The organism is Roseateles sp. FW301-B2, assembly GCF_058788955.1.
Genome location: NZ_JBYTBE010000004.1, coordinates 108,721 through 163,761, shown reverse-complemented (window position 1 = coordinate 163,761; position 55,041 = coordinate 108,721). Strand labels below are relative to the sequence as shown.

55 protein-coding genes (2 of these 55 cut by a window edge) are annotated in these 55,041 nt (G+C 67.0%); 26 read left to right on the top strand and 29 right to left on the bottom strand.

The window, feature by feature from the left end:
- The 6 genes in view from AC3WQY_RS05000 to AC3WQY_RS04975 are tightly spaced (at most 53 nt apart) and all read right to left on the bottom strand, a layout consistent with a single transcriptional unit that may run on beyond the window.
- Window positions 1-1,049 carry the beginning of an Ig-like domain-containing protein gene (locus AC3WQY_RS05000; RefSeq protein WP_492706315.1) on the bottom strand. Its footprint begins 1,081 nt before the window's first position, so 1,049 of the gene's 2,130 nt are visible here — the first part of the coding sequence; the start codon lies at window positions 1,047-1,049; the stop codon falls past the left edge of the window.
- A gap of 50 nt (window positions 1,050-1,099) precedes the next feature.
- Entirely contained in the window at window positions 1,100-3,229 is a 2,130-nt protein-coding gene (locus tag AC3WQY_RS04995; protein WP_492706313.1) for a type IV pilus secretin PilQ, read from the bottom strand.
- Between the two features lie 23 nt (window positions 3,230-3,252).
- Window positions 3,253-3,738 (bottom strand): pilus assembly protein PilP, encoded by a 486-nt coding sequence (locus AC3WQY_RS04990; RefSeq protein WP_492706353.1) that lies wholly within the window; start codon window positions 3,736-3,738, stop codon window positions 3,253-3,255.
- A 53-nt stretch (window positions 3,739-3,791) separates the two neighbouring features.
- A complete protein-coding gene (locus AC3WQY_RS04985) occupies window positions 3,792-4,484 on the bottom strand; it encodes a type IV pilus inner membrane component PilO (RefSeq protein ID WP_492706311.1) in 693 nt (230 codons plus the stop codon).
- Between the two features lie 8 nt (window positions 4,485-4,492).
- Window positions 4,493-5,104: a PilN domain-containing protein gene (locus AC3WQY_RS04980; RefSeq protein ID WP_492706309.1), complete on the bottom strand. Its 612-nt coding sequence runs from the start codon at window positions 5,102-5,104 to the stop codon at window positions 4,493-4,495.
- On the bottom strand, window positions 5,101-6,180 hold the full coding sequence (locus tag AC3WQY_RS04975; protein ID WP_285230893.1) for a pilus assembly protein PilM: 1,080 nt from the start codon (window positions 6,178-6,180) through the stop codon (window positions 5,101-5,103). Before AC3WQY_RS04975 ends, AC3WQY_RS04980 begins: the two co-directional genes overlap by 4 nt.
- 262 nt (window positions 6,181-6,442) lie before the next feature.
- Here AC3WQY_RS04975 and AC3WQY_RS04970 point away from each other — a divergent pair, with 262 nt between their 5' ends.
- Window positions 6,443-8,812: a penicillin-binding protein 1A gene (locus AC3WQY_RS04970; protein ID WP_492706307.1), complete on the top strand. Its 2,370-nt coding sequence runs from the start codon at window positions 6,443-6,445 to the stop codon at window positions 8,810-8,812.
- Between the two features lie 9 nt (window positions 8,813-8,821).
- Here AC3WQY_RS04970 and cyaY read toward each other — a convergent pair whose 3' ends face one another.
- Entirely contained in the window at window positions 8,822-9,172 is a 351-nt protein-coding gene (gene cyaY, locus AC3WQY_RS04965; protein ID WP_492706305.1) for an iron donor protein CyaY, read from the bottom strand.
- Between the two features lie 18 nt (window positions 9,173-9,190).
- On the opposite strand from cyaY, the gene lptM reads away from it, so the two are divergent.
- Window positions 9,191-9,412, top strand: coding sequence for an LPS translocon maturation chaperone LptM (lptM, locus tag AC3WQY_RS04960; protein ID WP_425334596.1), 222 nt, complete (start codon window positions 9,191-9,193; stop codon window positions 9,410-9,412).
- Here lptM and AC3WQY_RS04955 read toward each other — a convergent pair.
- The 7 genes from AC3WQY_RS04955 to AC3WQY_RS04925 form a co-directional block, all read right to left on the bottom strand.
- A complete protein-coding gene (locus tag AC3WQY_RS04955) occupies window positions 9,409-10,407 on the bottom strand; it encodes an ABC transporter ATP-binding protein (protein WP_285230891.1) in 999 nt (332 codons plus the stop codon). The genes lptM and AC3WQY_RS04955 overlap by 4 nt on opposite strands.
- Window positions 10,404-11,393: an ABC transporter ATP-binding protein gene (locus AC3WQY_RS04950; RefSeq protein ID WP_285230890.1), complete on the bottom strand. Its 990-nt coding sequence runs from the start codon at window positions 11,391-11,393 to the stop codon at window positions 10,404-10,406. The genes AC3WQY_RS04955 and AC3WQY_RS04950 overlap by 4 nt, the downstream gene beginning before the upstream one ends.
- Before the next feature lie 20 nt (window positions 11,394-11,413).
- The gene (locus AC3WQY_RS04945) at window positions 11,414-12,361 is read right to left on the bottom strand and encodes an ABC transporter permease (protein ID WP_285230889.1); all 948 of its coding nucleotides are present in this window, start codon (window positions 12,359-12,361) and stop codon (window positions 11,414-11,416) included.
- A gap of 1 nt (window position 12,362) precedes the next feature.
- Entirely contained in the window at window positions 12,363-13,346 is a 984-nt protein-coding gene (locus AC3WQY_RS04940) for an ABC transporter permease (RefSeq protein ID WP_492706301.1), read from the bottom strand.
- Between the two features lie 167 nt (window positions 13,347-13,513).
- Window positions 13,514-14,188, bottom strand: coding sequence for a DUF3047 domain-containing protein (locus AC3WQY_RS04935; RefSeq protein WP_492706299.1), 675 nt, complete (start codon window positions 14,186-14,188; stop codon window positions 13,514-13,516).
- A 209-nt stretch (window positions 14,189-14,397) separates the two neighbouring features.
- Window positions 14,398-15,465 (bottom strand): porin, encoded by a 1,068-nt coding sequence (locus tag AC3WQY_RS04930; RefSeq protein WP_285230886.1) that lies wholly within the window; start codon window positions 15,463-15,465, stop codon window positions 14,398-14,400.
- A 189-nt stretch (window positions 15,466-15,654) separates the two neighbouring features.
- Window positions 15,655-16,671 (bottom strand): porin, encoded by a 1,017-nt coding sequence (locus tag AC3WQY_RS04925; protein WP_285230885.1) that lies wholly within the window; start codon window positions 16,669-16,671, stop codon window positions 15,655-15,657.
- Window positions 16,672-16,970: 299 nt separating this feature from the next.
- On the opposite strand from AC3WQY_RS04925, the gene coq7 reads away from it, so the two are divergent.
- On the top strand, window positions 16,971-17,612 hold the full coding sequence (gene coq7, locus AC3WQY_RS04920; RefSeq protein WP_492706296.1) for a 2-polyprenyl-3-methyl-6-methoxy-1,4-benzoquinone monooxygenase: 642 nt from the start codon (window positions 16,971-16,973) through the stop codon (window positions 17,610-17,612).
- Here coq7 and AC3WQY_RS04915 read toward each other — a convergent pair.
- Window positions 17,609-18,031, bottom strand: coding sequence for an OsmC family protein (locus AC3WQY_RS04915; protein WP_492706295.1), 423 nt, complete (start codon window positions 18,029-18,031; stop codon window positions 17,609-17,611). The two genes, coq7 and AC3WQY_RS04915, sit on opposite strands and share 4 nt — an antisense overlap.
- 341 nt (window positions 18,032-18,372) lie before the next feature.
- Between AC3WQY_RS04915 and ilvA the strand changes: the two genes are divergently transcribed.
- Both ilvA and AC3WQY_RS04905 read left to right on the top strand, forming a co-directional pair.
- Entirely contained in the window at window positions 18,373-19,902 is a 1,530-nt protein-coding gene (ilvA, locus tag AC3WQY_RS04910; RefSeq protein ID WP_492706351.1) for a threonine ammonia-lyase, biosynthetic, read from the top strand.
- A 95-nt stretch (window positions 19,903-19,997) separates the two neighbouring features.
- On the top strand, window positions 19,998-21,065 hold the full coding sequence (locus AC3WQY_RS04905) for a nicotinate-nucleotide--dimethylbenzimidazole phosphoribosyltransferase (RefSeq protein ID WP_492706294.1): 1,068 nt from the start codon (window positions 19,998-20,000) through the stop codon (window positions 21,063-21,065).
- Here AC3WQY_RS04905 and AC3WQY_RS04900 read toward each other — a convergent pair.
- The gene (locus AC3WQY_RS04900; RefSeq protein ID WP_492706293.1) at window positions 21,051-21,701 is read right to left on the bottom strand and encodes a type II secretion system protein N; all 651 of its coding nucleotides are present in this window, start codon (window positions 21,699-21,701) and stop codon (window positions 21,051-21,053) included. The two genes, AC3WQY_RS04905 and AC3WQY_RS04900, sit on opposite strands and share 15 nt — an antisense overlap.
- Before the next feature lie 93 nt (window positions 21,702-21,794).
- Here AC3WQY_RS04900 and gspG point away from each other — a divergent pair, with 93 nt between their 5' ends.
- The 12 genes from gspG (at window position 21,795) to AC3WQY_RS04840 (ending at window position 32,721) form a co-directional block, all read left to right on the top strand.
- On the top strand, window positions 21,795-22,229 hold the full coding sequence (gspG, locus tag AC3WQY_RS04895; protein WP_492706292.1) for a type II secretion system major pseudopilin GspG: 435 nt from the start codon (window positions 21,795-21,797) through the stop codon (window positions 22,227-22,229).
- Window positions 22,213-22,683 carry a prepilin-type N-terminal cleavage/methylation domain-containing protein gene (locus tag AC3WQY_RS04890; protein ID WP_285230879.1) on the top strand — a complete coding sequence of 157 codons (471 nt, stop codon included), beginning with the start codon at window positions 22,213-22,215 and terminating at the stop codon, window positions 22,681-22,683. The genes gspG and AC3WQY_RS04890 overlap by 17 nt, the downstream gene beginning before the upstream one ends.
- Window positions 22,680-23,048 carry a type II secretion system minor pseudopilin GspI gene (gene gspI / locus AC3WQY_RS04885; protein WP_285230878.1) on the top strand — a complete coding sequence of 123 codons (369 nt, stop codon included), beginning with the start codon at window positions 22,680-22,682 and terminating at the stop codon, window positions 23,046-23,048. The genes AC3WQY_RS04890 and gspI overlap by 4 nt, the downstream gene beginning before the upstream one ends.
- Complete coding sequence (locus tag AC3WQY_RS04880; protein ID WP_492706289.1) at window positions 23,048-23,674, top strand: type II secretion system protein GspJ; 627 nt, start codon at window positions 23,048-23,050, stop codon at window positions 23,672-23,674. The genes gspI and AC3WQY_RS04880 overlap by 1 nt, the downstream gene beginning before the upstream one ends.
- The gene (gene gspK / locus AC3WQY_RS04875; protein WP_285230876.1) at window positions 23,671-24,636 is read left to right on the top strand and encodes a type II secretion system minor pseudopilin GspK; all 966 of its coding nucleotides are present in this window, start codon (window positions 23,671-23,673) and stop codon (window positions 24,634-24,636) included. Before AC3WQY_RS04880 ends, gspK begins: the two co-directional genes overlap by 4 nt.
- Before the next feature lie 50 nt (window positions 24,637-24,686).
- Window positions 24,687-25,952, top strand: a complete 1,266-nt coding sequence (gene gspL, locus AC3WQY_RS04870; RefSeq protein ID WP_492706287.1) for a type II secretion system protein GspL — start codon at window positions 24,687-24,689, stop codon at window positions 25,950-25,952.
- A complete protein-coding gene (locus tag AC3WQY_RS04865) occupies window positions 25,949-26,482 on the top strand; it encodes a type II secretion system protein M (RefSeq protein ID WP_492706285.1) in 534 nt (177 codons plus the stop codon). Before gspL ends, AC3WQY_RS04865 begins: the two co-directional genes overlap by 4 nt.
- The gene (gene gspN, locus AC3WQY_RS04860; protein ID WP_492706283.1) at window positions 26,479-27,327 is read left to right on the top strand and encodes a type II secretion system protein N; all 849 of its coding nucleotides are present in this window, start codon (window positions 26,479-26,481) and stop codon (window positions 27,325-27,327) included. Before AC3WQY_RS04865 ends, gspN begins: the two co-directional genes overlap by 4 nt.
- A gap of 2 nt (window positions 27,328-27,329) precedes the next feature.
- Window positions 27,330-29,534 carry a type II secretion system secretin GspD gene (gene gspD / locus AC3WQY_RS04855; protein ID WP_492706281.1) on the top strand — a complete coding sequence of 735 codons (2,205 nt, stop codon included), beginning with the start codon at window positions 27,330-27,332 and terminating at the stop codon, window positions 29,532-29,534.
- 18 nt (window positions 29,535-29,552) lie between these two features.
- A complete protein-coding gene (gspE, locus tag AC3WQY_RS04850; protein ID WP_285230871.1) occupies window positions 29,553-30,974 on the top strand; it encodes a type II secretion system ATPase GspE in 1,422 nt (473 codons plus the stop codon).
- A gap of 9 nt (window positions 30,975-30,983) precedes the next feature.
- Window positions 30,984-32,198 (top strand): type II secretion system inner membrane protein GspF, encoded by a 1,215-nt coding sequence (gene gspF, locus AC3WQY_RS04845; RefSeq protein WP_492706278.1) that lies wholly within the window; start codon window positions 30,984-30,986, stop codon window positions 32,196-32,198.
- A 97-nt stretch (window positions 32,199-32,295) separates the two neighbouring features.
- On the top strand, window positions 32,296-32,721 hold the full coding sequence (locus tag AC3WQY_RS04840) for a globin family protein (protein ID WP_285230869.1): 426 nt from the start codon (window positions 32,296-32,298) through the stop codon (window positions 32,719-32,721).
- Here the strand turns inward: AC3WQY_RS04840 and AC3WQY_RS04835 are convergent, their stop codons facing one another.
- The 3 genes from AC3WQY_RS04835 to AC3WQY_RS04825 form a co-directional block, all read right to left on the bottom strand.
- Entirely contained in the window at window positions 32,722-35,574 is a 2,853-nt protein-coding gene (locus AC3WQY_RS04835) for a hybrid sensor histidine kinase/response regulator (protein WP_492706275.1), read from the bottom strand. It lies immediately after the preceding gene.
- On the bottom strand, window positions 35,571-36,323 hold the full coding sequence (locus AC3WQY_RS04830; protein ID WP_492706273.1) for a response regulator: 753 nt from the start codon (window positions 36,321-36,323) through the stop codon (window positions 35,571-35,573). Before AC3WQY_RS04830 ends, AC3WQY_RS04835 begins: the two co-directional genes overlap by 4 nt.
- Window positions 36,324-36,404: 81 nt before the next feature.
- Complete coding sequence (locus tag AC3WQY_RS04825) at window positions 36,405-36,596, bottom strand: hypothetical protein (protein ID WP_285230866.1); 192 nt, start codon at window positions 36,594-36,596, stop codon at window positions 36,405-36,407.
- Window positions 36,597-36,829: 233 nt separating this feature from the next.
- On the opposite strand from AC3WQY_RS04825, the gene AC3WQY_RS04820 reads away from it, so the two are divergent.
- Together AC3WQY_RS04820 and AC3WQY_RS04815 are read left to right on the top strand one after the other, a co-directional pair.
- On the top strand, window positions 36,830-37,819 hold the full coding sequence (locus AC3WQY_RS04820) for an AAA family ATPase (RefSeq protein WP_492706270.1): 990 nt from the start codon (window positions 36,830-36,832) through the stop codon (window positions 37,817-37,819).
- Window positions 37,820-37,856: 37 nt separating this feature from the next.
- Window positions 37,857-38,759: a 5'-nucleotidase gene (locus tag AC3WQY_RS04815; protein WP_492706268.1), complete on the top strand. Its 903-nt coding sequence runs from the start codon at window positions 37,857-37,859 to the stop codon at window positions 38,757-38,759.
- Window positions 38,760-38,766: 7 nt separating this feature from the next.
- Here the strand turns inward: AC3WQY_RS04815 and tyrS are convergent, their stop codons facing one another.
- Window positions 38,767-40,047: a tyrosine--tRNA ligase gene (gene tyrS, locus AC3WQY_RS04810; protein WP_492706265.1), complete on the bottom strand. Its 1,281-nt coding sequence runs from the start codon at window positions 40,045-40,047 to the stop codon at window positions 38,767-38,769.
- Between the two features lie 229 nt (window positions 40,048-40,276).
- Between tyrS and AC3WQY_RS04805 the strand changes: the two genes are divergently transcribed.
- Together AC3WQY_RS04805 and AC3WQY_RS04800 are read left to right on the top strand one after the other, a co-directional pair.
- Window positions 40,277-41,662 carry a M23 family metallopeptidase gene (locus AC3WQY_RS04805; protein ID WP_285230862.1) on the top strand — a complete coding sequence of 462 codons (1,386 nt, stop codon included), beginning with the start codon at window positions 40,277-40,279 and terminating at the stop codon, window positions 41,660-41,662.
- 14 nt (window positions 41,663-41,676) lie between these two features.
- A complete protein-coding gene (locus AC3WQY_RS04800) occupies window positions 41,677-42,789 on the top strand; it encodes an anhydro-N-acetylmuramic acid kinase (protein WP_492706260.1) in 1,113 nt (370 codons plus the stop codon).
- 47 nt (window positions 42,790-42,836) lie between these two features.
- Here the strand turns inward: AC3WQY_RS04800 and erpA are convergent, their stop codons facing one another.
- The 3 genes from erpA to rplM all read right to left on the bottom strand — a co-directional run bounded on the left by erpA (window position 42,837) and on the right by rplM (window position 44,231).
- The gene (gene erpA, locus AC3WQY_RS04795; protein ID WP_285230860.1) at window positions 42,837-43,211 is read right to left on the bottom strand and encodes an iron-sulfur cluster insertion protein ErpA; all 375 of its coding nucleotides are present in this window, start codon (window positions 43,209-43,211) and stop codon (window positions 42,837-42,839) included.
- 189 nt (window positions 43,212-43,400) lie between these two features.
- The gene (gene rpsI / locus AC3WQY_RS04790; RefSeq protein ID WP_285230859.1) at window positions 43,401-43,793 is read right to left on the bottom strand and encodes a 30S ribosomal protein S9; all 393 of its coding nucleotides are present in this window, start codon (window positions 43,791-43,793) and stop codon (window positions 43,401-43,403) included.
- Between the two features lie 9 nt (window positions 43,794-43,802).
- Window positions 43,803-44,231, bottom strand: coding sequence for a 50S ribosomal protein L13 (gene rplM / locus AC3WQY_RS04785; protein ID WP_285230858.1), 429 nt, complete (start codon window positions 44,229-44,231; stop codon window positions 43,803-43,805).
- Window positions 44,232-44,511: 280 nt separating this feature from the next.
- Here rplM and AC3WQY_RS04780 point away from each other — a divergent pair, with 280 nt between their 5' ends.
- From AC3WQY_RS04780 to AC3WQY_RS04770, 3 genes are all read left to right on the top strand, one after another.
- Entirely contained in the window at window positions 44,512-45,246 is a 735-nt protein-coding gene (locus AC3WQY_RS04780; RefSeq protein ID WP_285230857.1) for a GNAT family N-acetyltransferase, read from the top strand.
- A 162-nt stretch (window positions 45,247-45,408) separates the two neighbouring features.
- A complete protein-coding gene (locus AC3WQY_RS04775) occupies window positions 45,409-46,257 on the top strand; it encodes a DUF2726 domain-containing protein (protein WP_285230856.1) in 849 nt (282 codons plus the stop codon).
- A 66-nt stretch (window positions 46,258-46,323) separates the two neighbouring features.
- Entirely contained in the window at window positions 46,324-47,364 is a 1,041-nt protein-coding gene (locus AC3WQY_RS04770) for a serine/threonine protein kinase (RefSeq protein WP_492706255.1), read from the top strand.
- Between the two features lie 9 nt (window positions 47,365-47,373).
- Here the strand turns inward: AC3WQY_RS04770 and htpG are convergent, their stop codons facing one another.
- The 5 genes from htpG to AC3WQY_RS04745 all read right to left on the bottom strand — a co-directional run bounded on the left by htpG (window position 47,374) and on the right by AC3WQY_RS04745 (window position 53,377).
- The gene (gene htpG / locus AC3WQY_RS04765; RefSeq protein ID WP_492706253.1) at window positions 47,374-49,254 is read right to left on the bottom strand and encodes a molecular chaperone HtpG; all 1,881 of its coding nucleotides are present in this window, start codon (window positions 49,252-49,254) and stop codon (window positions 47,374-47,376) included.
- A 97-nt stretch (window positions 49,255-49,351) separates the two neighbouring features.
- A complete protein-coding gene (locus AC3WQY_RS04760; protein WP_285230853.1) occupies window positions 49,352-49,663 on the bottom strand; it encodes a hypothetical protein in 312 nt (103 codons plus the stop codon).
- A 35-nt stretch (window positions 49,664-49,698) separates the two neighbouring features.
- On the bottom strand, window positions 49,699-50,826 hold the full coding sequence (locus AC3WQY_RS04755; RefSeq protein ID WP_492706251.1) for a 3-deoxy-7-phosphoheptulonate synthase: 1,128 nt from the start codon (window positions 50,824-50,826) through the stop codon (window positions 49,699-49,701).
- Window positions 50,827-51,081: 255 nt separating this feature from the next.
- Window positions 51,082-52,545 (bottom strand): metalloprotease TldD, encoded by a 1,464-nt coding sequence (gene tldD / locus AC3WQY_RS04750; protein WP_285230851.1) that lies wholly within the window; start codon window positions 52,543-52,545, stop codon window positions 51,082-51,084.
- Window positions 52,546-52,561: 16 nt separating this feature from the next.
- On the bottom strand, window positions 52,562-53,377 hold the full coding sequence (locus AC3WQY_RS04745; RefSeq protein WP_492706349.1) for a LysR family transcriptional regulator: 816 nt from the start codon (window positions 53,375-53,377) through the stop codon (window positions 52,562-52,564).
- Between the two features lie 169 nt (window positions 53,378-53,546).
- On the opposite strand from AC3WQY_RS04745, the gene AC3WQY_RS04740 reads away from it, so the two are divergent.
- Complete coding sequence (locus AC3WQY_RS04740) at window positions 53,547-54,521, top strand: NmrA family NAD(P)-binding protein (RefSeq protein WP_492706249.1); 975 nt, start codon at window positions 53,547-53,549, stop codon at window positions 54,519-54,521.
- An 83-nt stretch (window positions 54,522-54,604) separates the two neighbouring features.
- The gene (locus tag AC3WQY_RS04735; RefSeq protein ID WP_492706247.1) at window positions 54,605-54,934 is read left to right on the top strand and encodes a hypothetical protein; all 330 of its coding nucleotides are present in this window, start codon (window positions 54,605-54,607) and stop codon (window positions 54,932-54,934) included.
- Window positions 54,935-54,951: 17 nt separating this feature from the next.
- Here AC3WQY_RS04735 and rsmI read toward each other — a convergent pair whose 3' ends face one another.
- Window positions 54,952-55,041, bottom strand: partial view of a 16S rRNA (cytidine(1402)-2'-O)-methyltransferase gene (gene rsmI, locus AC3WQY_RS04730; RefSeq protein ID WP_492706245.1) — the end only. 828 nt of this gene lie beyond the right edge of the window; the window shows 90 of its 918 coding nt (coding positions 829-918); the start codon falls outside the window, past its right edge — the gene reads right to left on this strand; its stop codon occupies window positions 54,952-54,954.

Here is a 55,041-nt window from a genome sequence, read left to right as displayed (position 1 = left end):
TGCAACGTTGCCTTGATGCGCACAGGCGTTGGCACCGTGCCCGAATTGACACGAACAATGACGTTGCCATCCTTGTCGGTCTTCTTGGTCACCGCCGTACTGCCGCCATCCAAGGTCAGACCGCCAACCAGCACGCTAGGTTCAAGAACCACGGTTTGCTCAGGCAGCCCATTGTTGTTGGCATCTTTGACCTGGAAAGTCACGTTCGCGTTTTCCACCAGGCCGGAGCCACGCAGATAGATGTTGGACGGCGCAGCCGAAACAAAACCAATGCTGGCGACTGCGGGCGAATTGACAGGGATGCTGAGCGACTGCGTCAGTGCTGTGCCTGTCACCGAGATCTGAAGGTTCTCAGCCGCCGCGACCGCGCCGCAGCCACCGTCACGGAACGTGAATGTGGCTCGGCCGGTGGAAGTGGTTTGACTGCTAGGCGTGATGCTGCCCTTGCCCGCCGCCGTGCATGACGAAGTCAGCGCAAGGTTGACCGGGCTGGTCGACGAGGTGCCAGTCAGCGTCACCGTAAGGCCCGCTTGGCCATAGGCCGACAGGCTGCTCACGTCCGACGTGAACGAAGCAATCGCCACATTGGTCGCTGTCAGTTGAAAGCCCGTCGATGCGCTGTAATCCTTGGTCAAATAGTTGACCGTCGCCTTGACCATATCGGCGCCCGTTGAAGCCGTCTGCGCCGGTGACAAGATCACCGTCGCCTGCCCGTTGGCATCGGTCAGGGCGGATGGTGCGCTAAAAGCACCCAGGCCAGCATCGGTGCTGAACTTGACCACCTGCCCCACCAATGGGGAACCGGCCTTGTTCTTGACCTGCACCGACAGCGTCGCAGGAGCGCCTGCACTCACGGTTGTCGTCGAAAGTGCCAAGCTCACCACAGCCGTGTCCGTGGAGGTGCTGCTGCCTGTACCAGTGCTTCCACCGCCTAGAACGGGATCTCCCGCGCTCCCGCCGCCGCCGCCGCAGGCGCTCAACAGCAGCGCCACACCCAGGCCCAGCAAAGCAGCGACCTTGCCATTACCCAGCCAATTTTTTCCGTTCATCACTCAGACTCCTTTTCGCCCTTGCCGCAGCGACGGCAGAGCAGCTCCCTTTAGCGCGCCGTCACGCGGTCGTTGACGACCTTCGGCGTGATGAATACCAGCAATTCCGTCTTGTTCGAAATGCGTGCCTTACTCTTGAACAGATTGCCCATGATGGGCACGTCGCCAAGGAAGGGCACTTTAGTCACATCTTCGCGCTCCACCTGGGTGAAGATGCCGCCTATCACCACCGTGCCGCCGTTCTCCACCAGCACCTGAGTCTTCACATGCTTGGTGTCGATAGCAAAACCGGCCGAGGTCTGGCGTCCGACGCTGTCCTTGTTGACATCAACGTCCAGGATCACATTACCTTCCGGCGTGATTTGCGGCGTCACCTCCAGCTTCAAATTGGCCTTGCGGAACGCAATCGAGGTCGCGCCGCTCGCCGTGGCCACTTGATAGGGCAATTCCTCGCCCTGTTCAATCAAGGCCTTGACTTGGTCAGCCGTTACCACGCGAGGGCTCGAAACGATCTTGCCGCGACCATCGGCCTCAAGCGCCGACAGCTCAAGGTTCAAGAATCGATTGGCCGTGGCGCTGAACAACGACAATGCAAAGTTGGCCGGTGCAAGATCGCCGATCTTCGGCGCCGGCATATTGATGAATTGGCTGTTGCTGAAATCGACCTTGTCGCTCTGCTTGGTTTGATAGCCGATGGCGTTGTAGTTGCCACCCACCGCCACGTAGTTGTTGCCACCAACATTTACCCCAGGGATGCCACCCTGCAATCCCCGCATATCAGTGGCGCCCAGCTTCACGCCCAGCGAGCGGCCGAACTTGTCGTCGGCCTCGACAATGCGCGCCTCGATCAATACCTGGCGTACCGGAATGTCGATCTTGGCGACCATCGCCAGAACTTCTTCCAGCTTGGAGGGGATGTCGGTCACGAACAGTTGGTTGGTGCGACTCTCAAACATCGCGCTGCCGCGCGTTGACAGCAGCCGCGTTGCAGTACCACTGCTGCCGGCACCTTGCGACGTTCCGGTCAGCCCCCTGGCAACTTCCTCGGCCTTTGTGTAGTTCAGTTGGATGGCCTGCGTGCGCAGGGGCTCAAGCTGGGAAATCTGTGCCTTGGCCTCAAGATCCAGCTTCTCCTTGGTGGCAAGCTCATCCTTGGGCGCGATCCAAAGCACATTGCCAGACTTGCGCAGACCCAGACCCTTGGCCTGCATGATGATGTCCAGCGCCTGATCCCACGGGACGTCCTTGAGTCGAAGCGTCACGTTACCAGTCACGGTATCGCTGGTCACAACATTGAAATTGGTGAAGTCGGCGATCACCTGCAGCAGGGCGCGAACCTCGATGTTCTGGAAGTTCAGCGACAGCTTATCGCCCGCATATCCCGGCCCCTGCGTCAGCTTGTTGGGATCGATCTTCTGCGGCCGGACCTCTAGCACAAACTGGTTATCACTCTGATAAGCGCTGTGCTCCCAGGCACCACGTGGCTCCACAACCATGCGCACGCGATCACCCACCTGCGAGGTCGACACCGCTTGCACAGGGCTACCGAAGTCAGACACGTCGAGGCGGCGCCGCAGGTTCTCAGGCAGGCTGGACTTGAGGAACTCGACCACCAGGTTCTGGCCTTGTTGTTGGATGTCCACCCCAACCTGTGTGCTAGGCAGATTGACAATCACACGCCCCGCACCATCCTGGCCACGGCGGAAGTCAATGTCGCGCAAGGCCTGCGACGCCGCATTCTGGCTGGCAGCGAAATGCACCGGCTCGGCCGTCACCTGCCCTACGTTGCTAGCCAGCGGCACTTGCTCCAGGAATATCAGCAGCGCGTTATCTTGCAACTGCGCCCGGTAAGTCGCTGACTGCCGCAAGTTCAAGACCAGCCGCGTGCGCTCGCCGGCCTGGGCCACATTGGCCGAGCGAATATTGCCTTGATTGATCTCGACCGCCGAACGGCCTAGTTCGTTGGAGACGCCCGGCAAGTCGATGGCGATGCGAGGAGGTGTCTGAACCGTGAAACCGCGCGGGATTTCGCTCAGCGGCTGCGCCAACTCTATGCGCACCACCTCGGCACCCGACTGCTGCAGGCTGCTGATGGAGCGGATCGCGTTCTGCGCCCACACAGGCAGGGGCGCCAAACAACCCACCGCCACTGCACATGCCAAAGCTCGCCACTGGCTCATTCGAAGAGTCTCCGGAAGTATTCTCATCGTCCCTTCTCCTGTAGCTGGAGGGTACTGGTGCGTTCAACCCATTCGCCCGCAGCGTCCTGGACGACTTCTCGCAAGGTGATATCGGTTTCGGTGATCTTGGTGACGCGGCCGAAATTGAGTCCGAGGTAGTCTCCGCCCTTGACCTGGTAGAGCAGGTTGTCCACCTTCAGCAGGGCGAAGCGATTGTTGGAGCGCGTCAGGCTGCCCACCATCGACATGCTGTCCAGGGGAAACGATTCCAGCGGTTCGCGCCGTCGATTCATCTCGGCCGCCAACAGCGAATTGGGCTGTGCCGATTCCTGCTTGATGGCCACGCTCAGCTTCTGCGTGCTGAAGGGGTCCACGCCGTTCTGCGCCTCGTAGGCCTGGGGAAGAAATTTCTTGGGCGGAACCAGCTGGCGCACCGTCGGGCGCGCCGCGCGGCGCTGCTCTTCAATCCACTGCTGAAGCTCGTCCACATCCGACGAGCAGGCCCCCATTCCCAGCAGCAAGGTCAACGCGGCCAGGCAACGCCAACTTATCTGATAAGCCGTCATTTCTTGGCCCCCGCCGCCTTGGCTGCACTGCGCTTTTGCTCACTCACTTCATTGGCATCCAGGTAGCGATAGGTTCGCGCCGTAGCTTCCATCGCCAGATTGCCAGACGCATCCTTACCCGCGGGCATCACGACATTCAAGTTGTGCAGCGTCACGATGCGTGAAAGGTTGGATACGTCTGCGGTAAAGGCGCCAACATCGTGGTAACGCCCTGAGACCCGCAAGGCAATCGGCAGCTCGGCGTAGTAATCCTTGATGACCATCTGCCCCGGACGGAACAGCTCAAACTGCAGCCCACGCCCCAGCCCCGCCTGATTGATATCCGACAGCAGGGCGTCCATTTCAGCCTTGCCAGGCAGCTGCTTCTCCAGCTGCGTCACATACTCCTCAACCTGGCTTTTCTGTTTACGCAACTCAGGCAGATTGACCGCCTGCGCCAGCTTGCCGGTGTAATCGGCCTTCAGCTTCGGTTCACGCTCGCGCTCGGCATCCAACGCGGACTGAACGTCGGCAAGCACGAACACCCAACCCAATACCAAAACCAATACACCGATCGCCATGAACGATGCCAGCTTGGGTGCCAATGGCCATTGCCCAGGCTCATTTGGATTGAGTCCGCGGAATTGCTCCGCAAGCCCTTCGAACCAGACATTGAGGTTCAGATTGCCTTTTTTCGCCTTTTTCAGCATGTCCGCCCTCAAGACTTCTTGGCCGGCACACCAGAGCTTGGTGCGGCTGGCGATTCGCTCGCCGGTGCCTTGATCGACACCTTCATCGAGAACTCAAACAACCGTTTCTGATCGCGTGAATTGGCGCTGAGGTTGGCGATCTTGATCTCCACCAACTCGGGTTTTTCCAGCCATTCGGAATTGCGCGCGGTACTGCGCAACAACTCGGAAACACGCTCGTTCGTTTGCGCGACACCGTTGATCGAGACCACTTTGTCGTTCTGACGGATCGCCGTCAGATACACGCCCTCGGGCGTATGCCGGGCCAGTTCGTTCAGCAGATGCACCGGCGTATTGCGGTCCGCCTGTAAATCCTCCACCGCCCGTTGGCGAGACTTCAGCGATTCAATTTCAGCCTTGAGGTTGGCAATATCCTTGATCTGGCTGTCGAGCTTGTCGATCTCGGTCGTCAAAAAATGGTTGCGAGAAGCTTGTGCGGCGGTCATCTGCTGCAGCAGCAGCATGCCGGCGCCCACCACCACGGCGCCCAACACGGCCGAAACACCCAAGCCGACAAAAAATGCCGTCTTACGGCGCTTGCGCTTCTCTTCCCGATAGGGCAGCAGGTTGATCAGAATCACTGAAAGAACCTCCGCATCGCCAAGCCACAGGCGGTCAGATAGGCCGGCGCCTCGCGGCGCAACTTGGCCTCGCGCACCGACGAGCCCAGCGCCATATTCTCGAACGGGTTCACCACCATGCAGGCAAAGCCCGTCAACTCCGTGACGCGCTCCTTGAGCCCGGGCAAGGTGGCCGTTCCTCCGGCCAGCATCACGTAATGCACCTTGTGATGCGGCGTGCTGGTGAAGAAGTACTGCAGGGCGCGCCCGATTTCTTGCGAGAGGCTGTCCACGAACGGGTTCAGCACCGCGGTTTCGTAGTCTTCCGGCAGCTCGTTCGCGAGCTTCTTGAGCTCAGCCTCCTCAAACGAGAAGCCGTACTGACGCGAAATGAGCTGCGTCAGCGCCGACCCGCCGAAGGCTTGGTCGCGGTCATACAGCATCTCATCGTCCCGCAGGACCTTCAGACTGGTGGTGTCAGCACCGATCTCGAACAGTGCCACCAAGGCATCCTTGCCCTCGCTGGGCAAATTCGCGATCAGCCGCCCCATCGCCATGCGGGATGCATGCGATTCGATGTCCAGAATGACCGGGCGCAAACCCGCTGCCTCGGCCAAGCCCTGCCTGTCCTGCACGCGATCCTTGCGCGAGGCGGCGATCAGCACCTCGACATCGCCAACGGACGTGGGGCTGGGGCCGATTACGCAGAAGTCCAGGCTAACCTCGTCCAGGGAGAACGGAATGTACTGATTCGCCTCCGCCTCGACCTGGATCTCAAGCTCTTCGTCGCGCAAGCCCGCGGGCAGCATGATCTTCTTGGTGATCACGGCCGACTGCGGCATCGCCAGCACGGCGTCGCGCGTTTTGCTGCCACTGCGCGCCACCACGCGGCGCACGGCATCCGCCACCTCATCGAATTTCTCGATTTGGCCATCGGTGATCCAACCTTTTTCGAACGGCTCGGTCGCAAAGCGTTCCAAGACCATCTCGCCATTGGCACTCTGACCCAATTCGACCAGTTTCACACTGGACGAGCTGATATCCAAGCCAATCATGGGCGGATGCTTGCGACCCAGCAGTACGTCAAGTATTCCCATGACGCTTATCCCCCAACGCGCCGCGAGTGCGCCGGACTATTAATAAGTTACTTGAATGCTAGCAGCAAAGCCTATGACGCCCCAAGGCTTTCTGCCTCATGCAAGTAACACCACGTTGCGAAACATACACGACTGCCGCGGCACCCTAAGGCCGGAATAACACCGCTATTTCGGCATTGGCCCCACACCTATTGGTAAGCAGAGGTGACAAGGCGCGCGTGCGCGGGGCGTTTCTATAATCCCCCGACCGCGACGGAGCCCCATGAGCGAAGCCAAGAAGAAGTCCCCACCGAGCACGGCCGACAGGCCGCAGGCACAAAGCCTTGGATCCATGCTGTTGCGCGCGGGCGGTTGGGCCTTGGCGCTCCTGGCGGCGGGCGCCGGCGGTGTCTTGCTGCTGCTGGCCATGGCCTTGGCGATGGCCTACCCCAATCTGCCGGATATCAGCGGCCTCACCGACTACCGCCCCAAGCTGCCCATGCGGGTGCTCTCCAGCGATGGCGTGGTGCTGGGCGAGTTCGGCGAAGAGCGCCGCAACTATCTACCGATCAAAAGCATCCCCAAGGTCATGCAGGATGCCATCCTCGCGATCGAGGATGCACGCTTTTACCAGCACGGCGGGGTGGATTACCTCGGCGTGATCCGCGCCGGCCTGGCCAATGTGGGCGAATCGCGCAGCCAGGGGGCATCGACGATCACGATGCAGGTGGCGCGCAATTTCTATCTCTCCACCGAGAAGACCATGACACGCAAGATCTACGAGATCTTGCTGGCTTTGAAGATCGAGAACGCGCTCAGCAAGGAGCAGATCCTCGAGATCTACATGAACCAGATCTTCCTGGGACACCGGGCCTATGGCTTCGCCGCCGCCAGCGAGGTCTACTTCGGCAAGCCGCTCAAGGACATCTCGATCGCCGAGGCTGCCATGCTGGCGGGCCTGCCCAAGGCACCGTCCGCCTACAACCCCATCAACAACCCGCGACGGGCCAATCAGCGCCAGCAGTACATCATCGACCGCATGCTGGACAACGGTTACATCACCGAGGAACAGCACAAGGAGGCGAAGGCACAGACGCTGCGCTATCGCCAGGTGGCCGAAGCCTCCTCGCATGCGGAATACGTGGCCGAGGTGGCCCGACAGTTGATCTACACCCAGTACGGCGATGAGGCCTACACGCGTGGGCTGAACGTCTACCTGACCCTGAATGCCGACGAGCAGAACGCCGCCTATCGGGCACTGCGGCGCGGCATCATGGACTTCGAGCGGCGGCAGGTCTACCGCGGCCCGGAGGCCTATATCGACCTGCCGACCAACCCCAAGGATGTCGACGTCCGCGTCGCCGAGGCCCTGTCCGAGCATCCGGCCAACGACGAATTGCTGGCCGCCGTGGTGCTGGAAGCTGATCCGAAGAAGGTGGCGGCGGCCCTGCAGAGTGGCGAGACCATCAACATCGTCGGCGAGGGGCTGAAGCCCGCCACCTCGGGCCTGTCCGAGCGCGGCAACCCCAAGACGCGCATCCGCCGCGGCGCGGTCATCCGCGTCGTCAAGGGCAGCAAGAACGACTGGACGATCACCCAGTTGCCCGAGGTTGAAGGCGCCTTCATTTCCCTGGACCCGCGCGACGGCAGGGTACGGGCCATGGTGGGCGGCTTCGACTACGCCAAGAACAAGTTCAACCACGCCACCCAGGCTTGGCGCCAGCCCGGCTCGAGCTTCAAGCCCTTCATCTACTCGGCTGCCTTGGAGAAAGGCTTCACGCCCGCCACGGTGGTGAACGACGCGCCGCTGTTCTTCGACGCCAGCACCACGGGCAGCCAGCCCTGGGAACCGAAGAATTACGACGGCACCTTCGATGGCCCCCTGCCGCTGCGTCGCGCGCTCGCCAAGTCCAAGAACATGGTGTCGATCCGGGTGCTGCAGTCGATCGGCGTCCACTACGCGCAGGACTGGATCACCCGCTTCGGCTTCGAGGCCGAGAAACATCCCGCCTACCTGACCATGGCGCTGGGCGCCGGCTCGGTCACGCCGATGCAGATGGCCCAAGGCTATGCCGTGTTTGCCAATGGCGGCTATCGCGTCAGCCCACAACTCGTCGCCAGGCTCACCGACCACAAGGGCAAGCTACTGTACGAGGCTGGCTTGCCGAGCCAAATGGACGAGAGCCACCGCGTCATCGATGCGCGCAATGCCTTTCTGATGACCAGCCTGTTGCAGGAGGTCACCCGCAGCGGCACCGCCGCCAAGGCCCAGGCGCAACTCAAGCGGCCGGACATCTATGGCAAGACCGGTACCACCAACGATTCGATGGACGCCTGGTTCGCCGGTTACCAGCAGCAGGTGGTGGCGGTGGTCTGGATCGGCTACGACCAGCCGCGCAAGCTGGGAGATCGCGAAACCGGCGGCGGGCTGTCTCTGCCGGTCTGGATCGAATACATGAGCCAGGCACTGAAGGGTGTGACGGTCTCGGAGCCCACGGCGCCGGAAGGCGTGATGCAGGTGAACGGCGAGTGGTTCTACGATGAGTATCAGGGCCAGTCGGGCGTGCGCGCACTCAGCAATGACGAGGCCAAGCTGCCCGGCAACGCCAGCGAGGAAGAGAAGAAGAGCGTCCTCGACCTCTTCAAGCGCTGAACGCCCCGTTCAGACCGGCGGCGCGAACCGCAAGTTCTTGCCGGCCTGCGCGCTGGCCTGCGCGGACAAGAGCGCATGGAACTCCTGCGACTCGCGGGTATCCAGCCATTGCCCGGCCACATACTTGAAGTGGTAGCCACCGGCCCGCGTCGCCAGCCACAGCTCTTGCAACGGGGGCTGGGTGTTGATGACGATCTTGCTGCCATTGGGAAAGCTGAGTTCCAGCAGCCCGCCGGTGCGATGACTGTCGATGTCGATCAGGTCGCCGTCCAGCCAGGCATCAACCTGGACCTCGATGTGATCAAGCACCGCACGCGTCTTCGCCTGGTAGTCGGCATCGCTGAGGGGGCTGGCTGTCATGGCGGCTAAACTTCCCGAATGTTGATCGATCAAAGCCACAGTGTAGGCCGCTCCGGCAAGGCCGCCCCGGCCTCAGGGTTTCAGCGCCGCAGTTCGCCGCGGCGCGGCGCCGCCGCGCTGTTGCTGGCACTTGCCGCTGCATGTGTCGCGATGGGGCTGAGCGCCTGTGGTCAAAAGGGCCCGCTGAGCCTGCCACCGCCACCCGCCAAGCCAGCCAGCGCCGCCGGCAGCGCACGCTAGGCGCGGCCTTCCTGCACCGCATGGCAGGCCACCTGCACGCCCTGGAACAGGGTCAGTGCCGGTCGCTCCTGCCGGCAGCGCTCATTGGCCAGGGGGCAGCGTGGATGGAAGCTGCAGCCGCTGGGCGGATTGAGCGGGTTCGGCACCTCGCCGCGCACCGGCGTGCGTGCCCTCCCCGACATGTGGATGTCGGGGATCGCATCCAGCAGCATGCGCGTGTAGGGATGGCGCGGCCGTGCAAACAGCTCAACCTTGTCCGCCAGCTCGACCAGACGCCCCAGGTACATCACCCCCACTTGGTCGCTCACATGCCGCACCACCGCCAGGTTGTGTGAGATGAAGAGGTAGGTCAGCCCGCGCTGGCGCTGCAGGTCCTTCATGATGTTGAGAACCTGGGCCTGCACCGACACGTCGAGGGCCGAGGTCGGCTCGTCGCAGACCAGGAACTCCGGCTGGGTGGCCAGCGCGCGCGCGATCGAGATGCGCTGGCGCTGCCCGCCCGAGAACTGGTGCGGGAATTTCTCGCTGTCCACCGCGGCCAGGCCCACCGAGCGCAGCAGTTCGGCGACGCGCTCGCGCAGTTCCGAGACATCGCGCACCAGGCCATGCTCGCGCAAGGGCTCGGCCACGATGTCCTGCACCTTCCAGCGCGGATTCAGGCTCGCATAGGGATCCTGGAAAATCATCTGCATGCGCCTGCGCAGGGCCAGGCGCTGGGCCGCATCCATCTTGGCGGCCGTATCCACGCCGTCGAAGCTGACGCTGCCGCGCGTGGGCTCGTAAAGCCCCACCAGCAGGCGCGCCACGGTGCTCTTGCCGCAGCCGGATTCGCCCACCAGGGCCAGCGTCTTGCCCTTGGCGATACTGAAGCTGAGCCCGTCCACCGCGTGCACGAACTGCCGCCCCTTGCGCTCGACAACGCGATTCAGCCAGGGCGCAGAAACATCGAAGGTCTTGGCGAGGTCCTTCACCTCCAGCAGCGGCTTGGTGCTCATGCGGCCCGCCCCTCATCCGCCGCATGCAGCCAGCAGGCCGCGCGCGTGCCACCGGCAGGCATCAGTTCGGGTCGCGCGCGCAAGCAACGCTCAACGACGCGCGGGCAGCGCGGATTGAATGCGCAGCCGGCCGGAATCGCATTCAGGCGCGGCATCGCCCCGTCGATCTGCAGCAGGCGCTCTCTATCCTCGTCCATCGCCGGGATCGAGCCCATCAGGCCGACGGTATAGGGATGGGCGGGTTGGTGGATGACATCGCGGACCGGTCCGATCTCGACGATGCGTCCGGCATACATCACCGCCACGCGATCGCAGGTCTCGGCGATCACGCCCATATCGTGCGTCACCAGCATCACGGCGGCGCCCTGCTCCTTGCACACGCGCCTGAGCAGGGCAATGATCTGCGCCTGTATCGACACGTCCAGCGCTGTGGTCGGCTCGTCAGCCACGATCAGCTTGGGCTCGCCCGCCAGCGCCAGCGCAATCACCACGCGCTGCCGCATGCCGCCCGAGAATTGATGCGGATACTGGTCTATGCGTGCCTCGGGCGCGGGGATGCCGGTCTGCTGCAGCAGTTCGATGGCACGCCGGCGCGCCTGCTGGTGGCTCAGCCCGAGATGCGCGGTGATGGTCTCGATGAGCTGCTGGCCCACCGTGTAGAGCGGATTCAGCGAGGTGAGCGGGTCCTGGAAGATCGCACCGATGCGACGCCCGCGGATGCGCCGCATCTGCTCGTAGGGCAGGTTGTCGATGCGCTGGCCCTCCAGACGGATCTCGCCACCGGCGATTCGGCCGGGCGGATCCAGCAGGCCGATGATGGAGGCGCCGGTGAGCGACTTGCCGGCCCCCGATTCGCCCACCACGCCAAGAATCTCGCCGGCGGCAATGTCGAAGGAAATGTCGTCCAGCGCCAGCAAGTTGGCACGGCGCGACGGGAACTCGACGCGCAGCTCGCGGACTTCAAGCAAAGAAGCGGTGGGGCTCATGCCGGCATGCATCCTCGGTCTCAACGCAGGCGCGGGTTGAGCGCATCGCGCAACCAGTCGCCCAGCAGGTTCACGCTCAGGGCGATCAGCACCAGCATCGCGCCCGGCCAGATCGTGATCCACCATTCGCCCGAGAACAGAAAGTCGTTGCCCACCCTGATCAGCGTGCCCAGTGACGGGCTGGTGGGCGGCACCCCCACGCCCAGAAACGACAGGGTGGCTTCGGTGATGATGGCCGAGGCCACCTGGATGGTGGCCAGCACCAGCACCGGACCCAGCACGTTAGGCAGCACATGCTTGAACATGATGCGCAGGGGGCCCACGCCGATGACACGCGCCGCCTGCACATATTCCTTGTTGCGCTCCACCATGGTGGAGCCGCGCACCGTGCGCGCGTACTGCACCCAGCCGGTGAGCGCGATGGCGAAGATCAGCACCAGGAAGGCCAGCGTCTCATGCGCATGCGGGAACAAAGCCCGCCCGACGCCATCGATCAGCAAGGCCACCAGGATGGACGGGAAGGACAGCATCACGTCGCAGACGCGCATGATGAAGCCGTCCACGCGCCCACCCGCAAAGCCGGCCAGCAAACCCAGGCCAACGCCGATCAGCATCGACAGCAGCACCGACGCCAGCCCCACCAGCAGCGAGATGCGTGCGCCATACATCAGGGCCGAGAGAATGTCACGCCCCTGGTCGTCGGTACCGAGCAGATATTTGCCCGAGCCACCCTCGATCCAGGCCGGCGGCAGGCGCGAATCCATCAGCTCCAACGTGGAAAGATCAAAGGGGTTGTGGGGCGCCACGAACTCGGCAAACACGGCGCACACCACACAGGCCAGCGCGATCACGCTGGCCAAGATCGCCATCGGCGAGCTGCGGTAGGAATGCCAGAGGTCGCCGTCGAAGAAGCGCCGCCAGGCGCTCGGCGCCGCGGCTTGGGGTTGCGGATTCGGGTTGCGGCTCATGTCAATGTCCGCCGGCCTTGCCCTCGACGCGCAGGCGCGGGTCGACGGCGAAGTACAGCAAGTCCACCAGCAGGTTGATGCTGACGAAGATGAAGGAGATCAGGCACAGATAAGCCGCCATCACGGGGATGTCGGCGAACTGCACGGCCTGGATGAACAGCAGGCCCATGCCCGGCCACTGAAACACGGTCTCGGTGATGATGGCGAAGGCGATCAGCGAGCCGAGCTGCAGGCCGGTGATGGTGATCACCGGCACCAAGGTGTTGCGCAGCGCGTGGCCAAAGTAGACCGCGCGGTTGCTCAAGCCGCGTGCGCGCGCGAACTTGATGTAGTCGGTGCGCAGCACCTCCAGCATCTCCGCACGCACCAGGCGCATGATGAGTGTGAGCTGAAACACCGACAGCGTGACCGCGGGCAGTAGCAGGTGCTTGAGCCCATCCAGGCTCAGCAACCCGGTGGTCCAGCTGCCGAAGGCCAGCACCTCGCCGCGGCCAAAGCTGGGCAGCCACTTCAGGTTCACGGCGAAGATCAGGATCAGCAGGATGCCGATCAGGAAGGTGGGCAGCGACACGCCCAGCAGCGACAGCGTCATCAGCAGCTGCGACGAGGCCCGCCCGCGCCGCAATGCCGCGATCACGCCCAATGGAATTCCCAGGCCCAGCGCAATCACCGCCGCCGCCAACGAGAGTTCGAGCGTGGCAGGAAAGCGCTCGACGATGAGCGTGGAGACCTTGCGCCCCTGCCTCAGGCTGAGGCCGAATTCACCCTGAACGGCATTGCCCACGAAGCGCGCGAATTGCACCGGGAACGAGGCATCCAGGCCCAGGTCGTGGCGCAGTTGCTCGCGCTGTTCCGGGGTGGCGTCCTGCCCCAGCAAATTGGTCACCGGATCGCCCACATACTGGAACAGCATGAAGGCGATGAAAGCCACCGTCAGCATCACGACGATGGCCTGCACCAAGCGCCTGAGTATGAAAACTAGCATGTCTGAGGGAATTCAGGGCGGCCCGTGCTGGCGCTTGATCAGCCATCGAGCCACGCTGCGACGCAGCGCTGCCACCCAACGGAGGCGCCATCATCAAGGACGGATGAGCGCCTGGCAAACGGGAAAGCCCTGATCGGTGCGCAGCACGACTTCGGTGCTGCGACGCCTCAGAAAATCAGGCTGCCCGGCAACAGATTGGCCTGTTGATCGACAAAGCGGATGCTGCCGTAGCAAGCCTCGGCGCGCCCCGGGCTGTTGTCGGCGTCGGTCATGAGCGCGGCACCGACCATGCGGCCCGGTTCCTCGCCAAAGGCTTTCTTGAAGTCGGCGGCGATGTCGCGGCGAAAGCTCTGCCACTGGCCCGCCGCATCATTGCCGACCACGATCTTGCGAATGCGGTCCGTGCGGGCATTGACCACCACCGTCTCGGGCGTGCGCCGCGGGTCCCACACATACATCAGGGTCGCATAGGGCGGCGATTCACCGGTCAGCACGCGCGCCAACTCGAACAGCATGCGATTGCGCCCCGAAAGCCGTGCCTCGTCACCCTCGAATGCCAGCACCAGGCGCGCTGGCGCGTCGTCCAGGTCGGGATCGGTATCGGCCGCCATCGCCTGCTTGCCGGCAATCCACCACTCAAACTCAAGCCGCTCCACCTGTTGCGGCAGCAGCGTCAGTTGCCGGCGCCACAAGCTGGCTGACTCTTGCGCCTGCGCCAGCACACAAGCCTGGCCCGCCCGCTGCCCCAGCGAATACTGCGTGGCGCGCTTGCCCGGTAGCTCGCGCGCCGACCAGTCCTGCAAGCCCGCGAGCGGCCGCGCGCCCTGCTGCGCCGGCTGCACATGCGAGCAAGCCGCCAGACACAGGGCAGCAGCCACCGCGAGTAGGGATCTAGCCATGGACGTACAACTCCGGTTCGGACGCAACCTGTCAACCCTAGGCCACGCGCAGAAACCCGCCGCCAATTTGGTCACGGCTTGCAGCGGCCAAGAAAAACAGGCCGCACAAGGCGGCCTGCAACGTGACGGGCATCACGCCCAACCCTTCAAACTCAGAAACGGTGACGCAGACCCACCGTGTAGCCATCGCGCTTGGTAGCGCCGTTGGCCAGGGTCAGATTGCCGCTGATCTTGGTGTGATCCAGTTCCAGGTAGGCATCGGTACGCTTGGAGAAGGCGTAGTCGGCGACGAAGGCGAAGAAGTCACCCTTGCCATTGCCGGCGGCCACATAGCCGGTCTGCTTCGCGTTCCAGTATTGCGCGCCCAGGTTCAGCTGAGGCGTCAGCTGGTAGGTGCCACCAACGCTCCACATATCGCGATGCTCGCCCAGCGCGGCGGCGGCGTTCAGTGCGCCGACGATGGAGCCTGCCAGGGTCGCGTTGGTCACGGCGCTGAAGCCGGCTTCGAACTTGTTGCGCGCCCAGCCGGCATTCAGGTACCAGGGGCCGCTGGTCCAGGCACCACCGATGGTGGTGGCCTTGACGCTCTTGCCGGCCGCATCCTTCAGGTCCAGATAAGCGCCTGCGACGGCGAACTCACCCACGGCATAGCGGAGCAGTCCACCCATGGACTTGCCGGCACCGCCCTCACCTGCGCTGGCCTGCGCCTCGGCGCGGAAGCCGCCGACTTCGATCAGGTACTTGACCATGTTGTCGTTGCGCGCGCCGAGCGAGAAGCCGATCTCAGGCTTGTAGATCTCGGCATAGGGCGAGTACTTGAACGAGGCGTAGGTGGCGGTCACCGCATCGAACAGCACGTTGTACTGGCGACCCAGGGTGATGCGACCGAAGCTGCTGGACTGAATGCCCACCCAGGACTGGCGCCAGAAATCGGCAGCAGCCACCGCGCCGGTATCGGACAGCAGACGATGCTCCAAATTGGCGATGCCCTTCAGGCCACCACCCATGTCTTCGGTAATGTTGATGCCCAGACGGCTTTGCGACATGCCGCCGGGAGCCAGGGTAGACAACGAAGAGCCCTTGCTGGCGGCATTCGGGCCGGCGTTCGTGGTGTAGCGAGCACCTGCATCAATGATGCCGTACAGGGTCACGCTCGACTGCGCATAGGCGGCACCCACGCTGCTGGCGAGGAGTCCCAAAACCAAGGTTGCCTTCTTCATCTCTATGTCTCCTGGTTAGAAAAATACCTATCGCTATTGTGGTGTGGCCCTAGGGATTCGGCCCCGCCCTGTTGCACCGATCCAACGGGAAATAACCCTGTCTCGGCGGCGACAGTTGCGCCATCGCAAACGAAAAAGGCCACCTTGCGGTGGCCTTGCAGCAAGGCGCCGAAGCGCCCAATCTGTTGATCAGAAGCTGTGGCGAATGCCCACGTCGGCGCCACGCGAGGTGCCGCCGGCATTGACCGCATTGCCGCCCGCGACCACGAACTTGGCAACGCCTTCGTTCTTGATCTGCGACAGGGTGGCGTAAATGGTCGTGCGCTTCGACAGGATGTGGTTGTAGCCCAGCGCGAACAGCTTGGCATCGCCGGCAACCTTGCCCAGTTCGGCAGCGTTGTTGGCATTGGCATCGGCGTAGGAGAACAGCAGCTCGCCCGAGCCCACCGGCACCACGGCGCCGACTTGCCACCACGACTGCTTCAGCGACGCGAACTTGTTCTGGCCCAGCATCACCGAGGCCTTGGCCACGCCGAAGTCGTACGAACCGGCAACGACGCCGAGCTTGTACTTGTTGCTGTCGACACCGCCGACGCTGTAAGCAGCGGCCACATGGACGGGGCCGGCCTTGTAGCCGAGGCGACCGGACATGGTCTTGTTGCCATCGGTCGCTGCACCTTCGCCGGCCGCCACGTCGGCACCGCCGTACACGCCACCCAGATCGCCAGGCAGCACGTAGCCGACTTGGTTGTCGGCACGGTTAGGCACGCCAGCCTTCGAGCCCAGGCCCGAGAAGATGGCGGTCACGGCACCGGTACCGGTGGTCGAATAGGGGTCGAAATCGTCGATCGTCAGGCGAGCCGCGATCTTGTGACGGCCCAGGCGCACTTCACCGAAGGCGCCCGACAGGCTCACCGTGGCGCGGCGGCCCCAGAAACGCGATGCATCCACCGAGCCGGCGTCCGGCGACAGCGCGCCTTCCAGCCAGAAGCTGGCCTTCAGGCCGCCACCCAGGTCTTCCACGCCACGCACGCCCAGACGGCTGCTCGAGCGGCCGTCCGACGACAGCGTGTTGACGGTGCCGGCAGCGCCCTTGACTTGGCGCACGCCAACGTCAACGAGGCCGAACAGGGTCACCGACGATTGCGCCGAGGCGGTGCCGACCAGCGAGCCCAGCACAGCCAGAGCGATCAGGGATTTCTTCATTGGGTTCTCCAAAATTGAACAAGAGGTCTCGGCCTGCAAAGCCAAACATCCGGCCGACCGAGCCAACCTCCGCAGCGGAAGTTGCGCCTATTGCACCAGAGCCCGGCGGCCCTGGCCATAAACGGCATGCAAATTGGGGCCTTCCGTTGCCGGAGGGCAACGTCTCGCAAGCATAAAAAACCTGTCACAAAACTCAGGCAAATCCCGCAAAGGAAAACCCTCAACAGGGGTTGTGGCGGCTACCGGGCTCGTACACTGCCTGCCATGAGCCCACGCTAGACACCATGCCCCGCCTCAGCATGAACCCCGCCGCCCACCTCAACTTCGCCGACCGACTGATCTCGTCGGCCGACCACGCCTTGCGTACCATGACCGGCGCACATGCCGGCCGCCGGCCCTCGCCTGCGGCGGGGCTCAAAGCCGAGCTGTCGGACGAAGACGGCCAACTCGCGGGCGCGCTGATGCGCGTCAATCATGTCGGCGAGGTCTGTGCACAGGCGCTCTACCGTTCGCAAGCACTCGTGACCAGCGATGCGACCCTGCGCCACCACTTCGAGCGCGCCGCCGAGGAAGAGGTAGACCATCTGGTGTGGACGCGTCAGCGCCTGGCCGAGCTGAACGCCCACAGCAGTTACCTGACCCCGCTTTGGTATGCCGGCGCCTTCGGCATCGGCGTGGCGGCCGGACTGCTGGGCGACCGGCTGAGCCTGGGCTTTGTGGTCGAGACGGAGCGGCAGGTGGAGGCCCATCTCGCCAGCCATCTGGATCGCCTGCCCGCCGCCGACCGGCCCTCCCGGGCGATTGTGGCCAAGATGCAGCAGGAAGAAGCCGCCCATGCGGAAGAGGCCATGCAGGCCGGCGCGCTCGAATTGCCCGCGCCGGTCCGCGGCCTGATGCGTCTGGCGGCACGCGTCATGACGCGCACCGCTCACCATATCTAGACCTCGACGAGTTCCACCGAGGTCGTGATCTCGGCCGTCTTGCCCAGCATGATGCTGGCCGAGCAGTATTTCTCGTGCGACAGAGCCACCGCACGCTCCACCACCGCCTTATTGAGGCCGCGGCCCTGCACCACGAAATGCATATGTATCTTCGTGAAGACCTTGGGCTCGATGGCCGCACGCTCGGCGCTGAGTTTGACCTGGCAGCCGCGCACGTCGTGCCGACCGCGTTTGAGAATCAGCACCACGTCATAGGCGGTGCAGCCGCCGGTGCCGGCCAACACCGTTTCCATCGGGCGCGGGGCCAGATTGTGTCCGCCGCCGTCAGGCGCGCCGTCCATGGTCAGCAAGTGACCGCTGCCGGTCTCGGCCACGAAAGCCATGCCTTGCTCGCCCATCCAATTGATCGTGCATTCCATCCTGCGCTCCGGTCGGGATCGTCTATCTAGAGAACTTCCTCCAATGCCAGCACGCAAATTTATTGCGATGCAACATGGCCTGGTCGTAGAATTCTAAGCAAGCCAGCCAATCCAAGCGCAAACGTATGCGGACTGTGTGTTGACTGGCACCTTTTGTCTCCTCCACCGCCTCCATGGTGGATTCAGCCCGAGGCCTCACGGCCCCGGGCTTTTTTTCGCCCTGACGCGGTGAAAAGGCCGGGCCAGACCCCTGACTTATGATGGTGCACTGCAACAGCTTCACGCATTGGAGAGCATTCATGCCAGGCCCCGCCAAGTCGCGCAACCCCAAGCAGCCGCCCATGCCCGCGCTGATTCCCGCGGACAACAGCTATCTGCAGCGCATTCTGAATGCCAAGGTGTACGACGTCGCGATCGAGACCTCGCTGGATCCGGCCAAGAACCTCTCCAAGCGCCTGGGCAACAAGGTGCTGCTGAAGCGCGAGGACCAGCAGCCCGTGTTCTCCTTCAAGCTGCGCGGCGCCTACAACAAGATGGTGCATCTGAGCCGCGAACAGCTCGACAAGGGCGTGATCTGCGCCTCCGCCGGTAACCATGCCCAGGGTGTGGCGCTGTCGGCCAGGAAACTGGGTTGCCGCGCCGTCATCGTGATGCCGGTGACCACGCCCAAGGTCAAGATCGACGCGGTGCAAAGCCATGGCGGTGAGGCGGTGCTGTTCGGCGACTCCTATAGCGACGCCTACGGTCATGCCCTCGAGCTTGAGAAGGCCCAGGGCCTCACCTTCGTCCACCCCTTTGACGACCCCGATGTGATCGCCGGCCAGGGCACCGTCGCGGTGGAACTGCTGCGCCAGCACCAGGGGCCGATCGACGCCATCTTCGTCGCCATCGGCGGCGGTGGCCTGATCTCGGGCGTCGCCGCCTACATCAAGGCGGTGCGGCCGGAGATCAAGGTGATCGGCGTGCAGACCAAGGACTCGGACGCGATGGCACGCTCGGTGAAGGCCGGCAAGCGCGTGCAGCTGGCCGATGTGGGCCTGTTCTCGGATGGCACGGCCGTCAAGCTGGTGGGCGAGGAGACCTTCCGCATCACGCGCGCGCTGGTGGACGACTTTGTGCTCGTCGACACCGATGCCGTCTGCGCCGCCATCAAGGACGTGTTCGAAGACACTCGCAGCATCCTGGAACCGGCCGGCGCCCTGGGCGTGGCCGCGGTGAAGCAGTACGTGAAGGACAAGGGCTGCAAGGGCCAGACCTTCATCGCCATCACCTGCGGTGCCAATATGAACTTCGACCGCCTGCGCTTCGTGGCCGAGCGCGCCGAGGTGGGTGAGCAGCGCGAGGCGCTGTTCGCCGTCACCATCCCGGAGGAGCGCGGCAGCTTCAAGCGCTTCTGCGAGCTGATCGGGCCGCGCAGCGTGACCGAGTTCAACTACCGCATCTCGGACGCCGAGCGCGCCCATGTGTTCGTGGGCCTGGCGGTGCACAAGCGCGACGAGGCCGACAAGCTGGCGCGCACGCTGGAGAAACAGGGTTTCGCCACCGAAAACCTCACCGACAACGAGCTCGCCAAGCTGCACATCCGCCATATGGTGGGTGGCCGCACCGAGCTGGCACGCAACGAGCGCCTCTACCGCTTCATCTTCCCCGAGCGCCCGGGCGCGCTGATGCGCTTCCTCTCCAGCATGCATCCGAACTGGAACATCAGCCTGTTCCACTACCGCAACCAGGGCGCCGACTACGGCCGCATCCTGGTGGGCATCCAGGTGCCGCGCGGCGACAACGCGGCGCTGCGCGAATTCCTGGAGACGCTCAACTACCCCTTCGTGGACGAGACCAACAACCCGGTATACCGCCTCTTCCTGCGCTGACGCGCTGCCCGAGAAGGGCATTTGCCGATATGTTTGTGTGAGAGATCGCACAGAATAGGCAGCCTGGCGAGCGCAAGCTGCCGCACCGGCCTCCCATGTCCATCCACCAATCGCTGATTTCACCCACCGCCAATCCCGACCTCGAGCGTTCGCTGCGCGAGCGCATCGAGCGCTCGGCCGCGTTGAGCGGTGGGCTGGGCGAGCTGGAGCCCTTGGCCGTGCGGCTGGGCCTGATCCAGAACACCCTCACGCCGCGCTTCCGCGACCCCACCCTGGCGCTGTTCGCCGCCGACCATGGCCTGGCCGTGGACGGCATCGGCAAGCTGCAGGGCCGCACCACGCGCGAGCACGCCTTGCTGGCGCTGCAGAATCGCCTGCCCTGCGCGGTGTTCGCGCGCCTGCAGGGCATGCAGCTGAGCGTGGTGGACTGCGGCATTGCCGAATCGCTGCCACCCCACCCGCGCCTGCTGGCGCGCAAGATCGCGCATGGCACGCGGAACTCGCGCGTGGGCCAGGCGATGAGCATGGAACAGGCGCATGCCGGCGTACGCGTGGGCATGGAGATTTCCGACAACCTGAGCGGCAATGTGCTGGCCTGCGCGGCCCTCGGCCAGGGCGCCGACGAGGCCGGTGCCCTGATCCTCTCGCGGCTGGTGGACATGCCGGTGCGCGAGCTGGTGGTGTCAGGGCCCGATATGCGCCAGGACGATCTGGCCCATCTGCTGGTGGTCCTGCACAGCGCCCAGGGCCGGCACCGCGACGTCAGCGATCCGATGGAAGTGCTGGCCGCCTTCGGTGGTTTCGAGACCGCCGTGATGGTGGGCGCCATGCTGGTGGGTGCCAGCAAGCGTCATCTGATCCTGGTGGACGGCATCGCCGCCTGTGCCGCGCTCAAGGTCGCGGCCATGATCGCGCCGCCGGTGACGGACTACGCGGTGTTCTGCCGCAGCAAGACGCATCGCGGCCTCGACGAGGCCTTCGCCCTCTTCCACGCCTCGGCCCTGCTGGAGCTGGGCATGGAGGCGGCCGACGGTACCGGCTCGGCGCTGGCCTGGCCGCTGATACGCAGCGCCGCGGCCCTGCTCACCGAGGTGCGGGACTTCGGCGAGGGCCCGCCCACCACCCGCCCCAACCAGCTGGCCGTCGCGTCATCGCGTTTCTAGGCCTTGCTGCAAGGGCTGGCGCAGCGGCACCGAGTTCGGCTCCGGCGCATTCGGCAGCGGCACGGACTGCATGGGCGGCAGCGGCATATTGCCCACCGCCAGCGGCGGCGGCCCGCCATTGCCGATCGGCGGCCCGTTGCCCGCATTCCCTCCCAGGATCACCGGCGATGGCGCCGCCACCGGCAGCGTGCCCGCGGCCGCCTCGGTGGGCGGCGCGAGCTGCAGCGAGAACGCCGGCACGCCGGCGCGGCCCAGGGTCACGCTGCGGGCCTCCACCGCCAGCAGGCTGTATTCGCCGTCCAGCATCGCCCCCACCCGCACCGTGCGCGGCGGGCCGCCGTCCACCGTCAGCAGGGCCACGCCCTCGCCGGCATTCCAGGCGCCCGCGCGCTTGGGCGCCACCACGCCCAGCAGCTTGAAGCGGCTCTCGGCCGCCGGCTGGGCCGGCGTTTCGGCCGGCTCGCTGGCGCTGGCGCCGAACAAGCGGCTCAGGTCGGCCTGCACCACGCCGCGGTCGCCGGCGCTGAGCGCGCCGGCCGGTGTCGGCATGGCACTCGGGCCGAGTTTGAGCAGCCAGTAGCCGCCGCTGCAGGCCAGCAGCCCCCACATGAGTAAAGCCATCGTTCGCGCAAGCATGAGCCGATTATGATTCAAGCGACATCCGGTACCGGCCACTGGCATCATGCCGGTCAACACCTGACCCCACTTCAAGGCTTACGGCCTATCACCATGCATAGACCTCAACCTCTCGGCCTGCGCCAGCGCGGCTTCACCTTGATTGAACTGCTGGTGGTGCTGGTCATCATCGGCGTGCTGGCCGCGCTGATCGTGCCCAATGTGCTGAACCGCGCCGACGACGCCCGCGTCACCGCCGCGCGCACCGACGTCAACAACCTGATGCAGGCGCTCAAGCTCTACAAGCTCGACAACCAGCGCTACCCCACCGCCGAGCAGGGCCTGGAGTCGCTGGTGCGCAAGCCCACCAGCGGGCCCACGCCGCCGAACTGGAAGCCCTATGTGGAAAAGCTCCCCAATGATCCCTGGGGTCGTCCCTACCAGTACGCCAACCCGGGCGTGAAGGGTGAAATCGATGTCTACAGCTTCGGCGCTGACGGACGTGCCGGCGGCGAAGGCAACGACGCGGACATTGGCTCCTGGCAATAAGCCCCGGCCAGGCAGCGCGCGCGGCTTCAGCCTGATCGAGTTGCTGGTGGTGGTCGCGCTGATCGCGATCGCCGCCGCCACCGTCACCATGGCGATGCGCGACCCCGCCGAGGCACAGCTGCAGCGCGAGGCCGAGCGCCTCGCCGCCCTGCTCGAGACCGCACGCGCCGAGGCGCGCGCGGCCGGCCTGAGCGTGAGCTGGCGGCCGGTGCGCGACGCCTCGGGCGACGATTTCCGCTTCCAGGGCCTGCCGGCCCGCATCGCCCTGCCCAGCCGCTGGCTGGGCGCGCCGGTCGGGGTGGACATCCAGCGCGCCACGGCGCTGGTGCTGGGCCCCGAGCCGCTGATTGGCGCGCAGAGCGTGCTGCTGCGCCTTGGCCAGGAGCGCATCTGGGTGACCACCGACGGCATGGGCCCCTTCGAGGTGCGCCATGACGGTGGCGCTGCGCCATGAGCGCGCGCCAGGCCGCGCGCGGCTTCACCCTCATCGAGGTGCTGGTCTCGCTCACCATCGTGGCCATCACCCTGGGCGCCGGCATCAAGGCGGCGGGCGCCCTGACCGGCAATGCCGAGCGCCTGGCCAAGATCGGCTCGGCCCAGTGGTGCGCCGAGAACCAGCTCACCGAGATGCGCCTGGGCAAGCAGTTCCCCGGCGTGGGCGACAGCGAATTCGCCTGCGAGCAGCTGGGCCTGCATTACCTCGGCCGCCTAGTCGTGCGGCCCACGCCCAACCCCAGCTTCCGGCGCGTCGAGGCGGTGATGCGCGACGCCGAGGGTCAGGTCTTGCTGAGCATCTCCACCATCATGGCGCGCTACTGATGCGGCAGGATCGCGGCTTCACCCTCATCGAAGTGCTGGTGGCCCTGCTCATCATGGCCACCATGGCGGTGATGTCCTGGCGCGGCATCGACGCCATCATGCGCACGCGCGAGGTCAGCCAGGCCAGCCTGGAGCGCAGCGCGCGCCTGCAGACCGTGCTGGCGCAATGGGAGCAGGACCTGCACGCGGTGCAGGACAGCGGCCGCGTCCCGCCCCTGGCCTTCGACGGCTCCACCCTGCGCATCACCCGCACCCATGCCCAGGGCCTGCAGGTGGTGGCCTGGAGCCTGCGCAACGGCCAGCTCTACCGCTGGGCCGGCGCGCCCGCCGCCACGCAATCGGCGCTCAACGAGAGCTACCAGCGCAGCCTGCAGGCCTGGGCCCAGGACGCCGGCCAGCTGCGCGCGCTGGAGGGCTTGGCCGGCTGGCAGCTCTACTACTACCGCGTGAATGCCTGGACCAATGCGCAATCCAGCGGCGATGTGCAGGCGCCCGGCCCGGCTGCGTCGGGCGCTGGTGGCAGCCAGCCCCTGCCCAGCGGCGTGCGCGTGATCCTGCAATTCGCGCCCGGCAGCGGCTTCGGCGGACCGCTGACGCGCCAGGTACTGCTGGAGCCCGGCACATGAGGCCCCTGCAACGGATGGGCCGGCAAGCCGGGGCGGCCCTGCTCACCGCGATGCTGATCGTGGCGATGGTAAGCAGCCTGGCGGCCGGCATGGTGTGGCGCCAGTACCGCGCGGTGCAGATCGAGGCGGCCGAGCGCGCGCGTGCCCAGGCCAGCTGGATCCTGCGCGGCGCGCTCGACTGGGCGCGCCTGATCCTGGCCGAGGATGCGCGCCGCGTCGGCAACGAGCCCGAAACCGACCATCTGGGCGAGCCCTGGGCCGTGCCCCTGGCCGAGGCCCGCTTGAGCACCTTTCTGGCGGCCGACAAGGGCAATGCCGACGACGGCCCGGAGGCCTTTCTGTCCGGCAGCATCCACGACGCCCAGGCCCAGTACAACCTGCGCAACCTGGTCGTCAGCGACCCGAGCTCGCCCGGCGCCGCCCAGGAGCTGGCCACGCTGGTGCGGCTGTGCGAGAGCGCCGGCCTCAGCAACGACGTGGCCGCGCTGCTGGCGCAGAAGCTGCGCCTGGCCTTTGCCAAGAACGAGGACAACAGCGACGGCCTGCTGCAGCCGAAGAGCCTCGCCCAGCTGAGCTGGCTGGGCCTGCAGCCCGAGAGCGTGGAACGCCTGCGTCCCTGGGTCACCCTGCTGCCCACCGCCACCCCGGTGAACGTGAACACGGCGCCGCGCGAGGTGATCGCGGCGGTCTTCAACACCGACCTCGCCACCGCCGAGCGCGTCGTGCAGGCGCGCAAGGCCGCGCCGCTGCGCAGCATCGAAGAGTTGCGCGCCTACCTGCCGCCCAATGTGCCGCTGAGCAACGAGCGCGCCGCGGTGAAGACCGACTACTTCATCGTGATGGGCCGCCTGCGCCTGGACGAGCGCGTGCTGGAAGAGCGCTCGCTGGTGCGGCGTGTCGGCCGCGAGATCCAGGTCTTGAGCCGCGAACGTGTCAATCTGGTGCTGGAGGGTTCGCGATGAGCCAGCCACCCGGGATAGCCTCCTAGAATGCCGCACCGAGACCATCGTCCATGAGCACCCTCCTCATCTATTTGCCCACGCGCAGCCGCTTGCGCACACAGGCGCGCCCGCCCGGCCCGGGCGAGGGGCTGCCGCGTGGCGAGCAGGGCCCGGAATACGACTACCTCTACAGCGACGACGGCCTGAGCCTGGCCTCGGAGGGCCGGCGCCCTGCCGGCCAACTGCCCAAGGCCGACAACGTGGTGGCCCTGGTCGGCGACGCCGAACTCAGCTGGCACCAGCTGCAGCTGCCCAGGGCCAAGGGCAAGCGCCTGCGCGCCGCCCTGGCCGGGCAGATGGAGGATCTGCTGCTGGACGACCCCGAGGGCCTGCACTTCGCCATCGAACCCGAGGCCATGGGCGGCGACCATGCCTGGGTGGCGGTGCTGGCGCGCGCCTGGTTGAGCGAGCACCTGGCCGCGCTGGACCAGGCCCATGTCGCGGTGGACCGTGTGCTGCCCCTGTCCTGGCCCGATGCCAGTGCGCAGGGCCATTTCTTTGGCATCGCCGATGCGCCCGACAGCGAGGCGCTCGCGCTGCGCTGGAGCGCCGCCGATGGCGTCAGCACCCTGCGGCTGGAGGGCAGCTTTGCCCGCAACCTGTTTGCGCCCGGCGTGGTGCAGGCGGCGCGCTGGAACGCCGAGCCCGAGCTGGCCGCCGCCGCCGAACGCTGGCTGGGCACCACCGTGAGCCCGCAGACCGCGGCCCAGCGTGCCCTCGCCGCCCTGCAATGCCCCTGGAATCTGCGCCAGTTCGAGCTGGCACCGCGCACGCGCGGCCTGCGCGCGGTGCGCCAGCTGGTGCGCGCCTTTCTGCATCGCCAGTGGCGCCCGGTACGCTGGGCCCTGGCGGGCCTGCTGCTGGTGCATCTGCTGGGCCTGAACCTGTGGGCCTGGCAGCAGCGCGGCCTGCTGGAGGCGCGGCGCGCCGAACTCAGCCACATCCTCACGCGCAGCCACCCGCAGGTACGCGCGGTGCTGGACGCGCCGATCCAGATGCAGCGCGAGACCGATCTGCTGCGCGCCAGCGCCGGCCGCCCCGGCGACCAGGATCTGGAAACCCTGCTGGCCGCCGCCGCCACCGCCTGGCCGGGCGACCGCGGGCCGCTGGAAGCGCTCTCCTTCGAAACCGGCCGGCTGATGATTTCGGCCAATGGCTGGAGCGAGGCGCAGATCCAGACCTTCAAGAAACAACTGCAGAGCGAGGGCTGGCAGCTCGAGCTCAACGACGGCCGCATGAGCCTGAGTCGCGCCAACCAGGGAGGCCGCCCATCATGACGCCAGGTTTGCACCGCAGCCGTTCCAGCGACGGGCCACTGGCCCAGTTGCGCCAACAGTTGGCGCCGCTGGTCAGCGCCTGGCAGGGGCTCGGGCCGCGCGAGCGCCTGGGCGCCCAGGCCGCCGGGCTGACGCTGGCGCTGCTGCTGTTCTGGCTCATCGCGGTGGCACCGGCGCTGCGTACCCTGCGCAGCGCGCCGGCCCAGCTCGATGCGGTGGAAGCCCAGCTGCAGGACATGCAACGCCTGGCACAGGAAACCCGCGAGCTGCGCGAGCTGCCGGCCGTGCCGCTGAGCCAGGCCACCGAGGCGCTCAAGGCCGCGAGCGACTATCTGGGCGCGTCCGCCTCGCTCAACATCACCGCCGATCGCGCCGTGCTGACGCTCAAGGGCGTCAGCAGCGAAGCCCTGCAGGCCTGGCTCACCGAGGTGCGCAGCGCCGCGCGCGCCCGCCCGGTGGAGGCGCAGCTGCAGCGCGGCCCGAATGGTTTCAACGGCAGCATCGTGCTGAGCCTGGGAGGTCCGACATGAAGGCGCTCAGCCTGCGCGCCGCCAGGCCGCCCGCCGAGCCCGGTGCGCGTGCGCGCTACGGCATCGGCCTGCGCTGGCCGCTGATCGGTGCCCTCATCGGCACGCTGGTGGCGCTGATCGCCTTCGCCCCCGCCAGCTGGCTGGCGCGCGGCCTGGCCAGCGCCACGCAGGAGCAGCTGCTGCTGACCGACACGCGCGGCACCGTCTGGCAGGGCAGCGGCGTGCTGGTGCTCTCGGGCGGCGCCGGCAGCCGCGACTTCAGCGCCCTGCCCGGGCGGCTCGAATGGTCGCTGGGTCTGCAGCAGCTGGGTTTGATCCTGCGGCTGCGCCAGGCCTGCTGCCTGAATGGCGAAATGCAGCTGCTGCTGCAGCCCGGCTTCGGACACCTGGCCATCAGCGTGCCGGCACAGGGCGACTGGCAGGCGCGCTGGCCGGCCGCCTGGCTGAGCGGCCTGGGCACGCCCTGGAACACCTTGCAGCTGAGCGGCTCCGTGCGCCTCACCACGCGCGAGTTGCGCCTGGACTGGGTGCAGGGGCGCTGGCGCCAGAGCGGTGCCATCCAGCTCGATTTCATCAACCTCGCCTCGCGCGTCGCCACGCTCGCGCCGCTGGGCAGCTACCGCCTCAACATCAGTGGCGATCCCGCCAGCGGCGCCTCCCAGCTGCAGCTCAGCACCATGGAAGGCGCGCTGCTGCTGAACGGCTCGGGCACGCTGGGCGGTGCCGCCAAGGCGCGCTTTCTCGGCGAGGCCAGTGCCGCGCCGGGACGCGAGGCGGCACTCAACAACCTACTGAACATCATCGGGCGGCGCAATGGTGCGCGCTCGGTCATCTCGATCGGATGAGCATGAACAAGCAGCAGCGCAAACGCACGCACGCAAGACCCATGGCGCTGACGCTGGCCACCGCCGTGCTGCTGGGCACGCCGGCCGTCGGCCTGCAGGCCCAGGCCCGCCCGCAAAGCCCGGCGCTCAAGGCCAGCACGCCGGTGACGCTGAACTTCGTCAACGCCGACATCGAGGCGGTGACGCGCGCCATCGCGGTGATGCTGGACAAGCAGATCATCGTCGACCCGCGCGTCAAGGGCACGATCACGCTCTACAGCGAGCAGGCCCTGTCGGTGCGCGAGGCCTATCTGAACTACCTGGCCGCGCTGCGCGGCCTGGGCTTCACGGTGGTGGAGAACACCGGCCTGCTGAAGGTGGTGCCCGAGGCCGATGCCAAGCTGCAGTCCGGCACCGTCACGGTGGGCGAGGGCAACCAGCGCGGCGACCAGATCATCACGCAGATCTTCATGCTGCAGCATGAGAACGCCAACAACCTGGTGGCGGTGCTGCGGCCCCTGATCAGCCCCAACAACACCATCAATGCCAACCCGGGCAACAACAGCCTGGTGATCACCGACTACGCGGAAAACCTGCAGCGCCTGGGCAAGATCATCGGCGCCATGGACACCTCGGCCAGCACCGATATCGAGATCGTCACGCTCAAGCATGCGGTGGCCTCGGACATCGCCGCCCTGGTGCAGAAGCTCGCCGACGGCGGCGGTGTCGGCTCGGCCGTGGTGCCCGGCCAGAGCACGGGCGGGCTGACGGTGCTGGCCGATCCGCGCAGCAATGCGCTGATCCTGCGCGCGCCCAACCCGGCACGCCTGGCCGGCGTGCGCGCCATCATCGACAAGCTGGACCAGCCCAGCGCCGTCGGCAACGCGGCGGGCAATATCCGCGTGGTCTATCTGAAGAACGCCGATGCGGTGAAGCTCGCCACCGTGCTGCGCGCCGCCTTCAGCAGCGGCGCCGGCGGCGCCACCGGCGGCGGCAGCAGCAGCGGCTCGGGGCTCGGCAGCAGCCCGCTCACCGGCTCGCAACAGCAGAGCAATACCGCCACCAACACCGGCGCAGGCGCCACCACCGGCGTCAGCACCGCGGCCACCACCCCGGTGGGGGCCTCACCCACACCCTCTACCGGCGGCTTCATCCAGGCCGACCCCTCGACCAACTCGCTCATCATCACCGCGGCCGAGCCGCTGTACCGCCAGATCCGCGCCGTCATCGACCAGCTCGACGGCCGCCGCGCCCAGGTCTATGTGGAATCGATGATCGTCAAGGTCGACGCCAGCAAGGTGGCCGACTTCGGCGTGCAATGGCAGAACCTGTTCGGCAACAAGGGCGACAGCACGATCTCCGGCCTGGGCACCAATTTCGGCAGCGGCAACTCCAACATCCTCAACCTCAGCGCCGCCACCGCGGGTGGCCGCACCACCGCCGGCACGGCGATCTCGGCGGGCGGCATTCCGACCGGCCTGAACGTCGGCGTGCTGAAGAAGATCGGCGACTTCTACACGCTCGGCGCGATCGCCAACTTCCTGGAGCAGCAGACCGGCGCCAACATCCTCTCGACACCGAATCTGGTGGCGCTGGACAACGAGGAAGCCAAGATCGTGATCGGCCAGAACGTGCCCTTCGTGACCGGCTCCTTCACCAACACCGGCGCCGGCACCGGCGGCACGGTCAACCCCTTCCAGACCATCGACCGCAAGGACGTCGGCCTGACGCTGCGCATACGCAGCCAGATCGGCGAGGGCGGCGCGGTGCGCATGACGGTCTACCAGGAAAATTCCTCGGTGGTGCCCAGCTCCACCACCTCCTCCGGCCCCACCACCGACAAGAGCTCGATCGAGACCACCGTGGTGGTGGACGACGGCTCCATCATGGTGCTGGGCGGCCTGCTGAAGGACGAATACACCGATGGCGAGGACAAGGTGCCCGGCCTGGGCAGCATCCCCATCATCGGCAATCTGTTCAAGAGCGAGAACCGCAAGCGCGTGAAGACCAATCTGATGGTGTTCCTGCGGCCCATCGTGATGCGCTCGCAGGACGCGGCCGACCGGCTCACGCTGGACCGCTACGAGGCCATCCGCGCCACCCAGCAGCAGGCCCAGCCCAAGGAGAGCATGCTGCTGCCCAATACCGGCGCGCCGGTGCTGCCCGAGTCGCCCAAGACCAGCGTGATCACCACGCCGGTGCGCCGCGGCGCCCCCGAGCAACCCTGAGTGCGGGCGAGAACCAGCATGGCCACCCGCCACCCCCTGCCCTACGCCTACGCCAAGGCCGCCAATGTGCTGCTGGAGGACGACGGCAACCAGCTCGTGCTGTGGGCCACGCCCGAGGTGAGCCTGGCCACGCTCTCCGAGGTGCAGCGCGTCTACGCGGTGGACCGCTTCGAGGGCATGGCCGCCGCGGCGCTCACCGAACGCATCAACGCCGCCTATGCCGGCAGCGAGTCCAGCGCCGCCATGGTGGTGGGCGAGGTGGAGAGCGCGGTGGACCTCTCGCGCATGATGCAGGACCTGCCCGCGGTGGAAGACCTGCTGGAGGCCGCCAACGACGCGCCCATCATCCGCATGCTCAACGCGCTGCTGACCCAGGCCGCCAAGGATGGTGCCAGCGACATCCACATCGAGCCCTACGAGCGCGCCAGCTCGGTGCGCTTTCGCGTCGACGGCACGCTGCGCGAGGTGGTGCAGCCCAACCGCGGCCTGCATGCCGCGCTGATCTCGCGCCTGAAGATCATGGCCGAGCTGGACATCGCCGAGAAGCGCCTGCCGCAGGACGGCCGCATCTCGCTGCGCATCGGCGGCCGCGCCATCGATGTGCGCGTCTCCACCCTGCCCTCGGCGCATGGCGAGCGCGCGGTGCTGCGCCTGCTCGACAAGACCGAATCCAAGTTCACGCTGGAAGGCCTGGGCATGGACGGCGACGTGCTGAACGCCTTCAAGCGCCAGGTGCAGCAGCCGCACGGCATCGTGCTGGTGACCGGCCCCACCGGCTCGGGCAAGACCACCACGCTGTATGCCTCGCTGCAGACCGTCGACACCAGCACCACCAATGTGCTGACGGTGGAAGACCCGATCGAGTACGAGCTGCCGGGCATCGGCCAGACCCAGGTCAACGCCAAGATCGACCTCACCTTTGCGAAGGCCCTGCGCGCCATCCTGCGCCAGGACCCGGACGTCATCATGATCGGCGAGATCCGCGACTTCGAGACCGCGCAGATCGCCATCCAGGCCTCGCTGACCGGCCACCTGGTGCTGGCCACCTTGCACACCAATGACGCGCCCAGCGCCGTCACGCGCCTGATCGACATGGGCGTGGAACCCTTCCTGCTCAGCTCCAGCCTGCTGGGCGTGCTGGCCCAGCGCCTGGTGCGCAAGCTCTGCCCCGTGTGCAAGCGCCGCGACGATGCGGGGCGCTACCACCCGGTCGGATGCGAGGCCTGCAGCAACAGCGGCTACAAGGGCCGCACCGGCGTCTACGAGCTGATGGTGGCCAATGACGAGGTGCGCCATCTGGTACACAGCCGCGCCGAGGAACGCGAGCTGTTCCAGGCCGCCCAGGCGGCCGGCCTGCGCTCGATGCGCGAGGACGGCGAGCGCCTGGTGGCCGCCGGCATCACCTCGGCCGAAGAGGTACTGCGGGTGACTCGCGAGTAAGCCCCAGCCATGGCCGCCTACAAGTACGAAGCGCTCAACGCCGCGGGCCGCAGCACCCAGGGCATCATCGAGGCCGACAACCCGCGCAGCGCGCGCGCGCAGCTGCGCGGCATGGCGCTCACGCCGCTGAGCGTGCAGCAGGTGCAGCAGCATGGCGCCGAGGGGGGCAGCAACCGCTTCAGCAGCCGCGTCTTCGGCGCCACCGCGCTGGCGGTCTGGACGCGCCAGCTGGCCGGCCTGGTGGCCGCCGGCCTGCCGCTGGAGCGCGCCCTCACGGCCCTGGCCGACGAGAGCGAAGACCAGCGCCAGAGGGAGTTGCTGGCGCAGCTGAAGTCCGAGGTGAATGCCGGTTCGCCGTTTGCGCGCGCGCTGGCCAGCGCACCGCGCGAGTTCGACGATGTCTACCGCGCCGTGGTTGCGGCGGGCGAGCAGAGCGGCGCCCTGGGTCCGGTGCTGGAACGGCTGGCCGACGATCTGGAGGAGCGCCAGGCGCTGCGCGGCGAGCTGATCGGCGCGATGGCCTACCCGGCCATCGTCTCGCTGGTGGCCGTCATCATCGTGATCTTCCTGGTCACCTATGTGGTGCCGCAGGTGGCCAGCGTGTTCACCAGCTCCAAGCGCAGCCTGCCCTTTCTGACGGTGGCGATGCTGGCGATCTCCGAGTTCGTGCGCATGTGGGGCTGGGCCATGCTGGCCGGGCTGGTCGGCGCCGGCGTGGCGCTCAAGCTGGCGCTGCGGCGCGAGGCCTTCCGCGAACGCTTCGACGCCGCCACGCTGGGCCTGCCGGTGATCGGGCGGCTCGCGCGCGGCTACAACGCGGCACGCTTTGCCGGCACGCTGGCGATGCTGGCGGGCGCCGGCGTGCCGATCCTGAAGGCCTTGCAGGCGGCGGCCGAGACGCTCTCCAACCGCGCCATGCGCGCCGATGCGCTGGACGCGCTGGTGCAGGTGCGCGAGGGTGCGCCGCTGGGTTCGGCGCTGGCGGGCAAGAAGCGCTTCCCCGGCATCCTCGCGATGTTTGCGCGCCTGGGCGAGCAGACCGGCCAGTTGCCGGCGATGCTGGAGCGCGCCGCGCGCCAGCTGGGCACCGAGGTGAAGCGCCGCGCCATGGCCGCCGCCTCGCTGCTGGAACCGCTGCTGATCGTGGCCATGGGCGGGGTGGTGATGACCATCGTACTAGCGGTGCTGCAGCCCATCATCCAGCTGAACACCTGGGTCAAGTAGGGCGCTGAAACAAACGCAACGCAGCCGCATCGCGGCTGAAGTCTGTTTGCAACCTGGGCTTTCGAAACTGGCCTCCTGCCTCAACCAGGAGTCCCGCATGAACACCCAGCAAGTCCAGCTCGTCCGCAGCAGCTTCGCCCATCTGGCACCGATCGCCGACCGCGTCGCCGCCCTCTTCTACCAACGCCTGTTCGAGCGCAACCCCGAGCTGCGCACCATGTTCCGCGGCGACATGCAGGCCCAGGGCAACAAGCTGATGCAGATGATTGGCGCGGCCGTGGCCCTGCTGGACCAGCCCGAGCACCTCATGCCCGTGCTGCAGAAGCTGGGCCAGCGCCACTACGGCTATGGCGTGCATGCCACGCATTACGACATGGTGGGTGCGGCCCTGCTGCAGACCCTGGATGAAGGCCTCGGGCCCTTGTTCAGCGCACCGGTGCGCGAGGCCTGGATCAGCATGTATGGCCTGGTGGCCAGCACCATGATCAGTGCCGCGCGCCAGGTCGAGCCGGCAGCTGCCTGATCAGCTCAGCACCGCTTCCAGGGCCGCCAGCAGCTCGGCCTTGGCGAAGGGCTTTTCCAGCCTTGCGCAGCCGGTCTGATCGAGGAACTGGCTGGCGCCGGCCGAGAGCGTGTCGCCGGTGACGAACAGCATGCGGCGCGCCAGCGCCGGGTGGCGCTCGCGCACCTCGCGCCACAGCGCCGCGCCATCCATGCCCGGCATGCGCAGATCGCTGACGATGGCATCGAAGCGCGCCTCGGCCAGCAGCTCCAGCGCCACCAGGCCCGAGTCGGCATTCGCCACCTCGTAGCCGGCCGACTCCAGCATCGCGCGCAGCAGCTCGCCGATCTCGACCTCATCGTCCACCACCAGCACGCGTGCCTTGGCCAGGCCGTCCAGCGCGTCCAGGGGCATGGCGGAGCTGGGCGCGGCGGCCTCGCCGCTGACCGGCAGGCTGAGCCGGAAGCTGGCGCCCCCCTGCTCGCCGGACTCCAGCGCCAGATCGCCGCCATGCTCGCGCACGATGGCGCGCGAGACCGACAGGCCCAGGCCCGTGCCCAGGCCCTCGGCCTTGGTGGTGAAGAAGGGGTCGAAGATCTTCTGCCGCAGCGCCGCCGGCACGCCGGGGCCGTTGTCGGCCACGCGCAGCCAGACGCGCGGCTCGCGGCCCTCGCGGCGCGGCTCCAGGCCGCTGGCGATGCGTATGGTCGCGCCGTTCACGCCGGCCAGTGCATGCTGGGCGTTCACGATCAGGTTCAGCACCACCTGGCCCAGCAGGTCGCCGTCGGCGCTGACCTCGGGCATGTCAGCGCCCAGCTGCAGCTGCACCGCCACGCCATGGCTGCGCAAGGTGTAGCCCAGCATCTCGGCGGCGGCGCGTGCCAGGTCATTGACCTGCACCGGCGCGCGCGTGGCGGGGCGTTGGCGCGCCATATTGAGGAAGGTGCGCACGATGCGGCCGCAGCGCTCGGCGGCCTCGCGGATGCGCTGCGCGTCCTGCTGCAGGTCCAGGCCCTCGGTCTTTTCCTCCAGCAGGCTGGCGCGGCCCATCACGATGGCCAGCGGATTGTTCAGCTCATGCGCCACGCCGGCCAGCAGGCTGCCCATGGCGGTGAGCTTCTCGCTCTGGCGCAGCGCATCGCGCTGGCGCTCGATCTGCTCGGCCGCCTGCTGGCGCTCGGTGACGTCGCTGAGCGAGGCGGTGTAGTGCACCAGGCCGTCCAGCTCGGTGCGGAACAGCACCATCTCCACCTGGATCTCGCTGCCGTCGGCGCGCAGCGCCGGCAGCTGCACGCGGCGCCCCATCACGCGCTGCTCGCCACCGCCCGAGACGCGCGCCATGCCGGCGTCGTGCATGGCGCGCAGGCGCTCGGGCACGATCACCTCGCCCACCGGCCGGCCCAGCACCGCCTCGCGCGCATGGCCGAACATGAGCTGCGCGGCCGGGTTGAATTCGACGATGTGGCCGGCCTCGTCGGTGGAGACGATGCCGTTGATGGCATGGTCGATGATGGCGGCCTTGAGCGCCTCGGTCTGGCGCTCCTTGGCCTGCAGCACGCGCTGGCGCTGGAAGGTCTCGGTCACCGCGTCGACCCAACCCTGCCAGCGCTTGCCCAGCTGCGGCGCGGGCAGCTCCTGCTGCTGTGAGAGCGTGCGCAGATAGCCCAGGGCCTTGACCGCCGGACGCACGAAGTTGCGCGTCAGCAGCCATTGGCCGATCACGAAGGTCAGCAGCAGGCCCAGGCCCAGCAAGGCATTGGGCAGCAGGCTGGGCAGGATCTGCGCATACAGCGCCGCGAGCGGCATCGCGTACACATACTGCCAGGGCGAGCCGATGCGCACCGCCGCCACCAGCACCCAGCCCTGGCCATGGTGGACGCCGTCGGGCCCGAACAGCGAGGCATCCAGATCGCTGCGCGCCAGGCCCGCCGGCAGGCGCGATTCGAGCGCCACGCGCACCGGCAGATCGGCCAGGCCCTCGCCCACCGGGGTGCGCAAGGCCTGGGCCGAGTCGGCCAGCACATTGTGTTTGCTGTCGACGATCCAGACCCGGCCGGCCGCGTCACTCCAGCGTTCGGCACGGCGCTGCAGCTCGTCCAGGCGGAAGTCCAGGCTGACCTCGCCGACATAACGCCCGTCCACCACCGCCACGCCGCCATGCGACATCACCAGCTGGCCGTTCAGCTGGCTCACATAGGGTGCGCCCCAGAAACTGATGTCGTTGGGGTCGCGCGCCAGATCGCGGCGCGTGCGTTCGGCCGCCTCGCGGCGCGGCTTGTCGATGGCGCGCAGGCTGCGCTCGCCCATGGACTTGAGCATGCGCTCGGTGGCCACCCAGGGATAACCGAAGGAACTGTTGACCTCGGCGGCGGCGAACCAGGTGCCCTCGAAGCCGGGCGCGCGCAGATGCGCCAGGCGCGCCTGCTCAAGAAAGGCCTGGGCGCGCCGCAGCCAGGCGGGATCGGGCGCGCTGCCGTCCAGGGGGGCCCACCAGAACTGGCCGAAGGCCTCCTTGCTGTCCGCGTCCGCCTGGTCCAGTGACCAGCCATCGGCCGCGCCGTCCAGCTGGCGCGCCTGCAGCGCGCGCGCCAGGCGCGGCCCGCCGTCGGGCGGCTCGTTCCAGCGCAGCTCCAGCATGCGGCGCAGGTCCAACACATGGTCCATGGCCGGGCGCACCACCGCCTCCAGCTCCTGGGCGCGCTCCTGGGCGCGACGCAGCAGCTGGCTCTCGGCATCGCGCACGCGCTGCTGGAACTCCAGCACCGACAGCACCGCCAGCAACAGCAGCATGGGCACCAGCAACAGCCAGAGCTGGCGCCGCGTGGCACGCAGCACCAGTTCCACACCGTCGCGCTCGGTGCCGCGCTCAGTCATTGCGGCACGAACACATAACCCACGTTGCGTACCGTCTTGATCAGCTCGGGCTTGTCGGGGTTGCGCTCGATCTTGCGCCGCAAGCGCATCACGCGCAGGTCGATGGAGCGGTCAAACACATCCCAGCCGCGGTTGTGCGCCTGCTCCATGATCTGGTCGCGGTTCAGCGGCCGGTTCGGGTGGCGGGCGAACAAGAGCAGCAGGTCGTATTCGGCCGCGGTGATCTCGATCTCGCTGCCATCGGCGGCGAAGAGCTTGCGCTGATCCAGGTCGAGCAGGCGCTCACCAAAGCGCACGCGCCGGCCCTCCTCGGGGGCCGCGGCTGGTGGGGCAGCGGCGGCGGCCGGAGCCGGCACCAGCTGGGTGCGCCGCAGCACCGCGCGCACGCGTGCCAGCAACTCGCGCAACTCGCAGGGCTTGGCCAGGTAATCGTCGGCACCCAGCTCCAGGCCGACGATGCGATCGACCGTCTCGCCCGCCGTGGTGAGCATCAGGAACGGCAGGCCGGGGTGAGCATCGCGCATCCAGCGCGCCAGCGAGAGGCCGTTCTCGCCCGGCATGTTCACATCCAGGATGGCCAGCGCCGGCAGCGCCTGGCTGGCCAGCAGCTGGCGGGCGGCCTGGGCATCCGCCGCCACCTGCACCGCAAAGCCGTGCCGCCCCAGGTACTCGGACAGCAGCTCGCGCAGCTCCGGCTCGTCATCCACCACCAGCACGGTGGCGGGGGCAAGGCTTGCGCTGAGGCTCATGCACGGGGCTCCAAGTCCAGGGGAAGAACGGCTGGGATGATAGCCAGCGGCCGGGCCCGGTGCGAACAGGGATTCCATCACTCAGGCGCCGACCCAGGCGTCCGCCAGCTGGGCCACCAGCTGCGCCGCCACCGCCAGCAGGGGCAGGCTGGCCAGCACGCGCTGCCACTGGCTGTCGCTGCGGTAGGCGGGTGAACCGGGGGCGTAGCACTCGCCCAGGTCTTCGAGGTCTTCGGCAAAGGCCTCGCTGCGGAAGGTCGGCAATTCGGTCATGGGGCTCTCCTGCTGTTGCCACTCAGAACCGTGGCGGGTTGGAGAGACTGTCGCGGGCGCGGGTTTCAGCCGCACTTCAGGGCCGGGCGGCCATGTTTCATTTGTTTCAGCCGCAACGCCGGCCCGAGCTCCGGAACAAATCGACGAATTGGGGCTTACTCCAACACCACGCGGGCCCGCAGTTTGCTTGAATGGAAGCGGGCACACGCATGCCACGCCTCAGGAGTTGGGTCATGAGCACAAACGCCATCGCTTGTCTGGGTCCGCGCATCCCGATCGCGCAGATGCGCAGCGTCTACAGCGTGCAGGAGGTCGAGAAGAAGCTCGGCAAGCTCTCCAAGCAGGAGCATGAGCCGCTGCGCTCCACCTACCAGCGCATGCTGGACAAGGGCCCGCAGCGCTTCCAGGTCAAGCCCTCCGGCCTGCCGGCGATGCAGCACCTCTACGAGGAACTGCCGAATTTCCAGAGCGTGCTGGACGATGTGCGGCGCCAGATCGCGCTGTGCGAGGACAGCGGCGACCCGCTGGAGATCACCCCGCTGCTGCTGCTGGGCCCGCCCGGCATCGGCAAGACGCATTTCGCGCGCCAGCTGGCGCAGCTGCTGGGCACCGGCATGGGCTTCATCTCGATGAGTTCGCTGACCGCCGGCTGGGTGCTCTCGGGCGCCTCCAGTCAATGGAAGGGCGCGCGCCCAGGCAAGGTCTTCGAGGCCCTGGTGGACGGCGACTACGCCAACCCGGTGATGGTGGTGGACGAGATCGACAAGGCCGGCGGCGAGGCCGCCTACGATCCGCTGGGCTCGCTCTACAGCCTCTTGGAGCACGACACCGCGGGCAGCTTCATGGACGAATTCGCCGAGGTGGCGGTGGACGCCAGCCAGCTCATCTGGGTGGCCACCGCCAACGATGCGCGTGGCATTCCCGAGCCGATCCTGAACCGCGTGAATGTGTACGAGGTGGAGGCGCCGGACTTCGAGGCCGCCCGCCATATCGCGCTGACCCTGTACCAATCGATCCGCCAGCAGCATGACTGGGGCAGGCGCTTCGACGAGCAGCCCGGCGACGCGGTGCTGGACCGCATGGCCGAGCTGGCGCCGCGCGAGATGCGGCGCGCCTGGATGACCGCCTTCGGCAATGCCAAGCTGGCGCATCGCGGCACCCTGCTGTGCGAGGACCTGCCCGACCCGGGCAAGAAGCGCGGCGCGATCGGCTTCATGCAGTAGCGCCAGCCAGCGCCGCGCCGCCCCCTATGATCCCGGCATGCCCAAGAGCCTTGCCGGACAACTCGTCGTCGCCATCTCCTCGCGCGCCCTGTTCGACTTCGAAGAGGAGAACCAGCTCTTCGAGGACGGCGACGACCGCGCCTATATGGCCCTGCAGCAGCTGCGCCTGGACCTGCCCGCCAAGCCCGGCGTAGCCTTTTCACTGGTACACAAGCTGATGGCCTTCAATGAGGGCGAGGCCGCGCCGCGCGTGGAGGTGGTGGTGCTCTCGCGCAACGACCCGATCTCCGGCATGCGCGTGTTCCGCTCGGCCAAGGCCCATGGCCTGGACATCCAGCGCGGCGTGTTCACGCGTGGCCAGAGCCCCTGGCGCTATCTGCGGCCGCTGAACGCGCAGCTATTTCTCTCGGCCAACGAGGAGGATGTGCGTTCGGCCCTGGCGGCGGGCGTGGCGGCGGCGCGCGTCGTGCCCTATTCGGCCCATGCCTCGGAGGCCCACCCCAAGGAGCTGCGCATCGCCTTCGACGGCGACGCGGTGCTGTTCTCCGACGAGGCCGAGCAGGTGTTCCAGCGCGAGGGGCTGGACGCCTTCCAGCAGCATGAGCGCGAGCATGTGCTGCGCCCGCTGCCGGCCGGCCCCTTCAAGCCGGTGCTGGAGGCCCTGCACCGCCTGCAGCGCGAGCCCCGCGGCGGCATGAAGGTGCGCACCGCCCTGGTGACGGCGCGCAGCGCGCCGGCGCATGAGCGCGCCATCCGCACCCTGATGGACTGGCAGATCGAGGTCGACGAGGCGATGTTCCTCGGCGGCCTGGACAAGGGTGAATTCCTGCGCGAGTTCGAGCCCGACTTCTTCTTCGACGACCAGGCCGGCCACATCCGCAGCGCCAGCGCCCACGTGCCCTCGGGGCACGTGGCGAGCGGGGTCAAGAACGAAACTTAGCTAAGGCTTAGCTCAGAGTCACGCGCGCGAACTTGCGCTTGCCCACCTGCACCACCACCGTGCCGGCCTCGAGCTTCAGCCCCTTGTCGCTGATCACCGTGCCGTCCACGCGCACGCCGCCCTGCTCCACCATGCGCGCAGCCTCGCTGCCCGATGCCACCAGGCCCGCAGCCTTGAGCACCGCGGCAATGCCCAGCGGTGCGCCGGCAAGCGCCAGCTCGGGGATATCGTCCGGGATGCCGCCCTTGGCGCGGTTGTTGAAGTCCTGCTCGGCGGCCTCGGCCGCCGCGGCGCTGTGGAAGCGCGCGGTGATCTCCTTGGCCAGCAGCACCTTGGCATCCTTGGGGTTGCGGCCGGCCGCCACCTCGGCCTTCAGGCCGGCGATCTCCTCGATCGAGCGGAACGACAGCAGGTCGAACCACTTCCACATCTGCACATCGCTGATCGAGAGCACCTTGGCAAACATGCTGTTGGCCGGCTCGGTGATGCCGATGTAGTTGTTCTTGGACTTGGACATCTTCTCGATGCCGTCCAGGCCCTCCAGCAGCGGCATGGTCAGGATGCACTGCGGCTCCTGGCCATACTCCTGCTGCAGATGACGGCCCATCAGGAGATTGAACTTCTGGTCGGTGCCGCCCAGCTCCAGATCGCTTCGCAGCGCCACCGAGTCATAGCCCTGCATCAGCGGGTAGAGGAACTCGTGCACCGAGATCGGGGTCTGGCTGGCGAAGCGCTTGGCGAAGTCGTCGCGCTCCATCATGCGCGCCACCGTGTACTTGGCGGCCAGCTGGATCATGCCGCTGGCGCCCAGCGGCTCGCTCCACTCGCTGTTGTAGCGGATCTCGGTACGGGCCGGGTCCAGCACCAGCTTGGCCTGGGCGTAGTAGGTCTCGGCATTCGCCTTGATCTGCTCCTTGGTGAGCGGCGGGCGCGTGCTGTTGCGACCCGAGGGGTCACCGATCATGGAGGTGAAGTCGCCGATCAGGAAGATCACCTGGTGCCCCAGGTCCTGCAGCTGGCGCATCTTGTTGAGCACCACGGTGTGGCCGATGTGGATGTCGGGCGCCGTCGGGTCCAGGCCCAGCTTGATGCGCAGCGGCTGGCCGGTGGCTTCCGAGCGGGCCAGCTTCTGCAGCCAGTCCGCCTGGGGCAGCAGTTCCTCGCAGCCGCGCAGGGAGATGCGCAGGGCCTCCTCGACCTTGTCCGTCACCGGGTAGCGCGGCGCGGCCTTGGCCTCATGGGCAGTGGCGGCGGGGGTGGCGGTCGGCGTAGTTCGGGATTCGGACATAGGGCATGCTCTGGCCCCCTCTTGGCAGAGGTAAAGCCTTGATTTGTCGGGTTTTCTAGGCGTTGACGCCGCGATCGCCTGGGTATACTCGCGGCTCCTTTTGTGAGCGGACGGGCCGGTGAAGGACCGCCGCAAAAGCTACGAGATTCTAGTGGACGCCCCGGGGCGTCCGATCTGCAGGGCCGGTTTGTAGGGGCCCGTACAACAACAAGACCTTGGGTTTTTGAGCGTGACCGACTGGATATTCGAGACGAAACAGGCTCTGGCGCGAGCCGAAGCCTTTGCCGCTCGGCATCCGCGTGCGCTCACCGGCACGGTGGTGACGCTGCTGAGCGGCTTTGCCATCACCGCCTTCGGTATTGCCCCGCTGGCGCCCGATGCGCGGGACCTGCCCCAGCACCAGATCAGCCAGGCCGTGCAGGTGCCCGATCTTGAGGAGCAGCTGGCCGCGCTGGCCGCGCACCAGATCGGCCTGACCCGCAACGAATTCACCCGCGCCAGCGACACCGCCGACAGCCTGCTCAAGCGCCTGGGCGCCTATGACCCGGCGTTTGCGCAGTTCCTGCGCAGCGACGCCACCGCAAAGCGCCTGCTGCAGGGCCGCGCCGGCAAGATGGTGCAGTTGACCGCCAACGCCGCCGGCGTGGTGGAAAGCTTGGTGGCGCGCTTCCCGGCCGAGAAGGCCGAGCAGCAATCCACCCATTTCAGCCGCCTGAGCATTGGCCGCGCGGCCGATGGCGGCTTTGCCGCCAAGCTGGAGAGCGCGGCGCTGGAAACCCAGACCCGGCTGGGCAGCGGCACCATCCGCAGCTCGCTGTTTGCCGCCACCGACGAGGCCAATATCCCCGATGGCGTGGCCTCGCAGATGGCCGACATGTTCTCGGGTGACATCGATTTCCACCGCGAACTGCGCAAGGGCGATCGTTTCTCCATCGTCTACGAGACCCTCACCGCCGATGGCGAGCCGATCAACTGGGACAGCGCGGCCGGCCGCGTGGTAGCCGGCGAGTTCGTCAACAACGGCAAGACCTACTCGGCCCTGTGGTTCAAGGACCCGGCCAGCGGCAAGGCGAGCTATTACGGCTTCGATGGCCAGAGCAAGCGCCGCGCCTTCCTGGCCAGCCCGATGGAGTTCTCGCGCGTGACCTCCGGGTTCTCGATGCGCTTCCACCCGATTCTGCAGACCTGGCGCCAGCATCTGGGCACCGATTATGGCGCCCCCAGCGGCACCGCGGTGCGCAGCGTCGGCGACGGCACGGTGGATTTTGCCGGCTGGCAGAACGGCTTCGGCAACGTCATCCACCTTCGCCACAGCGGCGACCGGACCACCGTCTACGCGCACCTGAGCCGCATCGATGTGAAGAAGGGCCAGCGCGTCGAGCAGGGCCAGAAGATCGGTGCCGTGGGCGCCACCGGCTGGGCCACCGGCCCGCATCTGCATTTTGAATTCCGCGTGCGCGGCCAGCACCAGGACCCGCGCGCGATTGCACGCGCCTCCGAGGCCATCACCCTGCCGGCCACCGCACGCGCCATCTTCATGCAGACCGTGGCGGGCGTGAAGACGCAGCTGGCGGTGGCCGAATCGATGGGCGAAGGCGTCAGCGGCGCCGACTGAACAAGCATCGCGCCGTGCTCTATATCGGACTGATGTCCGGCACCTCGCTGGACGGGGTGGACGCGGTGCTCAGCCGCTTTGCCGCCGATGGCAGCATGCAGACGCTGGCGCATCGCCACCAGCCCTTTCCCGACACCTTGCGCAGCGAACTGCTGGCGCTCAACAGCCCCGGCGGCGATGAGCTGCATCGCGCCGCGCTGGCGGCCAACGGCGTGGCGCGCAGCTACGCCGCCCTGGTTGGCGAGCTGCTGAGCCAGAGTGGCCGGCGCGCCGCCGACATCAGCGCCCTGGGTGCCCATGGGCAGACGGTGCGCCACCGGCCCGGCGAGTTCGATGGCTGCGGCTATACCAACCAATTGCTCAACGGCGCCCTGCTGGCCGAGCTGAGCGGCATCGGCGTGGTGTGCGATTTCCGCAGCCGCGACCTGGCCGCCGGCGGGCAAGGTGCCCCGCTGGTGCCGGCCTTCCACCAAGCCTTGTTCGGCCGCCGCGATGCGGACGTGGCGGTGCTGAACATCGGCGGCATCAGCAATATCAGCCTGCTGCATGGCGATGGCCGCGTCGGCGGCTTCGATTGCGGGCCGGGCAACTGCCTGATGGATCTATGGATCGAACGCCATCGGGGCCAGGCCTATGACGCCGCGGGCGCCTGGGCCGCCCAGGGCAAGGTCTTGCCCGCCTTGCTGGCCGCCATGCTGGCCGAACCCTATTTCCACCAGGCGCCGCCGCGCAGCACCGGGCGCGATCTGTTCAACGCGCGCTGGCTGGACGCGCTGCTGGCGCAGCATGCGCCCGATGCGGCCGCCGTCGACGTGCAAGCCACCCTGCTGGAGCTGACCGCGCAATGCTGTGCGAGCAGCCTGCTGCAGTACGGCGGCGGTGCGCCGGCCGAGTTGCTGGTCTGCGGCGGCGGCGCGCTCAACACGCGCCTGATGGCCGGCCTGCAGACCCTGCTGCCCGGCCAGGCGGTGCTGGCCACCGATGCGCGCGGCCTGCCGGCGATGCAGGTGGAGGCCGCCGCCTTCGCCTGGCTGGCGCATCGCTTCATGCAGCGCCTGCCGGGCAATCTCGCCAGCGTCACCGGGGCGCGCGGCGTGCGCGTGCTGGGCGCGCTCTACCCGGCCTAGAAACGCAAAAGCCGCCCGCAGGCGGCTTGCAGACGGAGGGCCGAGCCTCAGGCCGAGAAACTCGAGCCGCAACCGCAGGTGGTGGTCGCGTTCGGGTTCTTGATCACGAACTGTGCGCCCTGCAGGTCTTCCTTGTAGTCGATCTCGGCACCCATCAGGTACTGCAGGCTCATGGCGTCGATCAAGAGCGTCACGCCGTTCTTGTTCATCGCGGTATCGTCCTCGTTCACGGCCTCGTCAAAGGTGAAGCCGTACTGGAAGCCCGAGCAACCGCCGCCCTGCACGAACACGCGCAGCTTCAGCTCGGGATTGCCTTCCTCGGCCACCAGATCACGCACCTTCTCGGCCGCGCTGTCGGTGAAGATCAGCGGCGCCGGGATATCGCTGGGGCCGGCCGTCGTGGATTCGAGAACTGCGCTCATGCTGTGGTTCCTGCGGAAAAGAAGTTGGCCGGATTATCGCCCAGCCCGGCACTCAAGTATTCCGTGACGGGCGGCAGGCCCTTGGGCGCCAACGGGTATTGATGGCACTGCGGCCGGCGGAAATGAAACAAGGCCGCTTGCGCGGCCTTGTTGCGTGCTTGGCCACCAGGGGCCAGGCAGAAGGATCGATCAGCGCTTGCTGAACTGCTTCCGGCGACGTGCACCGTGCAGACCGACCTTCTTACGCTCGACTTCACGCGCATCACGCGTGACGAAGCCGGCGCGGCTCAGTTCGGGCTTCAGGGCTGCGTCGTAGTCGATCAGCGCGCGGGTGATGCCGTGGCGCACAGCACCGGCTTGACCCGACTCGCCACCACCGTGGACGTTCACCTTGATGTCGAAGGCTTCGCCATTGTTCGTCAGCAGCAGGGGCTGCTTGGCGATCATGATGGACGTTTGACGGCCGAAATAATCAACGATGGCCTTGCCATTGATGATGATTTGGCCCGTGCCCTTCTTGATGAAGACACGTGCGACCGACGACTTGCGGCGGCCGGTACCATAGTTCCAGTTTCCGATCATCACCGCTCCTTAGATTTCCAGAGCCTTGGGCTGCTGGGCGGCGTGCGGGTGGGAACCACCTGCATACACCTTCAGCTTCTTCACCATGGCATAGCCCAACGGACCCTTGGGCAGCATGCCCTTGACAGCCTTCTCCAGGGCACGGCCCGGATGCTTGGCTTGCATGTCCTTGAACTTGGTGGCGTAGATGCCACCAGGGAAGCCACTGTGACGGTAGTACACCTTGTCGGTGGCCTTGTTGCCGGTCACGCGCAGCTTGTCTGCGTTGATGATGACGATGAAATCACCGGTATCCACGTGAGGCGTGTAAATGGCCTTGTGCTTGCCGCGCAAACGGAGTGCCACTTCGCTGGCAACACGTCCGAGCACCTTGTCGGTGGCGTCAATCACAAACCACTCGTGCGTCACCTCGGCCGGCTTGGCGCTGAAGGTCTTCATGAGTTTCTTTCGATTTGCCGGCCACAAACTGAAGCCGGCGGTCTATTGGCTGATTCAGTCTCTGCGCCTGATTCGGTGCTGCTTGTTTGTGCAGTACAACCCGCACATGCAGCCTCTCACCCCAGCGGCAAAGACTTCTTCCCCGCAGCCAAATACGGGAAAGCCCGCGAGTGTACCAGCGAATCAGGGCAAGGCCAAGCCCGCCCTAGAGTTCACGCTCGAGGCCGGCCGCGCGGCCTCCGGTACCATGCGGGTTTTTACGTAGCCCCGGAGCAACTCCATGAGTTCGCGCGAACCCTCAGCACTTGCCGATCCCGCCGTCAGCGAGCCCGAGGCCGCGCCCGCCGCATGGGGGCCGGTTGCTGCCCTGCAGCGCTTTGCCTCCTGGGTACCGATACGCTCGCTGGCGCGCCGGCATCGCCGTCGCATCAATGACCATCTGCTGGCCCTGACCGAGCGCGATCGCTACCTGCGCTTCGGCTATCCGGCCTCCGACGAGCAGATCTCGCGCTACGCCAACTCGCTGGATTTCGAGCGCGACGAGGTCTTCGGCATCTTCAACCGCCGGCTTCAGCTGGTGGCCATGGCCCACCTGGCCTATGAGCCGGCACCCCAGCGTGCGGGCAAGCCGGCGATGGCGGAGTTCGGCGTGTCGGTGCTGCCAAGCGCACGTGGCCGCGGTTTCGGCGCCCGCCTGTTCGAGCATGCCGCCCTGCATGCCCGCAACCGCGGCATCGAGACCATGTTCATCCACGCGCTGAGCGAGAACGCGCCCATGCTGAAGATTGCCCGCAACGCCGGCGCCACGGTGGAGCGCGACGGCAGCGAGTCGGAAGCCTGGCTGCGCCTGCCGCCCGACTCGGTCTCGTCCCATGTGGGCGAGGCGATCGAGCGCCACCTGGCCGAGCTGGACTTCCAGTTCAAGCGCCATGCGCGCGTGCTGGGGGATCTGATCGACGGCGTCGCCGAGGTCAAGTCCAATTACGACAGCGCCGGCAAGGCCGCCAAGCAGTAGCCGCAAGCGGGCGCAATGCGCCCAAGCAAGCACAAATCCGGGTTCAACCTCCCCCTCCTTACGGGGGTAGGCCCGGAACCCTGTGTCACGCGGATCCGTTACATTCAGTAAACAGGCTCTTGACTGCAAGCGCCTGATCTACCCAACGAGATCACGAGGGACATGCAACCCACCGTTCCGTGGATCATCGCGCTGGTTTCAGGCCTGGGCATGCTGACGATGGCATTGCTCTGGGTGCTGCGCCGCCCGAAGGCATCTGCAAAACCGCTGCCCACGGAATGGTCCCTCACGGCCCGGCCGGTCTTCAGCGCCGATGAACGCCGCGTGTTTCGCCTGCTCAAGGAAGCCCTGCCGCACCATGTGGTGCTGTCCAAGCTGCCCCTGGTGCGCTTTTGCCAGCCCACCGAGGCCAAGGAAGTGCGCTACTGGTACGACCTGCTGGGCGCCACCCATGTCAGTTTTGCGATCTGCAGCCCGAACGGCCGCGTGCTCGCCGCCGTGGATCTGGACAACGAACGCAATGGCTCGGGCCGCAGCCTGCAGATCAAGCAGTCGGTGCTGGCCGCCTGCCGGGTGCGCTATCTGCGTTGCCCGATCGACAACCTGCCCAGCGCCGCCGAACTGCAGCTGCTGGTGCCCTTCAGCAACAACAGCTCGCGCGGCCCGCAGCCTGCGCCGGCCACGCCCTCGCAATCGCCGCATGGTGGCCGTAGCGCTGGCCGCAGCACCGGCATCAGCAGCAGCACACCACGCCGCTCCAGCCGCAACGGCCTGTGGCAGGACTCGGCGGTCTTCAACGACTCCTTCTTCGCACCCGACAGCCGCTACGACTCGCTCACCGGCCAGGACGGCCTGCAGCGCAGCCGCCGCGAACTCGCCGCACTGCAGGAGGTCCGCTCACAGCGCTCCGCCCTGCCCGACACGATGGCCGGCGATTCGCAATATCCCGACGAAGCGCCCAACGACATCGTCGGCGTTGTCATAGACTCGCCCCGCTACGGCCGACGCTAGGCATCCGCCAGACCGAACCTCCAAGCGGCGCCAGACCCCAGGTCGGCGCCGTTTTTGCATGCCACGATGACACCCGACACCAGCTTCGCCACCCTGACCCCGGAGTTCATGCTCGACGCCCTCGAGGCGGTGGGCCTGCGCGCCGACGGCCGCATGCTGCAGCTCAACTCCTATGAGAACCGGGTGCTGCAAGTGCATCTCGAGGATGGCCGCATCGCGGTGGCCAAGTTCTACCGGCCGGGCCGCTGGAGCGATGCGCAAATCCTCGAGGAACATGGCTTTGCGCGCGAACTCGAGGATGCCGAGGTGCCGGTGGCGGCGCCGTGGCTGCTCGCCGGGCGGTCCACGCTGGCGCATTACCAGGGCCAGCGCTTTGCCGTCACGCCGCGCCAGGGCGGGCGCGCGCCCGAACTCGAAGACCCCGAGGTGCTGACCTGGATCGGCCGGCTGCTGGGGCGACTGCATGGCGTGGGCCGACGCCAGCCGTTCGCGCACCGGCTGCGCTGGGTGGGTGCCGAGCCGGGCGTGCTGGCGCGCGACTGGCTGCTGCAGCACCAGACCGTGCCACTGGAGATCGCCCCGGCCTGGCAGGCCGTGGTGGATGCCTGCCTGGAGCGTATCCAGCAGGCTTTCGACGCGCTGGCGGACCTGCGCCTGCTGCGCCTGCATGGCGACTGCCATCCCGGCAACATCCTCTGGACGCCCGACCGCGGCCCGCACTTCGTCGACCTGGACGACGCCGTCACCGGCCCGGCGGTGCAAGACCTGTGGATGCTGCTCTCGGGCGACGCACTGGCCGCGCGCCAGCAGCTGGCCTGCGTGCTGGAGGGCTACGAAACGGTGGCCGAGTTCGATCGCCGCGAGCTCAGCCTGATCGAACCGCTGCGCACCCTGCGCATGATCCACCACAGCGCCTGGCTGGCCAAGCGCTGGGGCGATCCGGCCTTTCCGATCGCTTTCCCCTGGTTCGGCACGCCCAACTACTGGCACGACCAGGTGGCCAAGCTGCGCGAGCAACTGGAGGCGATGCGGCCGGCAGACGAACTGCCGCCGCCGGACGCAGCCGGCGACGACGATGATTTCGAGTTCGACGCCGGCTTCCGCTAACGCTCAGACTCAGCCGAGCAGCAGCGCGTTGACGCGCCGCACATAGGCGGCCGGGTCTTCCAGCTGCCCGCCTTCGGCCAGCAGGGCCTGGTCGAACAACACCTGGGCCAGCTCATCGAAGTGCGCGCTGCCCTCCAGCTTCTTCACCAGCGCATGCTCGGCATTCACCTCCAGCGTCGGCTTGGACGCCGGCGCCTGCTGGCCGGCCTGCTTGAGCATGCGCGCCAGGTGGGCGCTCATATCGCCCTCTTCCACCACGATGCAGGCGGGTGAGTCGACCAGGCGGGTGGTCACGCGCACATCCTTGGCGCGCTCCTTCAGCGCTTCCTTGAGGCGCTCCAGCACCGGCTTGAAATGCTCGGCCGCTTCCTCGGCGGCCTTCTTCTCGGCCTCGTCCTGCAGCTTGCCCAGATCCACCGCGCCCTTGGCCACCGACTGCAGGCTCTTGCCCTCGAACTCGTAGAGGTGCGAGAGCATCCACTCGTCCACGCGGTCCACCAGCAGCAGCACCTCGATGCCCTTCTTGCGGAAGATCTCCAGCTGCGGGCTGTTCTTGGCGGCCGCCAGGCTGTCGGCGGTGATGTAGTAGATGACGTCCTGGCCTTCCTTCATGCGCGACAGATAGTCGGCAAAGCTCACGCCCTCGTCGGCCTGGGTGGAGGCGAAGCGGAACAGCTTGGCCAGGCGCTCCTGGTTCTGGTGATCCTCGCCAATGCCCTCCTTGAGCACGGCGCCGAAGTCCTTCCAGAAGGCCGCGTACTTGGCGCGTTCGGCCGCATCCTCGCTGTCGGCCAGTGTCTCCAGCATCGACAGCACGCGCTTGGTCGAGCCCTCGCGGATCGCCTTCACGTCGCGGCTCTCCTGCAGCAGCTCGCGCGAGACATTGAGCGGCAGGTCGGCCGAATCGATCACGCCCTTCACAAAGCGCAGATACACGGGCATCAGCGCCTCGGCGTCGTCCATGATGAAGACGCGCTTCACATAGAGCTTGACGCCGCCGCGCTTGTCGCGGTTCCACAGGTCGAAGGGCGCCTTGGCCGGGATGTAGAGCAGCTGGGTGTACTCGCTGCGGCCCTCCACGCGGTTGTGCGTATAGGCCAGCGGCGCTTCGGTGTCGTAGCTGATCTGCTTGTAGAACTCCTCGTACTGCTCGGGCGTCACCTCGCTCTTGCTGCGGGCCCACAGGGCCGAGGCCTTGTTGACGCTCTCCCACTCATCGGTGAGCTGCTGTTCGCTCTTCTCCGGATCCCAGCTTTCCTTGCGCATCAGGATGGGCAGGGAGATATGGTCGGAGTACTTGCTGATGATGGACTTGAGGCGCCAGGTCTTGAGGAACTCCTCCTCGCCCTCGCGCAGGTGCAGGATCACATCGGTGCCGCGGCCAGGTTTGGCGATGGTCTCGACCTCGTAGTCGCCGGTGCCCTCGGAGCTCCAGCGCACGCCGTCCTCGGCCTTCAGGCCGGCGCGGCGGGTTTCCACGGTGATGCGGTCGGCCACGATGAAGCCGGAATAGAAGCCCACGCCGAACTGGCCGATCAGGTTGGCATCCTTCTTCTGGTCGCCCTCCAGCTTGGCCATGAACTCGCGCGTGCCGCTCTTGGCGATGGTGCCCAGATGGGCAATCGCTTCCTCGGCGCTCATGCCGATGCCGTTGTCGCTGATGGTGACGGTACGCTGCTCGGCGTCGAAGGACACGCGTACTTCCAGGTTCGGTTGCTCCTCGAACAGCTCGGCGTGGTCCAGCGCCTCGAAACGCAGCTTGTCGCAGGCGTCCGACGCGTTGGAGACCAGCTCGCGCAGGAAGATCTCCTTGTTGGAGTAGAGCGAATGGGTGACGAGGTGCAGGATCTGCTTGACCTCGGCCTGGAAGGAATGAGTTTGCTTTTCCATAGCTTGTGCTTGTCGATGTGCCTAGGGATTTGAAAGCGCGAAGCGCCGCCAGCGCCCCGCAATTGGGGACGCCCGCGGCGCTTTCAAGAGCGGGATTTCAGTAGGAAACGCTGAGCTTGGGGATGTCGACCTTCAGCAGGGCCTTGCTCAGGGCACCGCTGGCCGCGCGCGCATAGTCCAGGCCAAAGGCCGGATCGCGCAGGGCCTGCGGCCCCACGGCATTGGCTACCGCCAGGATCTTGTCGGCGATCAAGACCTTGCCCGAGCCGCGCATCGGCTCGCAACCATGCTTGACGAATTGCTCGTCCAGCCACTGGCGCGCGGCATCGTAAGAGAGCACCTCGCTGGCGTCGACCACCAGATCGACCTGCTCGTTGACATCGAACACGACCTTGACCTCACTGCGCATGAACAACTCCTTGCTACGGTTCAAGCCATTGTGGCTCAGCCACGCGCCGCCTTCACCGCTTCGCTCAAGACTTCGAGAACTTCCAGCGAATCATCCCAGCCCAGGCAGGCGTCGGTGATGCTCTTGCCATACTCCAGCTTGCTGGGATCGTCCTTGCCCGGGGTGAACTTCTGCGCGCCGTCGTGCAGATGGCTCTCCACCATCACGCCGAAAATATTCTTGCTGCCGGCCTTGAGCTGGGCCGCGATATCGCGCGCCACCTCCAGCTGGCGCTGGTGCTGTTTGCTGCTGTTGGCATGCGAGCAATCGACCATCAGCGTGGTGTCGAGCTTGGCGGCGGCCAGGTCCTTCACCGCGGCGGCCACGCTCCCGGCGTCGTAGTTGGGCGCCTTGCCGCCACGCAGGATCACATGGCAATCCTTGTTGCCCTTGGTCTCGACGATGGCCACCTGGCCGTTCTTGTGCACCGAGAGGAAGTGATGCGGGCGCGCCGCGGCCTGGATCGCGTCGGTGGCGATCTTGATATTGCCGTCGGTGCCGTTCTTGAAGCCGATCGGCGCCGACAGGCCCGAGGCCAGCTCGCGGTGCACCTGGCTCTCGGTGGTGCGCGCACCGATCGCGCCCCAGGAGATCAGGTCGCCGATGTACTGCGGCGAAATCACGTCCAGGAACTCCGAGCCCGCCGGCATGCCAGCGCGGTTGATCTCCAGCAGCAGCTGGCGCGCGATGCGCAAGCCCTCGTCGATGCGGTAGCTCTCATCCAGGTAGGGGTCGTTGATCAGGCCCTTCCAGCCCACCGTGGTGCGCGGCTTCTCGAAGTAGACGCGCATCACGATCTCCAGCGTGTCGGCGTACTTCTCGCGCTGCACCAGCAGGCGGCGCGCGTACTCCAGTGCCGCGGCGGGGTCGTGGATCGAGCAGGGGCCGATGATGACCAGCAGGCGGTCATCCTTGCGCTGCATGATTCGCCGGATGTTGTGGCGCGTGCCCACCACCAGCTGCTCCATGGGCGTGCCGCGGATCGGGAAGAAGCGGATCAGATGCTCCGGCGGCGGCAGCGGCGTGATGTCGCGGATGCGTTCGTCGTCGGTCTGGCTGGTCTTGTCCTGCGGCGAGTACCAGCGTTCGGCCTGGTTCGTCGGCGTGGCGGTCTTGGCGTTCATGGGCTGACTCTTGGGTGAGGTGTGGGACTGGATGAGACGAAAAAAAACCGCCGGGTGGGGACCCGGCGGTTTTCAGGATTCGGTCAAGGCGCTTACGCGTTTGCCTCTCCTCCGCCGGTGCGGTGCGAGAACCAAAAAAAGCCAAAAAAATAGGACTTCTGCGAAAGCATGGCTTGAATGTAGAAGCTGGCTCGCCGAGCGGTCAAGCAGGCATTTGGGCAATGTTGCAATGCGGCATCAGCGCCTCGCTTGCCCTCAGGCGGTACCGCCGACGGTCAGACCATCGATGCGCAGGGTCGGCTGGCCCACGCCCACCGGCACGCTCTGGCCCTCCTTGCCGCACACGCCCACGCCCGTGTCCAGGGCCATGTCATTGCCAATCATGCTGACGCGGGTGAGCGCGTCGGGGCCGTTGCCGATGATGGTGGCGCCCTTCACCGGGTACTGGATCTTGCCCTTCTCGACCCAGTAGGCTTCGCTGGCCGAGAAGACGAACTTGCCGGATGTGATATCCACCTGCCCCCCGCCGAAGTTGGTGGCGTACAGGCCCTTATCGATGCTGGCGATGATTTCCTGCGCGTCCTTGTCGCCGCCCAACATATAGGTGTTGGTCATGCGCGGCATCGGCACATGGGCATAGCTCTCGCGCCGGCCATTGCCGGTGGGTGCCACGCGCATCAGGCGGGCGTTCATCGCATCCTGAATATAGCCCTTCAGGATGCCGTCCTCAATCAGCACATTGCGCTGCGAGGCGCAGCCCTCGTCGTCCACATTGAGCGAACCGCGGCGGTCCGGCAAGGTGCCGTCATCCAGCACCGTGACGCCCTTGGCCGCCACGCGCTGGCCGATGCGGCCGGCAAAGGTGCTGGAACCCTTGCGATTGAAATCGCCCTCCAGGCCATGGCCCACCGCCTCGTGCAGCAGCACGCCGGGCCAGCCCGGGCCCAGCACCACGGTCATCTCGCCGGCCGGGGCCGGGCGCGATTCCAGATTGGTGAGCGCGGCACTGACCGCCTGCTCCACATAGCTGGCAATCATCTCGTCGCTGAAATAGGCCAGGCCGAAGCGGCCGCCGCCGCCGCCGCTGCCCACCTCGCGCCGGCCGTTCTGCTCGGCGATCACGGTGATGGACAGGCGCACCAGCGGCCGCACATCGGCCGCCAGCGTGCCATCGGCACGCGCAATCAGCACCACCTCGTGTTCGGCCGCCAGGCCGGCCATCACCTGGGCGATGCGCGGGTCCTTGGCGCGCGCCATGCGCTCGGCGCGCTCCAGCAGGGCCACCTTCTCGGTGCTGTCCAGGCTGGCGATCGGGTCGGCCTCGCCATAGAGCGAGCGGCTGCCGGCCACGGTCGAGGTGCTGGGCACCTTGACGCGCTTGCTCTGGCCGGCCGCGGCGATGGTGCGCACGGTGCGCGCCGCGTCCAGCAGCGCCGCCTCGGAGATATCGTCGGAATAGGCAAAGGCGGTCTTCTCGCCGGCCACCGCGCGCACGCCCACGCCCTGGTCGATGCTGAAGCTGCCGCTCTTGACGATGCCCTCCTCCAGGCTCCAGCCCTCGGCACGGGTGGTCTGGAAATAGAGGTCGGCATCGTCGACACGATGCTCGGTGATCAGCCGCAGCGCCTGCGCCAGGCTGGCCTCGGTGAGACCGAAGGGCTCCAGCAGTTGGGAGCGTGCCGTGATCAGACGGGCCAGGGTGGGTTCGCGCGAAATCATCGGGCGATTGTAGGAGTCAAGCCGTACCCCAGACATTCGCAATGGCATCGAAGACCAGGCGCAGGCGCGGCGTGTCGCGCAGCTCGCGGTGCGCCGTCAGCCACAGTGGCAGCGGCGGTATCTCCACCTCGGGCAGCACCCGCAGCAGATCGGGGTCGCGCGCCGCCAGCGCCTGCATGCCCACGCCGATGCCCAGGCCAGCACGCAGCGCCTCCCACAGCACGATCTGCTGGTCACAGCGCAGGCAGAAGAACTCGCGCTCCACCTGGAAGCCGGCGGCAGCGAAGCCGCGCAGGAGCTGATCGGCATGGTCGAAGCCGAGCCAGTCATGCTCGGCCATGGTCGCGCGCGTGGGCATGCCCATGCGCTCGAGGTAGCGGCGGTGCGCATACAGGCCCAGGGGCCAGTCGGCCAGCTTGCGCGCCACCAGGGTGCTTTGCGCCGGCCGCAGCATGCGCAGCGCAATGTCGGCGCTGCGCTCCAGCAGGTTCTCCACCTCGTTGCTGGCCACCAGCTCGATCTGGATCTCCGGGTGCTGCTTTCGCAGCTGCAGCAGCAGCTCGGGCAGGAAGTAGGCACTGACGATCTCGCTGGCGGTCAGGCGCACCGTGCCGGCCAGCTGCTGCTCCTGCGCGGCCAGGGCGAGGGCCAGGTCTTGCGCGCCCTCGCGCATGCGCCGTGCCGCCGGCAGCAGGGCGCGCCCGGCGCGGGTCAGGGTCAGGCCGCGGCTGTGGCGCTCGAACAGGCTCTGGCCCAGCCGCAGCTCCAACGCCGCGAGCTGCCGGCTCAGGCTGGGCTGGCTCAGGCCCAGCAGCGGCGCAGCGCGGCTCAGCTAGCCCACCTCGGCAAGCGCCAGGAAGGACTGCAGCAGCGACCAATCGATGGGAGTGGGCATGGCTTGGCTATTCAACAACGCATGACGGCCATGCAATTACAGCACTTCCGGACAGCCAGGCATCACCGCAGACTTCGCCCATCAAGGTCCACCTCAGCGAGGCCCCATGCAGCAGACCGTTCTGATCCTTGGCGCCGCCGGCCGGCTCGGCCACCAGCTCACCCATGCCTTTGCCAACGCCGGTTGGCGCACCCTGGCGCAAAGCCGCAAGCCCTTGCCGGCCGCCCTGGCGGCGTCCCCTGGCGTGGCATGGCTCGAGGGCGACGCGCTGGCATCGGCACAGCTGCTGCACGCGGCACAGGGCGCCAGCGTGGTGATCAATGCCCTGAACCCACCCTACACCGAGTGGGAGCGCCTGGCCCTGCCGCTGGCCCAGGCCGCGCAAGACCTGGCCCTGCGCCTGGGCGCGCTGCTGATGCTGCCGGGCAATGTCTACAACTTCGGCAATGCACTGCCCGCCCTGCTGCGGGTGGACACGCCCGAGGTTGGCAACACCAGCAAGGCGCGCATCCGCATCGCCATCGAGGCTGGCATGGCCGCGGCGGCGGCCCAGGGGCTGGACTCGGTGGTGCTGCGCGCCGGCGACTTCTTCGGCGGCGCCCAGGGCGGCTCCTGGTTCGATCTGGCCATCGCCAGCCGGCTCCAGCGCGGCAAGCTCGTCTACCCCGGGCCGCTGGACGTGCAGCACGCCTGGGCCTATCTGCCCGATCTGGCGCGCTGCTTCGTGCGCCTGGCCGCGCAGCGCGAGCAATTGAGGGGCCATCGCCGCCTGCACTTCGCTGGCCATGCGATCGAGGGTCAGGTCTTGCTGGAGGCGATGCAAAGCATCTGCGCCCGCCCCATCGAGGCAGGCACCCTGCCCTGGGGCTTGATCCGCCTGGCCGCGCCGCTGCTGCCGAGCTGGCGTGCGCTGCTGGAAATGCGCTATCTCTGGCAGCGCCCGCACGCGCTGGATGACGGCGAGCTGCGCCAGCTCATCGGCACGCCGCCGCGGACCGAGCTCGGGCTGGCCCTGCGCCTGAGCCTGCGCGAGCTGGGCCAGGGCGGATTGCTGCGCAATGCCGAGCTGGCACCGGCCTGAGTTTCACGCTTCTTTACAGAGCGGGCGTCGGCGCCGCCAAAGCGCCGGGCGTTGTCTGTGCACCCTTCACCAGGAGCACCCAGATGAACATCAGCATCCGCATCGCCACCCTGCTTGCACTGTCCGCACTGGCCGGCCTCAGCCAGGCCCAGAACACGCCGCGCGTGGACCAGCGCGAGGCCCATCAGCAGGCCCGCATTGCCCAGGGCGCCGCCTCCGGCTCGCTCACCGGAAGGGAAACCCAGCGCCTGGAACGCGAGCAGGCCGCCATCAACCAGACCGAAGCCAAGGCCAAGGCCGATGGCGTTGTCACCAAGCATGAGCGCCGCAAGCTGCATCGCATGCAGGACGCGGCCGGCCACGACATCCGCCACGCCAAGCACAATGCCAAGGCCGCCAGCGCGCCGAACTAAGGCTCAGCCCGTCCTCGTCAAGCCTCACGGGCCTTCTTGATCTCGAGGGCCCGCTCATAGAGCCGGTTGCGCGAGGCGCCGCTGAGCTCCGCCGCCAGGCCCACGGC

What these genes read in the sequence shown, in the direction of transcription:
- AC3WQY_RS04995 (WP_492706313.1), bottom strand. Translation starts at nt 3,229, where the DNA reads ATGAGCCAGTGGCGAGCTTTGGCATGTGCAGTGGCGGTGGGTTGTTTG.
- AC3WQY_RS04990 (WP_492706353.1), bottom strand. Translation starts at nt 3,738, where the DNA reads ATGGGGGCCTGCTCGTCGGATGTGGACGAGCTTCAGCAGTGGATTGAA.
- AC3WQY_RS04985 (WP_492706311.1), bottom strand. Translation starts at nt 4,484, where the DNA reads ATGCTGAAAAAGGCGAAAAAAGGCAATCTGAACCTCAATGTCTGGTTC.
- AC3WQY_RS04975 (WP_285230893.1), bottom strand. Translation starts at nt 6,180, where the DNA reads ATGGGAATACTTGACGTACTGCTGGGTCGCAAGCATCCGCCCATGATT.
- AC3WQY_RS04970 (WP_492706307.1), top strand. Translation starts at nt 6,443, where the DNA reads ATGAGCGAAGCCAAGAAGAAGTCCCCACCGAGCACGGCCGACAGGCCG.
- cyaY (WP_492706305.1), bottom strand. Translation starts at nt 9,172, where the DNA reads ATGACAGCCAGCCCCCTCAGCGATGCCGACTACCAGGCGAAGACGCGT.
- lptM (WP_425334596.1), top strand. Translation starts at nt 9,191, where the DNA reads ATGTTGATCGATCAAAGCCACAGTGTAGGCCGCTCCGGCAAGGCCGCC.
- AC3WQY_RS04955 (WP_285230891.1), bottom strand. Translation starts at nt 10,407, where the DNA reads ATGAGCACCAAGCCGCTGCTGGAGGTGAAGGACCTCGCCAAGACCTTC.
- AC3WQY_RS04950 (WP_285230890.1), bottom strand. Translation starts at nt 11,393, where the DNA reads ATGAGCCCCACCGCTTCTTTGCTTGAAGTCCGCGAGCTGCGCGTCGAG.
- AC3WQY_RS04945 (WP_285230889.1), bottom strand. Translation starts at nt 12,361, where the DNA reads ATGAGCCGCAACCCGAATCCGCAACCCCAAGCCGCGGCGCCGAGCGCC.
- AC3WQY_RS04940 (WP_492706301.1), bottom strand. Translation starts at nt 13,346, where the DNA reads ATGCTAGTTTTCATACTCAGGCGCTTGGTGCAGGCCATCGTCGTGATG.
- AC3WQY_RS04930 (WP_285230886.1), bottom strand. Translation starts at nt 15,465, where the DNA reads ATGAAGAAGGCAACCTTGGTTTTGGGACTCCTCGCCAGCAGCGTGGGT.
- AC3WQY_RS04925 (WP_285230885.1), bottom strand. Translation starts at nt 16,671, where the DNA reads ATGAAGAAATCCCTGATCGCTCTGGCTGTGCTGGGCTCGCTGGTCGGC.
- coq7 (WP_492706296.1), top strand. Translation starts at nt 16,971, where the DNA reads ATGAACCCCGCCGCCCACCTCAACTTCGCCGACCGACTGATCTCGTCG.
- AC3WQY_RS04915 (WP_492706295.1), bottom strand. Translation starts at nt 18,031, where the DNA reads ATGGAATGCACGATCAATTGGATGGGCGAGCAAGGCATGGCTTTCGTG.
- ilvA (WP_492706351.1), top strand. Translation starts at nt 18,373, where the DNA reads ATGCCCGCGCTGATTCCCGCGGACAACAGCTATCTGCAGCGCATTCTG.
- AC3WQY_RS04905 (WP_492706294.1), top strand. Translation starts at nt 19,998, where the DNA reads ATGTCCATCCACCAATCGCTGATTTCACCCACCGCCAATCCCGACCTC.
- AC3WQY_RS04900 (WP_492706293.1), bottom strand. Translation starts at nt 21,701, where the DNA reads ATGCTTGCGCGAACGATGGCTTTACTCATGTGGGGGCTGCTGGCCTGC.
- gspG (WP_492706292.1), top strand. Translation starts at nt 21,795, where the DNA reads ATGCATAGACCTCAACCTCTCGGCCTGCGCCAGCGCGGCTTCACCTTG.
- gspI (WP_285230878.1), top strand. Translation starts at nt 22,680, where the DNA reads ATGAGCGCGCGCCAGGCCGCGCGCGGCTTCACCCTCATCGAGGTGCTG.
- AC3WQY_RS04880 (WP_492706289.1), top strand. Translation starts at nt 23,048, where the DNA reads ATGCGGCAGGATCGCGGCTTCACCCTCATCGAAGTGCTGGTGGCCCTG.
- gspK (WP_285230876.1), top strand. Translation starts at nt 23,671, where the DNA reads ATGAGGCCCCTGCAACGGATGGGCCGGCAAGCCGGGGCGGCCCTGCTC.
- gspL (WP_492706287.1), top strand. Translation starts at nt 24,687, where the DNA reads ATGAGCACCCTCCTCATCTATTTGCCCACGCGCAGCCGCTTGCGCACA.
- AC3WQY_RS04865 (WP_492706285.1), top strand. Translation starts at nt 25,949, where the DNA reads ATGACGCCAGGTTTGCACCGCAGCCGTTCCAGCGACGGGCCACTGGCC.
- gspN (WP_492706283.1), top strand. Translation starts at nt 26,479, where the DNA reads ATGAAGGCGCTCAGCCTGCGCGCCGCCAGGCCGCCCGCCGAGCCCGGT.
- gspD (WP_492706281.1), top strand. Translation starts at nt 27,330, where the DNA reads ATGAACAAGCAGCAGCGCAAACGCACGCACGCAAGACCCATGGCGCTG.
- gspE (WP_285230871.1), top strand. Translation starts at nt 29,553, where the DNA reads ATGGCCACCCGCCACCCCCTGCCCTACGCCTACGCCAAGGCCGCCAAT.
- gspF (WP_492706278.1), top strand. Translation starts at nt 30,984, where the DNA reads ATGGCCGCCTACAAGTACGAAGCGCTCAACGCCGCGGGCCGCAGCACC.
- AC3WQY_RS04840 (WP_285230869.1), top strand. Translation starts at nt 32,296, where the DNA reads ATGAACACCCAGCAAGTCCAGCTCGTCCGCAGCAGCTTCGCCCATCTG.
- AC3WQY_RS04835 (WP_492706275.1), bottom strand. Translation starts at nt 35,574, where the DNA reads ATGACTGAGCGCGGCACCGAGCGCGACGGTGTGGAACTGGTGCTGCGT.
- AC3WQY_RS04830 (WP_492706273.1), bottom strand. Translation starts at nt 36,323, where the DNA reads ATGAGCCTCAGCGCAAGCCTTGCCCCCGCCACCGTGCTGGTGGTGGAT.
- AC3WQY_RS04825 (WP_285230866.1), bottom strand. Translation starts at nt 36,596, where the DNA reads ATGACCGAATTGCCGACCTTCCGCAGCGAGGCCTTTGCCGAAGACCTC.
- AC3WQY_RS04820 (WP_492706270.1), top strand. Translation starts at nt 36,830, where the DNA reads ATGAGCACAAACGCCATCGCTTGTCTGGGTCCGCGCATCCCGATCGCG.
- AC3WQY_RS04815 (WP_492706268.1), top strand. Translation starts at nt 37,857, where the DNA reads ATGCCCAAGAGCCTTGCCGGACAACTCGTCGTCGCCATCTCCTCGCGC.
- tyrS (WP_492706265.1), bottom strand. Translation starts at nt 40,047, where the DNA reads ATGTCCGAATCCCGAACTACGCCGACCGCCACCCCCGCCGCCACTGCC.
- erpA (WP_285230860.1), bottom strand. Translation starts at nt 43,211, where the DNA reads ATGAGCGCAGTTCTCGAATCCACGACGGCCGGCCCCAGCGATATCCCG.
- rpsI (WP_285230859.1), bottom strand. Translation starts at nt 43,793, where the DNA reads ATGATCGGAAACTGGAACTATGGTACCGGCCGCCGCAAGTCGTCGGTC.
- rplM (WP_285230858.1), bottom strand. Translation starts at nt 44,231, where the DNA reads ATGAAGACCTTCAGCGCCAAGCCGGCCGAGGTGACGCACGAGTGGTTT.
- AC3WQY_RS04780 (WP_285230857.1), top strand. Translation starts at nt 44,512, where the DNA reads ATGAGTTCGCGCGAACCCTCAGCACTTGCCGATCCCGCCGTCAGCGAG.
- AC3WQY_RS04775 (WP_285230856.1), top strand. Translation starts at nt 45,409, where the DNA reads ATGCAACCCACCGTTCCGTGGATCATCGCGCTGGTTTCAGGCCTGGGC.
- AC3WQY_RS04770 (WP_492706255.1), top strand. Translation starts at nt 46,324, where the DNA reads ATGACACCCGACACCAGCTTCGCCACCCTGACCCCGGAGTTCATGCTC.
- htpG (WP_492706253.1), bottom strand. Translation starts at nt 49,254, where the DNA reads ATGGAAAAGCAAACTCATTCCTTCCAGGCCGAGGTCAAGCAGATCCTG.
- AC3WQY_RS04760 (WP_285230853.1), bottom strand. Translation starts at nt 49,663, where the DNA reads ATGCGCAGTGAGGTCAAGGTCGTGTTCGATGTCAACGAGCAGGTCGAT.
- AC3WQY_RS04755 (WP_492706251.1), bottom strand. Translation starts at nt 50,826, where the DNA reads ATGAACGCCAAGACCGCCACGCCGACGAACCAGGCCGAACGCTGGTAC.
- tldD (WP_285230851.1), bottom strand. Translation starts at nt 52,545, where the DNA reads ATGATTTCGCGCGAACCCACCCTGGCCCGTCTGATCACGGCACGCTCC.
- AC3WQY_RS04740 (WP_492706249.1), top strand. Translation starts at nt 53,547, where the DNA reads ATGCAGCAGACCGTTCTGATCCTTGGCGCCGCCGGCCGGCTCGGCCAC.
- AC3WQY_RS04735 (WP_492706247.1), top strand. Translation starts at nt 54,605, where the DNA reads ATGAACATCAGCATCCGCATCGCCACCCTGCTTGCACTGTCCGCACTG.